Source organism: Pedobacter namyangjuensis (assembly GCF_003313325.1).
Lineage (GTDB): Bacteria > Bacteroidota > Bacteroidia > Sphingobacteriales > Sphingobacteriaceae > Pedobacter > Pedobacter namyangjuensis.
The window spans coordinates 229423-287093 of record NZ_QMHQ01000003.1 but is presented as its reverse complement, the minus strand read 5'-3'; the positions used below and the strand labels follow the sequence as shown (position 1 = coordinate 287093).

General features: G+C 36.3%; 46 protein-coding genes and 1 tRNA gene (2 of these 47 only partly in view). 26 read left to right on the top strand and 21 right to left on the bottom strand.

The annotated features are described in order from the left end of the window. A protein-coding gene (locus DUT69_RS13135; RefSeq protein ID WP_113653705.1) for a DNA polymerase/3'-5' exonuclease PolX crosses the window boundary here: on the bottom strand, nt 1-1510 show its 5' portion. Its footprint begins 170 nt before the window's first position; 1510 of the gene's 1680 nt are visible here — the first part of the coding sequence; it begins with the start codon at nt 1508-1510; its stop codon lies beyond the left edge, outside the window. Nucleotides 1511-1558: 48 nt separating this feature from the next. Further along, nucleotides 1559-3331 (bottom strand): signal peptide peptidase SppA, encoded by a 1773-nt coding sequence (sppA, locus tag DUT69_RS13130; RefSeq protein WP_113653704.1) that lies wholly within the window; start codon nt 3329-3331, stop codon nt 1559-1561. A 127-nt stretch (nt 3332-3458) separates the two neighbouring features. Here sppA and folK point away from each other — a divergent pair, with 127 nt between their 5' ends. Both folK and DUT69_RS13120 read left to right on the top strand, forming a co-directional pair. After that, nucleotides 3459-3953 (top strand): 2-amino-4-hydroxy-6-hydroxymethyldihydropteridine diphosphokinase, encoded by a 495-nt coding sequence (gene folK, locus DUT69_RS13125; protein WP_113653703.1) that lies wholly within the window; start codon nt 3459-3461, stop codon nt 3951-3953. Nucleotides 3954-3971: 18 nt separating this feature from the next. Next, on the top strand, nt 3972-4349 hold the full coding sequence (locus DUT69_RS13120; protein WP_113653702.1) for an Hpt domain-containing protein: 378 nt from the start codon (nt 3972-3974) through the stop codon (nt 4347-4349). Here DUT69_RS13120 and pssA read toward each other — a convergent pair. Together pssA and rho are read right to left on the bottom strand one after the other, a co-directional pair. Further along, a complete protein-coding gene (gene pssA, locus DUT69_RS13115) occupies nt 4346-5047 on the bottom strand; it encodes a CDP-diacylglycerol--serine O-phosphatidyltransferase (RefSeq protein WP_113653701.1) in 702 nt (233 codons plus the stop codon). The two genes, DUT69_RS13120 and pssA, sit on opposite strands and share 4 nt — an antisense overlap. A 78-nt stretch (nt 5048-5125) precedes the next feature. Continuing rightward, on the bottom strand, nt 5126-6907 hold the full coding sequence (gene rho / locus DUT69_RS13110; RefSeq protein ID WP_113653700.1) for a transcription termination factor Rho: 1782 nt from the start codon (nt 6905-6907) through the stop codon (nt 5126-5128). 279 nt (nt 6908-7186) lie between these two features. Here rho and pyrF point away from each other — a divergent pair, with 279 nt between their 5' ends. Then, on the top strand, nt 7187-8017 hold the full coding sequence (gene pyrF, locus DUT69_RS13105; protein WP_113653699.1) for an orotidine-5'-phosphate decarboxylase: 831 nt from the start codon (nt 7187-7189) through the stop codon (nt 8015-8017). Beyond that, entirely contained in the window at nt 8014-8922 is a 909-nt protein-coding gene (locus tag DUT69_RS13100) for a DMT family transporter (protein ID WP_113653698.1), read from the top strand. Before pyrF ends, DUT69_RS13100 begins: the two co-directional genes overlap by 4 nt. A 310-nt stretch (nt 8923-9232) precedes the next feature. Here the strand turns inward: DUT69_RS13100 and fmt are convergent, their stop codons facing one another. Continuing rightward, nucleotides 9233-10141 carry a methionyl-tRNA formyltransferase gene (gene fmt / locus DUT69_RS13095; RefSeq protein WP_113653697.1) on the bottom strand — a complete coding sequence of 303 codons (909 nt, stop codon included), beginning with the start codon at nt 10139-10141 and terminating at the stop codon, nt 9233-9235. Nucleotides 10142-10245: 104 nt separating this feature from the next. On the opposite strand from fmt, the gene DUT69_RS13090 reads away from it, so the two are divergent. Beyond that, nucleotides 10246-11289 carry a DNA topoisomerase IB gene (locus DUT69_RS13090; protein WP_113653696.1) on the top strand — a complete coding sequence of 348 codons (1044 nt, stop codon included), beginning with the start codon at nt 10246-10248 and terminating at the stop codon, nt 11287-11289. 144 nt (nt 11290-11433) lie between these two features. On the opposite strand, the gene DUT69_RS13085 is transcribed toward DUT69_RS13090, so the two are convergent. Further along, nucleotides 11434-11649 carry a hypothetical protein gene (locus DUT69_RS13085; RefSeq protein ID WP_113653695.1) on the bottom strand — a complete coding sequence of 72 codons (216 nt, stop codon included), beginning with the start codon at nt 11647-11649 and terminating at the stop codon, nt 11434-11436. A gap of 11 nt (nt 11650-11660) precedes the next feature. Further along, a complete protein-coding gene (locus DUT69_RS13080) occupies nt 11661-12899 on the bottom strand; it encodes an exo-beta-N-acetylmuramidase NamZ family protein (RefSeq protein WP_113653694.1) in 1239 nt (412 codons plus the stop codon). A gap of 80 nt (nt 12900-12979) precedes the next feature. Between DUT69_RS13080 and DUT69_RS13075 the strand changes: the two genes are divergently transcribed. After that, nucleotides 12980-14191 carry an ABC transporter permease gene (locus DUT69_RS13075; RefSeq protein ID WP_113653693.1) on the top strand — a complete coding sequence of 404 codons (1212 nt, stop codon included), beginning with the start codon at nt 12980-12982 and terminating at the stop codon, nt 14189-14191. A 102-nt stretch (nt 14192-14293) separates the two neighbouring features. On the opposite strand, the gene truA is transcribed toward DUT69_RS13075, so the two are convergent. The 4 genes from truA to DUT69_RS13055 all read right to left on the bottom strand — a co-directional run bounded on the left by truA (nt 14294) and on the right by DUT69_RS13055 (nt 18971). Further along, complete coding sequence (gene truA, locus DUT69_RS13070) at nt 14294-15091, bottom strand: tRNA pseudouridine(38-40) synthase TruA (protein WP_113653692.1); 798 nt, start codon at nt 15089-15091, stop codon at nt 14294-14296. A 55-nt stretch (nt 15092-15146) separates the two neighbouring features. Then, on the bottom strand, nt 15147-15608 hold the full coding sequence (locus tag DUT69_RS13065; protein ID WP_113653691.1) for a DinB family protein: 462 nt from the start codon (nt 15606-15608) through the stop codon (nt 15147-15149). 418 nt (nt 15609-16026) lie between these two features. Beyond that, entirely contained in the window at nt 16027-18450 is a 2424-nt protein-coding gene (locus tag DUT69_RS13060; protein WP_113653690.1) for a S9 family peptidase, read from the bottom strand. A gap of 83 nt (nt 18451-18533) precedes the next feature. Next, nucleotides 18534-18971, bottom strand: coding sequence for a hypothetical protein (locus tag DUT69_RS13055; RefSeq protein ID WP_113653689.1), 438 nt, complete (start codon nt 18969-18971; stop codon nt 18534-18536). 323 nt (nt 18972-19294) lie between these two features. On the opposite strand from DUT69_RS13055, the gene DUT69_RS13045 reads away from it, so the two are divergent. Beyond that, nucleotides 19295-20575, top strand: coding sequence for a DUF2851 family protein (locus DUT69_RS13045; protein WP_113653687.1), 1281 nt, complete (start codon nt 19295-19297; stop codon nt 20573-20575). Between the two features lie 3 nt (nt 20576-20578). Next, complete coding sequence (locus DUT69_RS13040) at nt 20579-20800, top strand: PspC domain-containing protein (RefSeq protein WP_113653686.1); 222 nt, start codon at nt 20579-20581, stop codon at nt 20798-20800. Nucleotides 20801-20875: 75 nt separating this feature from the next. On the opposite strand, the gene DUT69_RS13035 is transcribed toward DUT69_RS13040, so the two are convergent. Further along, complete coding sequence (locus DUT69_RS13035; RefSeq protein ID WP_240186722.1) at nt 20876-21538, bottom strand: ankyrin repeat domain-containing protein; 663 nt, start codon at nt 21536-21538, stop codon at nt 20876-20878. 438 nt (nt 21539-21976) lie between these two features. Between DUT69_RS13035 and DUT69_RS13030 the strand changes: the two genes are divergently transcribed. The 7 genes from DUT69_RS13030 to DUT69_RS13000 all read left to right on the top strand — a co-directional run bounded on the left by DUT69_RS13030 (nt 21977) and on the right by DUT69_RS13000 (nt 31227). Continuing rightward, entirely contained in the window at nt 21977-24550 is a 2574-nt protein-coding gene (locus DUT69_RS13030; RefSeq protein WP_113653685.1) for an FtsK/SpoIIIE family DNA translocase, read from the top strand. A gap of 57 nt (nt 24551-24607) precedes the next feature. After that, on the top strand, nt 24608-25255 hold the full coding sequence (locus DUT69_RS13025; RefSeq protein ID WP_113654183.1) for a LolA family protein: 648 nt from the start codon (nt 24608-24610) through the stop codon (nt 25253-25255). A 169-nt stretch (nt 25256-25424) separates the two neighbouring features. After that, nucleotides 25425-26189, top strand: coding sequence for an MBL fold metallo-hydrolase (locus DUT69_RS13020; RefSeq protein WP_113653684.1), 765 nt, complete (start codon nt 25425-25427; stop codon nt 26187-26189). A 17-nt stretch (nt 26190-26206) separates the two neighbouring features. Then, nucleotides 26207-26290: transfer RNA gene (locus tag DUT69_RS13015), tRNA-Leu, on the top strand. Nucleotides 26291-26495: 205 nt separating this feature from the next. After that, nucleotides 26496-27515, top strand: a complete 1020-nt coding sequence (locus DUT69_RS13010) for a helix-turn-helix domain-containing protein (RefSeq protein ID WP_113653683.1) — start codon at nt 26496-26498, stop codon at nt 27513-27515. A gap of 103 nt (nt 27516-27618) precedes the next feature. Continuing rightward, complete coding sequence (locus DUT69_RS13005) at nt 27619-30015, top strand: outer membrane beta-barrel family protein (protein WP_113653682.1); 2397 nt, start codon at nt 27619-27621, stop codon at nt 30013-30015. A 231-nt stretch (nt 30016-30246) separates the two neighbouring features. Beyond that, complete coding sequence (locus DUT69_RS13000) at nt 30247-31227, top strand: glycerophosphodiester phosphodiesterase family protein (protein ID WP_113653681.1); 981 nt, start codon at nt 30247-30249, stop codon at nt 31225-31227. Nucleotides 31228-31368: 141 nt separating this feature from the next. Here DUT69_RS13000 and DUT69_RS12995 read toward each other — a convergent pair whose 3' ends face one another. Genes DUT69_RS12995 through DUT69_RS12985 form a run of 3 tightly spaced genes read right to left on the bottom strand, consistent with a single transcriptional unit; the run spans nt 31369 to nt 32806 of the window. After that, nucleotides 31369-31809, bottom strand: a complete 441-nt coding sequence (locus DUT69_RS12995; RefSeq protein WP_113653680.1) for a VOC family protein — start codon at nt 31807-31809, stop codon at nt 31369-31371. 19 nt (nt 31810-31828) lie between these two features. Beyond that, on the bottom strand, nt 31829-32269 hold the full coding sequence (locus DUT69_RS12990; protein ID WP_113653679.1) for an SRPBCC family protein: 441 nt from the start codon (nt 32267-32269) through the stop codon (nt 31829-31831). Between the two features lie 33 nt (nt 32270-32302). Further along, on the bottom strand, nt 32303-32806 hold the full coding sequence (locus tag DUT69_RS12985) for a DinB family protein (RefSeq protein WP_113653678.1): 504 nt from the start codon (nt 32804-32806) through the stop codon (nt 32303-32305). A gap of 404 nt (nt 32807-33210) precedes the next feature. Between DUT69_RS12985 and DUT69_RS12980 the strand changes: the two genes are divergently transcribed. Then, nucleotides 33211-33633 (top strand): GreA/GreB family elongation factor, encoded by a 423-nt coding sequence (locus DUT69_RS12980; RefSeq protein ID WP_113653677.1) that lies wholly within the window; start codon nt 33211-33213, stop codon nt 33631-33633. 38 nt (nt 33634-33671) lie between these two features. Here the strand turns inward: DUT69_RS12980 and DUT69_RS12975 are convergent, their stop codons facing one another. Then, on the bottom strand, nt 33672-34637 hold the full coding sequence (locus tag DUT69_RS12975; RefSeq protein ID WP_113653676.1) for a GlxA family transcriptional regulator: 966 nt from the start codon (nt 34635-34637) through the stop codon (nt 33672-33674). A 128-nt stretch (nt 34638-34765) separates the two neighbouring features. Here DUT69_RS12975 and DUT69_RS12970 point away from each other — a divergent pair, with 128 nt between their 5' ends. The 8 genes from DUT69_RS12970 to DUT69_RS12935 all read left to right on the top strand — a co-directional run bounded on the left by DUT69_RS12970 (nt 34766) and on the right by DUT69_RS12935 (nt 44109). Further along, the gene (locus DUT69_RS12970) at nt 34766-35260 is read left to right on the top strand and encodes a DinB family protein (RefSeq protein ID WP_113653675.1); all 495 of its coding nucleotides are present in this window, start codon (nt 34766-34768) and stop codon (nt 35258-35260) included. A 102-nt stretch (nt 35261-35362) separates the two neighbouring features. Further along, nucleotides 35363-35623: a hypothetical protein gene (locus DUT69_RS12965; protein WP_113653674.1), complete on the top strand. Its 261-nt coding sequence runs from the start codon at nt 35363-35365 to the stop codon at nt 35621-35623. 101 nt (nt 35624-35724) lie between these two features. Then, on the top strand, nt 35725-36159 hold the full coding sequence (locus DUT69_RS12960; RefSeq protein WP_113653673.1) for a DUF2147 domain-containing protein: 435 nt from the start codon (nt 35725-35727) through the stop codon (nt 36157-36159). A gap of 27 nt (nt 36160-36186) precedes the next feature. Then, entirely contained in the window at nt 36187-37203 is a 1017-nt protein-coding gene (locus tag DUT69_RS12955; RefSeq protein WP_113653672.1) for a WD40/YVTN/BNR-like repeat-containing protein, read from the top strand. A 478-nt stretch (nt 37204-37681) separates the two neighbouring features. Next, nucleotides 37682-38266 (top strand): TetR/AcrR family transcriptional regulator, encoded by a 585-nt coding sequence (locus DUT69_RS12950; protein ID WP_113653671.1) that lies wholly within the window; start codon nt 37682-37684, stop codon nt 38264-38266. 32 nt (nt 38267-38298) lie between these two features. After that, nucleotides 38299-39465, top strand: a complete 1167-nt coding sequence (locus DUT69_RS12945) for an efflux RND transporter periplasmic adaptor subunit (protein WP_113654182.1) — start codon at nt 38299-38301, stop codon at nt 39463-39465. 52 nt (nt 39466-39517) lie between these two features. Beyond that, nucleotides 39518-42691: an efflux RND transporter permease subunit gene (locus DUT69_RS12940; RefSeq protein WP_113653670.1), complete on the top strand. Its 3174-nt coding sequence runs from the start codon at nt 39518-39520 to the stop codon at nt 42689-42691. An 11-nt stretch (nt 42692-42702) separates the two neighbouring features. Further along, on the top strand, nt 42703-44109 hold the full coding sequence (locus DUT69_RS12935) for an efflux transporter outer membrane subunit (RefSeq protein WP_113653669.1): 1407 nt from the start codon (nt 42703-42705) through the stop codon (nt 44107-44109). A 95-nt stretch (nt 44110-44204) separates the two neighbouring features. Here the strand turns inward: DUT69_RS12935 and DUT69_RS12930 are convergent, their stop codons facing one another. Together DUT69_RS12930 and DUT69_RS12925 are read right to left on the bottom strand one after the other, a co-directional pair. After that, a complete protein-coding gene (locus DUT69_RS12930; RefSeq protein WP_113653668.1) occupies nt 44205-44936 on the bottom strand; it encodes a LytR/AlgR family response regulator transcription factor in 732 nt (243 codons plus the stop codon). Continuing rightward, nucleotides 44933-46432, bottom strand: a complete 1500-nt coding sequence (locus DUT69_RS12925) for a sensor histidine kinase (protein WP_113653667.1) — start codon at nt 46430-46432, stop codon at nt 44933-44935. Before DUT69_RS12925 ends, DUT69_RS12930 begins: the two co-directional genes overlap by 4 nt. 222 nt (nt 46433-46654) lie before the next feature. Between DUT69_RS12925 and DUT69_RS12920 the strand changes: the two genes are divergently transcribed. After that, a complete protein-coding gene (locus tag DUT69_RS12920; RefSeq protein ID WP_113653666.1) occupies nt 46655-47557 on the top strand; it encodes an ABC transporter ATP-binding protein in 903 nt (300 codons plus the stop codon). Nucleotides 47558-47562: 5 nt separating this feature from the next. Continuing rightward, nucleotides 47563-51072: an ABC transporter permease/M1 family aminopeptidase gene (locus DUT69_RS12915; RefSeq protein WP_162796310.1), complete on the top strand. Its 3510-nt coding sequence runs from the start codon at nt 47563-47565 to the stop codon at nt 51070-51072. 23 nt (nt 51073-51095) lie between these two features. Here DUT69_RS12915 and DUT69_RS12910 read toward each other — a convergent pair whose 3' ends face one another. The 3 genes from DUT69_RS12910 to DUT69_RS12900 all read right to left on the bottom strand — a co-directional run. Continuing rightward, nucleotides 51096-53009, bottom strand: a complete 1914-nt coding sequence (locus tag DUT69_RS12910; RefSeq protein WP_113653664.1) for a WD40/YVTN/BNR-like repeat-containing protein — start codon at nt 53007-53009, stop codon at nt 51096-51098. 82 nt (nt 53010-53091) lie between these two features. Further along, nucleotides 53092-56247: an error-prone DNA polymerase gene (locus DUT69_RS12905; protein WP_113653663.1), complete on the bottom strand. Its 3156-nt coding sequence runs from the start codon at nt 56245-56247 to the stop codon at nt 53092-53094. 4 nt (nt 56248-56251) lie between these two features. After that, nucleotides 56252-57671, bottom strand: partial view of a Y-family DNA polymerase gene (locus DUT69_RS12900; RefSeq protein ID WP_113653662.1) — the 3' portion only. It continues 80 nt past the right edge of the window; the window shows 1420 of its 1500 coding nt (coding positions 81-1500); its start codon lies off the right edge, out of view — the gene reads right to left on this strand; the stop codon is at nt 56252-56254.

Here is a 57671-nt window from a genome sequence, read left to right as displayed (position 1 = left end):
CTAAGGCGTAACGGTGCCAGCGCCAATCTAAATCTAATCGTAGCGGGTTTGCATTAATCTCTATAGCTACGTTATTTTGTGCACATGCATCAATAACCTTTTTAAAATCTATATCGTAACCTTTTCTACTTAGTAATAATCTGCCCGTTGGATGACCTAAAATGGTAGTGTATGGATTCTCTATAGCTTTAATCAACCTATTGGTAGCTTTATCTATATCCATTTTTAAATTGCTGTGTACAGACGCCACGACAAAATCGAAGGTTTTTAGAATATCGTCGCTATAATCCAAAGATCCGTCGTTTAAAATATCACTTTCTATACCTTTAAAAATTTTAAAAGGCGCAAGTTTTACATTTAGCTCATCAATTTGCTGGTGCTGTGCGTAAACTCTTTGCTCGTTAAGGCCGTTGGCATAAAATGCAGATTTTGAGTGATCGCAAATTCCCAAATATTCCAATTTTAAATCATCTTTGCAATAAAGCGCCATTTGCTCTAAGGTATGTACGCCATCACTCCAGTCTGAGTGGTTGTGCAAACTGCCTTTTAAATCTGCATATTGCAAAAGGGTAGGCAGTTGCTTGGTTTTTGCTAACTCAATTTCGCCTAAATTTTCGCGAAGTTCGGGAACTATAAAATCCAATCCGGCTTTTTGGTAAATTTCTTCTTCAGATGCGAATGGACCATTACCCGCTAGCGAAAGTACTGCTTCTACATGTTCGTTATTGCCAGTTAGTGTAAAATAATTAAGGTAAAAATCTTTATGTGCAACTAGCTCCACTCTTACGTGCAAACCAGTTTCAGTGTGCGCCGTGTAAGTATAATCGCTTATGTCCTTTAATTCTAAGCTCGCAAATTCGGTAATTTTACTTGCAATTTCATTAACATCGTTAGCGCCGATTACAAAAACAGCTTCCTCAACAATTTCATTTAATCTTCTAAAATCGCCAGTAATTCCTAATAGCGAGTGGTGGTCTATTTTATTAAGCCAAACTGCTAAGTCGTTGTAAAGCTGATTTATGGTTGCTTCTACATGAGCGTATAAAAACTTGCCATTGGCAGCCATTTTAAACTCAATGATTTTTTTTATCTCTTCCTGAGTTTTTAAACCAAAACCTTTAGCTTCAATTAATCGGTTTTCGTTGCAGGCATAATAAAGTTCACCGATATTTTCAATGTGTAAATCGTGCCAAATAACCGCTATCTTTTTGGGGCCAATACCTTTTATTCCTAGCATTTCTACAATGCCGGGAGGCGTTTGTAATAAAGTATCTTCCAGTTCTTTAATGGTTCCAGTAGCCAGTAGTTCAGTAATTTTACTTGCTATGCTTTTGCCAATTCCATCAATCTTATCTATTTCATCTATCGGTTTGCTGGCAATTTGAAATGGAAGTTTATCTACTTTAAACGCTGCATTTGCAACAGATTTAATTTTAAACGGATTTTCTCCGTGTAATTCCATTAACTGCGAAAGTAAGCGTAATGTACGCGATATTGGTTTATTCTCCATGAAAGCTATTTATTCTTTGCCCTTTAGTCCTTACTCTTTGCTCCAGTACTACTTGATATTGATCTCGTAATCCATCCTAGCCTGAATACCAGAGTTTACGATAGCTTTTTGCATTTGTTTGTAAAGCAAGTAGTGTTCGCCTAACTCTTTTTTGGTGTAGTAGATGCTAATATTTTCTTTTGCATTACCTAACAGGTTTTTTAAAGGATCTATTTTCTCTGGATATTCAACTATTTTAAAATCTTTAAGTTTAGCTTTTTTGGCAGCTGCATTAATGGCATCATTAAAACTTCCTAATCTATCTGCTAAGCCAATTTTAACCGCATCAGTACCTACCCAAACGTGGCCACCGCCAACGCTATCAACCTGCGCTTTGGTTTTCTTTCTGCCATCCGCTACACGAGTAAGAAATGTGTCGTAAACATGGTTTACGTCATTTTGTATAATGAAACGTTCGCCAGCAGTTAAAGGTCTGTTAACACTCATAATATCTGCATACTTGCCGGTTTTTACACCGTCAAAAGTAATTCCTAATTTGTTGGTTAACAGGTTTTGAAAGTTTGGAATAATACCAAAAACACCAATTGAACCAGTAATAGTATTTGGCTGTACAAAAATACTGTCCGCTGCACAACCAATATAATATCCGCCAGATGCGGCAACATCTCCAAAAGAAGCGATAACTGCTTTAGTTTTTTTAGTTAATACAATTTCTCTCCAAATAACGTCAGATGCTAAAGCACTACCACCACCAGAATTTACACGTAAAACGATTGCCTTAACATCGTCGTCTAATCTTGCTTTTCTAATTGCTCTAGAGATACGTTCAGAACCTATCTGTTCATCAGAACCTTCTCCACCAACAATATCGCCATTGGCATAAATTACCGCAACTGTGTTTTTCTCAGAAGAACTAGAAATAGGAGATAGGTTAGCGATGTAATCGTTAATAGTTACGATGCTAACCGCACTTTTTTTGTTTTTGCCGGTAATAGTTCTCAGCTCGTCTAACACCTCATCCTTATACTTCAAGCCATCTACAAGTTTATAAGCCAGGGCATCCTTTGGTTCTCTTATTTTATAATCATCAGCTATTGTGTATAAGCTATCGGCGCTAATGTTTCTAGTAGTTGCTATGCCATTTAAAAATGTTTTGTATAAACCACCAACATAGGCTGTTACCTGTTGTTTGTTATAGTCGCTCATTTTTGTGTTAACAAATGGCTCTACCGCACTTTTGTAATCACCAACTCTAATAATCTGCGCTTCAACACCAAGTTTATCCAAAGCTCCTTTAAAGAAAGTTAATTCTGAACTGAAGCCTTTAAACTCTAAAGCGCCTTGCGGATTTAGGTAAACCTTGCTTGCCGCAGAAGCTAAATAATATGCGCCTTGGGTATAGACTTCGCTATAAGCGATAACTGGTTTTTTGCTTTTTTTGAAATCGATAATTGCATTTCTAACTTCGAGCATTGTTGCCATACCGGCGTTTGGCGAGCTTACGTTAATATAAATACAGTCAATTTTACTGTCGTTTTTTGCTTCTTTTAAAGCTCTAATAACATCGTTAAAACCAATAGATTTCTGCCCGCTTCCACCTAAAATAGGTATGCCAGACAATGAGTTGTCTGGGGTGCGCTCAGTAATGGCTTGATCTAGGTCTAAATAAAGCGCAGAGCTCGACTTAACAGACGCTGGTTTTTCTTCGCCTATTGAGGCAATAAAACCAAGCATCACAATAACAAAAAGGAAGCCGATTATAAATGTAGAAATAACAATTCCGACAACTGTAGCAAAAACATACTTGAAAAATTCTTTCATCTGGTAGCTATATATTTAATTTGTAAAGATATAAAACGCAATGGCATCTTATAGTAAATTTGCATTGCCTATGGCAATTTTATAAATGTTTTTTAGTGTAAAAAGTTTGGAGGCTTAGTTAATTTATATGGGTTTAGACCAATTTTCGGCTTACTTGTTACTAGGTAGTAATCTGGGCGATAGAAAGCAACTTTTATTAAGCGCTTTAGCACTTATTGAAGAAAAGGCCGGTGCTATTTTTGCACAATCGGGTTTTTATGAAACAGAGGCTTGGGGTAAAACAGATCAACCGGATTTTGTAAATATGGCCGTTGGTATAAAAACCGATTTACCTGCTTTAAACTTGCTTCGCGTTTTGTTGGATATTGAGCGAGAATTGGGTAGGGTTAGGGTAGAAAAGTGGGGCGAGCGACTAATAGACATTGATTTAATACTGTACGGCGCTGAAATTATAGATCTTGGCGACGAGTTACAGGTGCCACATCCGCAAATGCAAAATAGAAAATTTGTGTTAGCACCTTTAGCAGAAATAGCACCCAAAGTTGTACACCCAATTCTTAAAAAAACTATATCAGAAATATTAGCAATTTTAACCGATTCTTTATCCGTATCAAAGATTTAATTTATTAAATTTGGAGAGATGATTGATAACACCAAGAACGGAGAACCATTAGATTTATCGTATTTACGAGAGATGTCTGGAGATAGTGCGGAGTTTATGATAGAAATGTTGGATGCGTTTTTAACACAGACGCCGATATATATGACAGACTTGGAAAAGGAAGTTGTTGTTAGCAATTGGAAAACGGCTTCTGAAGTTGCGCATAAAATAAAGCCTACTTTCTTTTATGTGGGCAGAGCCGATGCTCGCGACCACATGCAAGAAATTGAAAGGAATGCTCGCGAACGTAAATCGTTGGAATCTATACCTGCAGCATTTGAAGAAATAAAGAGCTTTTTACCTGTATTGTACCAGCAACTTGAAGATGCCAAAGTTGAGCTTAGAAAAGAGCTTTAGACTGATTTTCTTTTAAAGAATACAATAGAAAGTAAGATATAGGTTAATAATATTGCCGGAATAGCCAAATACTTTAACACGATTACCAAAATTACCGACGAAATAATTAGTAAGTAACGTGCCATATTTTCTTTAAAACCAAAGGTTTTAAACTTTAAGGCAATTAACGGTAACTCACATACCAATAAAAAACACATCAGGGCTATAAACGATAGAAACAACGTTGTAGAAAGCGTTGAGGTCTCGAATGTAAAAATATTTAAATCGTAAATTAGTGGTATAGATGCAATTAATATTGCATTTGCCGGAGTCGGCAGGCCTATAAACTGATCTGTTTGACGTGTGTCTAAATTAAATTTCGCCAATCTGTATGCAGAGAATACCGCTATGAAAAAAGCAAAATAGGGTAGGATAGCATTATTATCAAACCAGAAGAAAGCTTTGGGTGCTATTTGAAATAAAATGATGGACGGTAAAACGCCAAAACTAACTACATCAGCTAGGGAATCTAATTCCTTGCCCATATCGCCACTAACTTTTAATAATCGGGCTACAAAACCGTCAAAAAAATCGAATAGCAACGAGATGAAAATACACAACGCTGCAATTTTAAGGTTTTGGTTAAACGCGAATACAATACCAATGCAGCCAGAAAATAAATTGGCACAGGTAATAGCGTTAGGGATATGTTTCTTCATTTAAGTTGTAAGTTAAACGTTATAAGTTTTAAGTGGAAAGCGATAGGTACAACTTACCACTTAAAACGTACAAATCCACTATCCGTTCATTCCCATCAAAAATTCTTCGTTGGTCTTGGTACCTTTAATTTGAGCTTGCACTAATTCCATGGCCTCTTGAGAATTCATATCTGCTAAGTGGTTACGCAATACCCAAATACGTTGTAGGTTTTCTCTATCTAATAATAAATCATCTCTACGTGTGCTCGATGCGGTAATATCAATAGCAGGGAAAATACGTTTGTTAGATAACTTACGATCTAACTGTAACTCCATGTTGCCGGTACCTTTAAACTCTTCGAAAATAACCTCATCCATTTTAGAACCGGTATCTGTTAACGCAGTAGCTAAAATAGTTAAAGAGCCGCCTTTTTCTATGTTACGAGCAGCACCGAAGAAACGTTTTGGTTTGTGTAAAGCGTTTGCATCAACACCACCCGATAAAATTTTACCAGATGCAGGAGCAGTTGTATTATAAGCTCTCGCCAAACGTGTAATTGAATCTAAAAGAATAACTACATCATGACCGCATTCTACCAAACGTTTAGATTTTTCAAGTACGATATTGGCAATTTTAACATGGCGCTCAGCTGGTTCGTCGAAAGTAGAAGCAATAACTTCTGCTCTTACACTACGAGCCATGTCTGTAACCTCTTCCGGACGCTCATCAATTAATAAGATAATTAAATAAACTTCTGGATGGTTTTTCGCGATAGCGTTAGCAACTTCCTTTAGTAAATTAGTTTTACCTGTTTTCGGTTGTGCCACAATTAAACCACGCTGACCTTTACCAATTGGTGTAAATAAATCCATTATACGTGTAGAGTAATTGTTGCTCTCTGTAAATAGGTTTAATTTCTCTGTAGGGAAAAGAGGGGTTAGATAGTCGAAAGGCACACGATCACGCACATCCGCAGGAATGCGTCCATTAATGCTAATTACCTTAACCAAAGGGAAATATTTTTCGCCTTCTTTTGGTGGACGGATACTTCCGTTAACAGTATCGCCGGTTTTTAAGCCGAATAATTTTATCTGAGATTGCGATACATAAATATCATCTGGAGAGGATAAATAATTGTAATCTGCAGAGCGTAAAAAACCATAACCATCTGGCATAATTTCTAACACACCTTCATTAGTAATGGTATTATCGAAATCTAAGTTGCTGTAGCTAGTTTCGTTATGTTTGTGGTTACCACCGTTTTGGTTAGGATTATTCTGGTTCTTTTGAGGGCGGTTGTTATTATTTGTATTCTCCTCTCTTGGAGCTCTTTCTTCTTTCGGTTTTTCATCGCCTGTTTGTTCCGATGGTTTTTTCTGTTCTCGAACAGGTCTTGCTTCTCTTGGCAGCCTATCTTTTTTCTGGTTAGCCTGGTTTTGTAACTTTACAGCAATGGTTTCTAAACGTTGCGGATCATCAACAAAATCTGGAGGAGTAACAACCACAGGAGGTTCAATTGTCTCGGTTTCTTTTTCTACTTCGGCAACCACTGTTTCAACTCTAGATGCAACCGGCTCATCAAACAAAGTTATTCTATCGCGTTCGTTTTCGGCAGGAGCATTAGGCTTATCGTCTTTAGAAATTCGAGCTCTTTTTTTAGCAACAGGTTTATTGCTGCTAGCTTCTTTGCTAACTTTAGCTTTCGGCGCAACTTCCTTTGCTACATCTTCTGCATTTGTGCTTTTACTAGCTTGTTGTTGTAAGATTTGGTCTATTAGCTCGGTTTTGCGTAAATCGTCTGCATTGCTTACGCCTTCATTTTTTGCTAGCTCACGCAATTCGGCGGTAAGCTTCTCAGTTAGTTCTGTTTTGTTAAACATTTATATGTGTTTGTCGAGAAATTTTAATTTGAGTCTATCAAAAATATACAACCAAAAAATGCCTGAAATAAACATTTACTAATAATATTCGTTGGAGATTTTTCTGGGATATTCAGATAGACATTCGAGAATTATGGCACAATTGTATGTATTTACAAGTTAATAAGCAACTAAAAATTAAAATTGTTTAAAAAAAGTTAAAAAATCGTAAACTTTCGCTCCCCAAAAAGACAGTAAAAAGCGCTAAAAATTGCATCTTTGCACACATTCCCACGTATAATGAACAAAGAACAACTTTTTGAGCAAATACAGAAAAAGAAATCGTTTTTATGTATCGGATTAGATCCAGTGCTCGATAAACTCCCAAAACATCTACTAAAATATAACGATCCGATTTTAGAGTTTAATAAACAGTTAATAGATGCTACACATGACTTATGTGTTGCCTATAAACCTAATACGGCATTTTACGAAAGTAGGGGAGTTAAAGGTTGGGAAACTTTGGTAAACACTTGGAAACATTTTCCTAAAGAAGTTTTTACTATTGCCGATGCAAAAAGAGGTGATATTGGTAATACCTCTGCAATGTATGCTGAAGCTTTTTTTAACGAGCAAAGCTCAGAAATGAGTTTCGATTCGGTTACAGTGGCGCCGTATATGGGCGAAGATTCTGTTTCACCATTCTTAACGCATAAAGATAAATGGGTTATTCTATTGGCTTTAACATCAAATGCTGGCAGTAAAGATTTTCAGGTTAAGCAAAGCGAAGATCAAAAGCTTTACGAACAGGTAATTACTACTTCTCAGCAATGGGCAACCAGCAACCAGATGATGTACGTAGTTGGTGCAACAAAGCCAGAAGAATTTCAAAATATCCGCCAGTTGGCGCCAGAACATTTTTTACTGGTTCCAGGCGTTGGTGCACAAGGTGGTAGTTTAACTGAGGTTTGCAAATTCGGCCTTAACTCGCAATGCGGGCTATTGGTAAATGCTGCTCGTAGTATTATTTATGCTAGCAATGGTTTAGATTTTGCCGAAAAAGCTAGAGAAGAGGCGTTGCTTTTACAACAAGAAATGGAGCAAATACTTGTTGCCAACCAATTAATATGAGCACCCAAAAAATGGATGTAAAGCTGGTAGTTTCGCTATTGGCTGTTGCTATTGTTTGGGGTACAACTTATTTAGGCATTCGTATAGCAGTCGAAACCATACCTCCCTGGTTTGTAACTACCATGCGCCAAAGTATGGCTGCACTAATTTTGCTGGTTATACTTTTGCGCAAGAAAGAATTTAAATGGATAGGCTGGCCTTCAATGCGTAGGCAAATGTTGCTTTCTACCTTAATGATTGTAGTAGCTAACGGTATGACAACCGTTGCCGAGCAAACTATACCAAGTGGGTTAACATCATTGCTAAATGCACTTTCGCCAATAGCGGTATTTTTGGGTAGCGTGGCTATAGGTTTGCAAAAACCAACTTTAAAAGGGTTTATAGGGGTTATTATAGGCTTTTTGGGCGTTGCTTTTATTTTTAGAGATGGTATTGGCGACTTGTTGGATCCTAATTATAAAACCGGGATAATGTTTCTCGCAATTGCAATTTTAGGTTGGGCAAGCGGAACCATTTATGCTAAAAAATATACGCACGAATCATCCAACATCATTTTAGACTTGTTTTACCAGTTCATCTTTTCTGCCGTAGTGCAACTCGTTTTGGCTTTTATTTTTTCGCCAACTATCGAACCTTCATCTTGGAGTCTGCAAAGTTTAGGTGCGGTGGTTTATTTGGCTGTTTTTGGTTCTGTAATTGGTTTCTTCTGTTATATTTACGCACTCAAGAAAGTTACCGCTACGGAGGTTTCCATTTTGTCGTACTTTAACACCATTATTGCCATTTTCTTAGGCTGGTTAATATTAGATGAAGTAATTACCATCGATTTACTTATAGCAACCGTGTTAATTATTGTAGGCGTTTTTATTACAAATTACAAGAAAAAGCAGGTTAGCGAAGCTTAATGTAAATTCTTTCCAGTTAAGTTCTGCAAAGCGATATTTACCTAGTTTTTTTGAAAGGAACGGATGTAATACTTGGCAAAATCAGTCCCACTTTACGCTTTACCCCTATAAAACTGTGCAAAAGAAAGCAAACGGTTAAAAATTCGGGGTGCTCGCTTCAATTGGGTTTATTTAACAATCGCTTTGCTTTTGGCTAGAGTTTGGTTTATCGCCCGCATATTAGTCACTGCCAATTTTGTTAAGGAATTTAAACAGAAAATTTTCAGCATGCGACTTTACGTAGGCTTACCGAAATTGACACAACCAAAAATTACAAACGCATCCCTCTTAAAAACTCATCAATTAGCATGCGTTTTTTTCCTTCGTATTGTACGTCGGTGAGTTTAATAAAACCGTCTTTAGTCGCAAACTTTAGGTAGGTTTTTCCATCGGTTAAAAATGCAGCAGTAGAAATACCGGGTTCTTTATCCTCCTTTTCAGCATTAAAAATTTTAAGTGTTTTATCATTAAAAACGGTAAATGCAGTAGGGTATGGGCTTAATCCACGAATATGATTATAAACCACCTGATTTGTCTGGTTCCAATCAACCTTACAAAAGTCCTTGAATATTTTCGGTGCATTTTTTAATTCGAAGCTTTCTGGCTGTGGTACCTCGCTGTAATCTCCTACTTCTATTGCTTTAACGGTCTTAACCAATAAATTTGCCCCAATTACCATCAGCTTATCGTGCAAACTTCCAGCAGTGTCATCTGGAGTGATTTCAGTTTTATCACTAAAAATAACATCTCCAGTATCAATTTCTTGCTTTAAGAAAAAGGTAGTAACACCAGTTTCGGTTTCGCCATTAATAATTACGTGGTTTATTGGTGCTGCCCCACGATATTGTGGTAGCAAAGAACCGTGTAAGTTAATGGTTCCTTTTGTAGGCATGCTCCAAACAATTTCTGGAAGCATCCTAAAAGCTACAACTACAAAAAGTTCGGCATTTAACGCTTTTAGTTCTTCAATAAAAATAGGGTCTTTTAACTTTAAAGGTTGCAAAACCTTTAACCCATTTTCTATAGCGTATTTTTTTACAGCACTTTCACTTAATTTTTGTCCTCGACCGGCAGGCTTATCTGCAGCGGTTACCACACCAACAATATCAAAACCTGCGTTTTGTAAAGCACTCAATGAAGCAACGGCAAAATCGGGCGTACCCATAAAAACTATTTTCATAATCGGTTGTTAATGTCATCGCCTTTGGCTACCTAAAAAACGGAGCTTGGCTATTGTTAGTACTAACAAAATAACTAAAATTTCATTGATTTATCGCTATAAATATGGTAAGTGTTGCAGAAGTAATAGAATCTAGTAGCTTGGTTTTTGTAGATCCTACCAAGCCGGGTATTTATCGCAAAGGTAAACCTGGTAAGTTTTTTTACGAAGATAAAAATGGTAATCGGCTTAAAGATGGAAATGATTTAGAGCGAATAAAAAAGCTAGTACTTCCTCCCGCTTGGAAAGATGTTTGGATATCGCCAAAGAAAAATGGTTATTTACAAGCATTAGGGGTAGACGTTGCCGGAAGGAAGCAATACCGGTACCACGCAGATTGGACCGCGAGAAGATCGGATCATAAATACTTTAGACTACTAGAATTTGGCAAGGTATTGCCAAAAGCACGTAAACAAATTGCTAAAGATTTAAAGCGAAAAGCATTTGATGAAAGAAAAGTTTTAGCGCTTTGCCTTACAGTTTTGCAGCATACGCTAATTAGAATTGGTAATGAGGCGCATAAGCGAAATTATGGAAGTTACGGGTTAAGCACGTTAAAAGATCAGCATTTTAAGCAAAAAGGCGACAGTTTTACATTGAGTTTTATCGGTAAAAAAGGCGTAAAACAAGACGTGAAATTGACCGATAAAAGGTTGGCCAAGTTGATAAAGAAATCTAAAGATATACCTGGGCAAGAACTCTTTCAGTATTACACCAAAGATGGCAGACATAGGGGCGTAGATTCTGGAATGGTTAACAATTATATTAAGGAAATTACCGGATCAGATTTTACAGCAAAGGATTTTAGAACTTGGGGCGGTACTTTAGAGGCACTTCGCCAGTTGGCTTGCTGTACGGTTCAGAATCCGGAGATGGCTAAGAAAAAAGTAATAGTAGAAGTTTTAGACTGTGTAGCAAGTAGGTTAGGTAATACAAGGGCGGTTTGCAAAAGTTCTTATGTTTATCCGCTATTATTAGAAACCTTTGAAAATGACGGATTACAGGCTTACCTAAAACAAATAAATACCACAAAACCTGACGACATTGCTGCCATACAAGATGATGAAAAAGTGTTGATGAAGTTCTTGAAAAAGGTTAAGAAGAAATAAGTACTTATCATTCCTGACTCCTGAGGAGCCTATCGAATAATCGTCTTTGCGAGTCTTGGTTTTCGCAAAGCGAGGCAATCTTGGATTTTCATTTTCAATAAGACGATAGGTATAATCGATTCAAAAATAAAAAGCTCCAAAAGATTAATCTTTTGGAGCTTTTTTTACCGGATGAACTGGCTGTTCGCTTTGCTCTTTTTCCTTTGCCGGATTTTTAGTTTTCGCTTCTGCCTTATCTTTGTTGTAAACTTCATCTTCGGGCTTTTTTACCGCCTTTTCGCCTTTATCAACCTTTCCTTTGGGTTGTGGCTCCTGAAAGTTACTTTCGGGCTTGTCGCTTTTTTTCTGTTCTTTGTTCATGGTTATCCATTTTATGGATAAAGCAGATACTTTTTACGCATTTCTTTGTATTTGCTTAGTCCGGGTTCCCAGCTTGCCCTAATTTCTTTTTCAGATTTACCAGCAATAATTTGTTGCCTAAAATCTCCAACACCAACTAATTTTTCTATGGTGCCCATTTGATTACTTAGCTTAGAGTTGAAAAAATCTGATTTCCTTGGGGAAGCTTTATATAATTCGATAACCCAGCCGATGTTAATTTGTTTCGTTTTTCTGAAAATAGATGCGTCGTAATTTCTTAAGTCCAATCCATAACACACTTCGTCTTTAAAAATTGGCGTTTCTGCCATTCCTTTTATCCCGGTAGGTGTAAACGAAAATTTATACTTGCCTTTTAAATACGGAGCACCTAATACTGTAAATGGAAACTGTGTTCCTCGACCATGGTTGAGGTAGATACCTTCGAACAAGCAAGTGCTCGGATAAAGTAAAATAGATTGTTGCGTATTTAGGTTGGGCGATGGCTTAACGGGTAATTCGTAAGGCATATCATGGTTATAATCAGCGTTTTTAATCACCGTAATCTTACACTTCACTTTGTCTTTTAACCAACCCTCGCCATTTAGCATTTGCGCATACTCTCCTAAAGTTAATCCATGCACAATGGGAATAGGCTGAATACCAATTCCTGATTTAAATTTTGGATCTAAAACTGGGCCGTCTATATAAAATGCATTTGGGTTCGGGCGGTCAAAAATCATTACTTCCTTACCATCTCTAGCGCAGGCTTCCATTACGTGTTGTAACGTGTTCATGTAAGTGTAGAAGCGAACGCCAACATCCTGTATATCAAAAATCATAATGTCAACGTCTGCTAAATCTTCTTTAGTTGGCGTACTATGTTTTCCATATAATGAGATTGCTTTAATGCCGGTTTTTGTATCTACTGCGTCGTCTACATGTATACCCGCACTAGCGTCGCCTCTAAAACCGTGCTCCGGACCAAAAATTTTAACAATGTTTACCCCTCTTTTGAGCAAACTATCTACCACAGTTTCTTTGCCGATAATACTGGTTGGGTTTACCACCATGCCAATACGCTTACCTTTTAGCAAAGGCAAATATTTTTCGGTTTGTTCTGCACCGGTTTTAAAGTTTGCGTATTTAACTGCCGAGTTTTTAACCGCGGTTTCTTTTTTAGGAGTCTGTGCACAAGCACTAAACGTAATAATGCTTAATGCAGCAACAAAAGCAGTTGTAAACTTGTTCATTTTATATAGGTTTTTAAATTAATATACGTTAATTCAAAAGCGAATTAGCACTTTTGCTAAGTTACAATTTATTACAGATTTTGAATATAGAATATTTCATCGCAAAGCGGATAGCCATTAAATCTGAACGTACTTTTTCTAAGCTAATTGTGCGTATTGCAATTGCAGGCGTAATGTTAAGTTTGGCGGTAATGATTTTATCTGTAGCTATTATTAAAGGCTTTAAGACCGAAATACAGGATAAAGTAAGGGGTTTTATTGGCGACGTGCAGATTTACCGTTACGACTTAAACGGTTCGTTCGAAAAATCTCCATTTGTGCCAAATGACACCACTTTAAACTATTTAAAACAGAATAAATCTATCGTCTCGTTCTATCCTTTTGCTACCAAGCCTGCAATTATTTCGGCTAACAACGAAGTAGAAGGAATAAATTTTAAAGGTATAGATAAAGATTACGACTGGAGTTACATCAAAAAGCATTTGGTGAGTGGTAAAATCATCGATTTTAAAAAAGATGATTACCAGATAATGATTTCCCAACACACTGCAGATAGGTTAAAACTGAAAGTTGGCGATAGGTTTTTGATGCACTTTATACAAAATCCGCCTAAGCGAAGAAAGTTTACTATTGTAGGCATTTATGCTATTGGAATTGATAATATAGATAAAACCTTTGTTTTGGGCAATATTGACGTTATTAGAAGCATAAATAACTGGACCGCCAACCAAATGGGAGGCATTGAAGTTAAGACTAATGATTTTGCAATGCTGAAGCAAAATGCAGATGATATTTATGCTAATTTGGAGTTAAAATTGCGTTCTAGGTCTGTAATAGAAAGCACACCCGAAATATTTACCTGGTTATCCTTATTAGACGTAAATACAAGAGTTTTACTTTTTTTAATGATGATTGTTGGTGTTATAAATATGGTAACGGCTTTACTAATAATGATTTTAGAACGTACAACAATGATTGGGTTGCTAAAGGCAATGGGCACTACTACCGAAAGCATTATGAAGATTTTTCTGTACAATGCCATTTATTTAGTTGGTATCGGCTTGCTTTTAGGGAATGTTTTAGGTTTGGGATTAGCATTTTTACAGCAAAAAACACATTTGTTTAAACTAGCACAAACCAATTATTATTTAGCTTATGTACCCATTGAAGTTCACTTAACAGATGTATTGTTATTAAACTTATCTACTGTGGCAATTTGTGCGGTGGTTTTGATTTTACCGTCTTTGTTGGTTAGTAGGGTAAGTCCGCTAAAAGCGATTAGGTTTAAGTAAGAAAGTCTGGAGTTTGAAGTCGTTAGTCTGGAGTGAGGAAAGTCCGGAAGATAATATGATGAGAGACGAAAAACGAACAGCGCTCTAAGAAAAACCGGACAACTAAACCTCAATCCAATCGTTGCATTGTAGTCCAGAAAATTCTGTTCGTAAAGGTAAATTCAAATAAGGATAGGTAACTTTAGAAAGGTACAAGCCATTTGGTTTGGCAATTTCCATGATAGTTGGTGGTTCTTTGGTAATTAGCATTTGCTCAAATTCATCTACTGTCATTAAGCCTTTGCCAATTTTTATTAAATTTCCAGTGATAATCCGAATCATTTTCCCTAAAAACCTATTGCTAGCGATGTGGAAACGCAATTGGTCGTTGTTGTTAGTGCTAAACAATTTAGCGTCCATTACGTTGCAAATGGTATGCTCGTTTTTATCTGGAGCGGTACAAAAAGCTCGATAGTCTTTGTACTGTGGCAAAAGTAAAACTGCTTTTTTCATCTCGGCCAAATTCAGGTTTGGCGTATCATAATAAGAGCTTAATTGATTTAGAAAGGGATCTTTATAAGTGTGCAAATAATAATCGTATTTCCGTTGTACGGCATCAAACCTAGCGTGAGGTTTGCCATCCATTTTAAATAGATCGAATACCGAAATATTGTGTGGCAATAACTTGTTCAATCTAAAAATTAGATCGAAATCCCATTCCTGTTCAATGTCTATATGGAAAAAGAATTGACTGGCATGAACGCCCGAATCCGTTCTTCCACATCCATTTATTGCCAAAGGCGTTTTGAAAATCTGACTGAATTTCTCTTCAATAATTTCTTGTACGCTGTTTACTTTTGGTTGCCTTTGCCAGCCGTTATAGGTATGGCCGTTATAGGCAATGTGGAAGAAGTATCTCATCAGTGCAAAGATAGCCTTTCCTAGCAAACGCTCAGAAAAGCTATCGCTAAAATTTCTAAACTAATTTCTTCAACCCAATACTACAACCGTAATGCAAACCATCATGGGAGATTATAAAAGTTAAAGCATCTTCAATATTTTTTAATTCTACACCTGCATAGGTGGAGATGCTATACGGTGTAAAATTTGCAAAAAGATTGTGGTCTAAATCATTTTCTAATTGAGCAATGGTACTCAATAAATAACCTTTCATTTGTGCAATTTCTGCACTGCTAAAATCTCTTTCTGGTTTCGACCCGTTTTTGTATAGGTCTATAAGTTCTTCTTCAATTACAAATTTATTGCCTGACAGGCGGTAGCAAAGTATCTGCTGACTAACTACCACATGGCCTAATTGCCATGCTAGGTTATTTTTAAAACCTGGCGGGATAAAATTCATTTGTTCGGTAGATAGGTCCTCTATCGTAGTAAGCCATTTTGTTCTGCAGGCGTTGATTATGCGTAGTAATTTTTCCATTTATTGTTTGATTTAAACGATATCATCCGTTGTTATTTAAAGGTAGTAAATAATCTAAATGATAGGAGGTGATTTAGCTTTTTTGAAAAGCCTTTTCCGCTCATTAGGATTTCCGTTTTCACTGAAATGACGACCGCTATGCTACTTCCTTAAACCTGATAGAACGAAAATACTTTTTTACCAAGTCCCCTTTAGGGGTAAAAAAGATTGCAGTGATAGCAGGGCGGAAGAAGCTAAGGATTACGGACATTGTTTTTCTAAAAAGGCGCTAAACCAAAACATCCGATGAATAATTAAATCCACCGGATGTTTAAATTAATAGCCTGCTATGTCTTTCGGTATGCTCAGCTACGCTAGGCATCGTAATCCCTACGTAAAAACCTTTTTCGCTGTTTTCACGGGGATGACGACAGCTATATTATTTAGCTACCGTTACTTTAGGATTTTTGACGTAAGTATCTAACCAAGTATTAATTTCCCATAATTGGTGCAAGATATTTTCCTTTGCACGGTAACCGTGTGCCTCGTAAGGTAAGTACACAAAACGAGTGGTACCACCATGACCTTTAATTGCGTTGAACAAACGCTCGCTGTTAATTGGGAATGTACCTTGATTATCGTCCATTTCTCCGTGGATTAACAAAATTGGTGTTTTAATTTTATCAGCATAACTAAACGGACTCATTTGATAATACAGCTCTGGTGCTTGCCAGTAGGTACGATCTTCGTTTTGGAAGCCAAATGGTGTTAATGTTCTGTTGTAAGCGCCACTGCGAGCAATACCAGCTTTAAATAAATTAGTGTGTGCTAACAGGTTTGCCGTCATAAATGCACCGTAACTATGGCCACCTACAGCCATTCTGTTTTTATCGCCAACACCCATTTCGCTTAGTTTGTTAATAGCTGCTTCGGCGTTTAATTTCAATTGCTCTACAAAAGTATCGTTTGGTCTTTTACCATCTTTAGCCACGATTGGCATTTCTGCATTGTCTAAAACCGCATAGCCTTGCGTTACAAAAAACAATGGTCCGCCAGAACTAATGGTAGTAAATTTATCTTGCGAACCTCTAATTTGCGCCGCATCTGCTGCCGAGTTAAACTCGCGAGGGTAGGCCCAAATTAAAACAGGTAATGGTCCGTCTTTTTCTTTATTGTATCCTTTTGGCAAATATAAATCTCCAGTTAAATCAATTCCGTCGGCACGTTTGTAAGATATTTTCTGTTTGCTAACGCCGTCTAATTGTGTATAAGGATTTGTGAAGTCGGTAATTTTTCTATCTGCTACGCGTAAAATCAGGTTTTTAATGTAATAATTTGGCGCATCTTTTTGACTTTCCTTACGGGTTAATAATACCAATTTCTGTGGGTCCAAAACATCGGTTACCATTTCAAAGCTACCCGGTTGGCTACGCCATAAAATCTCAGATTTTTTAGTCGCCAAATCAAATTTTGCAATAAAAGGTAAATCGCCTTTGGCAGATGCACCTGTTGTGTTGTTTAACAAAAGTTTGGTGCCATTATCTGTTGTTAAAATTACGTTGCGGCCAAACTTGTTTTTTTCGGTAACTGGCGAGCCGGGGTTGTTATAGGCATCTGTTGTGCTTAGTTCGTAAAGCAATTCTATAGCACCAGTTGTTGGGTTATAACGGCTTAATTTAGAGGTTTGTTTGGTTCTAGAACTTTCTCTAAACAAAGCTAAAGTTGGGTTACCCCAGCTTATGCCACCAAAACGCATTTTTGTTTTAAACAACTCTTTAGGCTGACTAGTAAATGGTGCGCTTAATTGCAAAATTGCATCGTGGTATTCCACATCTTTTTTAATCAAACCACTATCCAAAGGCACCGTCCAGGTAATTGATGCTGGTTCGTCGTCTCTCCAATCAAAACCTCTTGGTACATTTTGCACATTATCGTAGCCCGATGGTCTAACCTCAGTACTCGGCAAATCTGCCAAAGTTTTAATTACTTTGCCAGCTCTGTCTGTTACATTTAATACAGAAGGAAAACCGTAGGCAGCAACTAAATAAGAAAAAGGTTTTTTAATGGTACGTACCATCATGTAGTTTTTATCTGGAGATAGAGAAACGCTAGTGTAAATTGCTGGTTTGCCAATTAAAGTTTCAACGCCAGCTTTATTTTGCACCAGTTGCGATGTTGCAAAAAACTCAAACAATTGCTCATCGTAAGGCGATTTAATTAAATCTTGCAAAGTTGCACTTGGTGCAGTTTTACCTAAATTCTGCTGTACAGTTGGTCCTTTTGGTGCTAATGGTTTAGGTGGTGCCATATTAGCCGCCTTTGTAGCGGTGCGGTATAACAAGGTTTGGTCATCAACCCAAGTTGCACCACCGCCCATAATTGCATTTATAGGCTGTTTATTCATTTTAGTTGCTTTTCCGGTAGCAACATCTATTACGTACAAATCAACGCGGTTTTGCCCGGTTTGCGTAAAAGAAATTTTAGTTTCGTTGGGGCTCCAGCTTACACTACCTGCATATAATGGTGTTGGTAAACCAGTAACTGCCAACGTTTTGCCCGTTTTAATATTCTTTAGGCTAAAGTTGTTAATGTAGGTTTGCCTACTAGGCGAGTAATTGTTCGGGTTGATACGCATACCGGCAATTCGGTATTCTGGCATAGCCAATTCCTCTATTGAAGGGAAAGAGTTTCGCTCGCTGAATAACATCCATTCGGCCTTGCTGTCTATGCTAACGCCAGGGGTAGGCTTCGCTAAAAGCAAATCGGTAATAGCTTGTGGCGGTGTTTGATAGCTAATGGCATCTTGTGCAAAAGCACTACCACTTAATGCAAGCAAGAAGAGATTGAGTATAGTTTTTTTCATTTTATAGGTTTAATTATCCTGTTGATATGATAAACTTACGGATAGTTAAACTAAAATGAAGATTGTATCAAAAATTTGATAGACTATTTACGTTTGATCACCAGTTCTGCAACTTGTTTAATCGCAGGTTTATTTGTACTTGGGTAAGGTTTCAAATCTGCCAATTCAATGGTGTAGGTAACATCATTTAATATAAACTCTTGTATGGTTGCTTGTTTAGTTACATTACATCCACCTTTGCAAAGCTCTAAGTTTTGCGTTTTGTTATTTTCAGTTATGGTAACTTTTATCGTTGCTACGCCTGCCCAAACACATTGCACATCTATAGGACATCTACTATCGGCAAAATCACTTACGGTTAAAGTACTCGGGCTGTTTTTTGGTAGGTTTATCGTTTCATTGGCTCTAAGGTTGTAATTGCCCTCTATAGTATTATAGGCGGTTTTTTTACAAGCTTGCACGAATGTTAAAATACTTAATAGTAATACAACAGATTTTAAGAAAAGTAGCGTTTTTGGCATTATGTTAAGGTTTTACAATCAATACGATGCTCAGGCTTAAATCGTTACAGTTGTTTTATAATATTTTTTAGAAAGTTTTCGGTTTTATGCTTGTGGCAAATTTTGCCCTGCTTTTTGTTCCAAGTCCCGATAAACGGGAGCTTTCCACTACAATCAGGCTTATTTTTAAAGTTAGTAGTTCTTTTGGAAGGTTGCAAGGCAATAGAAATCGCATTTGCGAAAAATTGACAATTTTCTTCTAATACGTAAATGATAGAAGTTATAACCAAAGGTTAAATTTTTTTGTAGTAATAAAATTTAGGGTTTATTCCTTAAATTCAGTTATGAGCTTTCCAGAAGAATTTCTGCATTTTATTTGGCAATTTAGGTTGTACGAGTATAAAAACTTAGTAACAACTGCTGGCGAAACTGTGGAAGTGTTACAACAGGGAGGTTTGAACAAACATGCTGGCCCGGATTTTGGCAATGCAAAATTAATTATTAGTAAAACTACTTGGGTAGGAAATGTAGAAGTTCACCTCAAATCTTCCGACTGGCTATTGCACCAACACCAACACAATGAAGCTTACGAAAATGTGATTTTACATGTGGTGTTAGAAGATGATAAACCTATTTATAGAAAAGATGGTACTGTAATACCTACTGTGGTTATGAAAGGTTTGTTTAGCGAAACCTTGTTCGATAGATATTTGGGAATGGTTAATTCTACGAATGATTTTCCATGTCAGAAACAAATTGCTACAATTGATCAGTTTCTTATCGACGGATTTTTAACTAGAGTATTGGTAGAGCGACTAACCGAAAAATCTGTTGCTGTTTACGACAAATTAGCACAATTAAAAGGAGATTGGGACGAAACCTTTTATCATTTTATGGCTAAAAACTTTGGTTTTAAAGTAAATGCCTTGCCGATGGAAATGTTGGCACAATCTTTACCGCAAACTATATTTGCCAAGCATAAAGACCAGCCCTTGCAAATTGAAGCTTTATTGTTCGGGCAAGCTGGGTTCTTAAACCAAAACTTTGCAGATGACTATCCAAATGCTCTTAAAAAAGAGTATGCTTTTTTGCAAAAGAAGTACAATTTGAAACCCATAGATATTTCGCTCTGGAAATTTATGCGTATGCGACCGCAAAACTTTCCGACTTTGAGGTTAGCGCAGTTTGCAGGATTAATTTCAGTATCAAATCATCTATTTTCAAAGGTGTTAACAACAAAAGACTATCGCAACTCTGCTGTGCTTTTCGAAAATCTGCCGGTTAATGCATTTTGGCAAACACATTACCATTTTAACAAAACTGCCACTAAGGTAAGTTTGCAATTAGGTAAAAAATCTATTGATAATATTTTAATTAATACGTTATGCCTGTTTTTGTTTGCTTATGGCAAGGCAATGAAACAAGAAAACTATGTAACTAGAGCATTGTATATTTTAGAATATCTCTCTGCAGAGCAAAATGCTGTGGTACAGCAGTTTGTAGATGCGGGAGTTGATGTAAAGAATGCATTTAGTTCGCAAGCAATTTTGCAATTAAAGAAATGTTATTGCAATGAAAAAAAATGCTTAACTTGTGGTATTGGTATTAAGTTATTAAAACAGTAAAAAATGTTTCAAAGAATTGTTACTTTTTTCGAACAGCGAAGCTTTGGCGTTTCTACCTATTTGGCTGGCAAACTGAATATGAGCATTACCAAAGTACGCTTGTTTTTTATTTATTCATCGTTTTTAGCAGTCGGTTTTCCTATTCTCTTTTATATCCTGGCTGCAGTGGTTTTAGATATTAGAACCTATGTTAAAAAAGTAAGATTAAGAGTCTGGGATATTTAAGTTTTACGTGTTAAGTAATAAGTTTTACGTTGCGAAATCTTTACTTACCACTTAAAACTTACTACTTATAACTTCTCAGTCTTCCGGCATTAAAATTTCTGCAATTTCTGTAAAACCTTTCTCTGAAGCTAAATCTGCAGGTAATTTGCCACCTTCCATACGTAAGGTTACTTCTGCACCTTTTTCTAATAATGCAATAATTATTTCGATGTTACCATTTTGTGCTGCAGTGTGTAATGGTGCTACACCAGACTTTTGACAAACATTTGGGTAAGCGCCTGCATATAGCAACACATTTGTAAGATTTAGGTTATTTGCTGCAACGGCAGAATGAATAGGAAAAACATTGAAGCCATTTTTACTGGCAATATTTACTTCGGCGCCTTTTAAAATTAAAAACCTTGCTATTTCTTCGTGGTTAAAATGGCAAGCTAAGCCTAGAGGCGTAAAACCATCTATAGAAAAAGAATTTACGCTACTCGGACTTTTAAACACCAGTAAAGTTACGTCATCAAATTTGCCTACGGCACAGGCATCAAATAAATTTAGTTCGGGAACAAACTCAGCAATAACATTTGCAATTTTTTGCTTTTGGTAATAACAGGCCAGTAACAGTGGCGAAATTTGGTGCGAAGTAGTTTGAACAGCTAGTTGCGGTCGTTCAGTTAGCAAACTGATAATTTCGTCTAGTTGATCGTTTTCGATGTAAGTTTCGAGTTGCGCTATATTCATCTCCATTTGTATAAAAGCCGTGTTAAATTAACAAAAATAAAATGATATTGTGTTAGCCGTTAAAAATAGCGCATGTTTTGGCATTTTGCAACAGCGCCTAGTTGCTGATAAGAAATAAAGTAAACCTGATTGCAACGAAAATCTCCCGATTTTATCGGGAATTGTAGTGTAAAGCAGGGCTTGCGTTTAAAAATGCTCCGGAGCTTGCTTTTCAAAAAAAATCCTGCTCAATTTCACTTAAGCAGGATTAACCTAAAACAAAAAACCTCAATTAATTATTCAGTTTTAGTTATGACAATTGTTTTTTAAGAAAGTTTAATAACCCTTAGGCAAATTGGAAAAAAGCTAGCCTCAAAAACGAAATAATTTATTTAAATAGTAGCCGTTTGTAATGCACAAACAACTATATATTTTATATTTGTTGATTATAATCACTAACAGAAGATGTCGCTAAGGGGTAATCAATTTAAAGGAAATTCATTTAGGAACGAAAACGAGTCGGCGAAACCGGGTCAGAAGCAGACAACAAGCAGGGCATCTAAAGTAAAGGAAGCATACTTGCCAAAATTCGATTTGCAGGATGGCAGGTTGGTTAAGATTGTGGGTTTGCTTTTTGTGGTAATTTCCATTTATTTCCTGCTTGCATTTACATCGTATATTTTTACTTGGCAAGAAGATCAAAGTTATGTAATTGATGCTAACGGTGGTTGGGGCAATTTGTTTAAAAGTGTAGAAGAACTACGTGAACGTGGGGTAGATGATCCGGTTGTAGAAAATTGGTTGGGCAAAGTTGGTGCATTATTGGCTCATCAGTTTATTTACGAATGGTTTGGCGTTGCTTCGTTCTTGTTCGCCTTTGTATTTTTTGTAATCGGCTACCGCTTATTATTTAAGGTTAAAATTTTCGCGATAGAGAAAGTGCTGGGCTACAGCTTGTTTTTCATCTTGTTCATTTCTCTGTTAATGGGTTTCGGACATTCTTTTTTTGCAGAAACACCACATTTTTTAGAAGGAGAGTTCGGCTATTGGAGCAATAAGCTTTTAACTGTGCAAATTGGACAAGCAGGAGTGGCGGGTTTGCTGATTTTTTTAGGTTTAACCATTCTTATTATTGCCTATAACATAGATTTTAAAATTCCGCAACGCGATAAACAACCTGAGTTTACGCCAGATATACCCGATGTGCCCGATAATATTGAATTGGTGAGAGAAAATAAATCTGAACCAGTTGAATTTAGCGTTAACGATAGGTACAAAAAGGAGGCTAAAATTGAGCAAAATGTAGTTTTAACGCCTAATCGTTTCGAGAAAACTGAAAGCATCGAACAGGTTGTGGACACGCCTTTGGCTACTAATGTGATGCTAAGTCCAACGGTTACTGTTACGCCAACACCTCCACCACCAGTGGTGGTGGTTGAGCCAGAACCTATAGTTACGGAGCCAACTTTTACGATAGAAAAAACCGAAGAAGAGACTAAAGCAAACGAATTAGTTGAGCAATTTGGTACTTACGACCCTACTTTGGATCTGGCATCGTACAAAAAACCGCATTTAGATTTATTAGAAAACCATGGTTCGGCTAAAATCTCTGTTGATGCAGGCGAGTTAGAAGCCAATAAGAACAAAATTGTAGAAACGCTTAACCACTACAATATTGAAATTGATAAAATAAAAGCTACTATTGGTCCAACGGTTACACTTTACGAAATTATTCCGGCTCCGGGTGTAAGAATTTCTAAGATCAAAAACCTAGAGGACGACATTGCTCTGAGTTTGGCTGCTCTCGGTATTCGTATTATTGCGCCAATGCCAGGTAAGGGAACTATTGGTATAGAAGTGCCAAACCTGCACCCAGAAATGGTTTCGATGCGTAGTATTTTAGCAACAGAAAAGTTCCAACAAACAACTATGGATTTGCCTATTGCTTTAGGTAAAACCATTTCTAACGAGGTTTACATCGCCGATTTGGCCAAAATGCCTCACTTATTGGTTGCTGGTGCTACTGGTCAGGGTAAGTCTGTAGGTATAAATGCTATTTTGGTTTCGTTGCTTTACACTAAACATCCATCGCAGTTAAAATTTGTACTGGTAGACCCTAAAAAGGTAGAGTTAACGCTATTTAATAAAATCGAACGCCACTTTTTGGCTAAATTACCTGGAGAGGCCGATGCGATTATAACGGATACCAAAAAAGTTGTAAATACTTTAAATTCATTATGTATCGAAATGGATCAACGTTACGATTTATTAAAAGATGCCCAAGTAAGGAATTTAAAGGAATACAATGATAAGTTTATTAAACGTAAGTTAAATCCGGCAAATGGCCATAAGTTCTTATCATACATCGTTTTAATAGTTGATGAGTTTGCCGATTTAATGATGACGGCCGGTAAAGAGGTTGAGGCGCCAATAGCTCGTTTAGCACAATTAGCCCGTGCAATTGGTATACACTTGGTTTTAGCCACACAACGTCCGTCTGTAAACATTATAACGGGTACTATTAAAGCCAATTTCCCGGCTAGGTTGGCTTTTAGGGTTTTGTCTAAGATCGATTCGAGAACTATTCTGGATAGTGGCGGTGCCGATCAGTTAATTGGTAGGGGAGATATGCTTTTATCTACAGGTAATGACTTGATTAGGCTACAGTGTGCATTTGTAGATACACCGGAGGTAGATAGGGTTTCGGAATTTATCGGGAACCAGAGAGGTTATCCAGAAGCATATCAGTTGCCAGAATATATTGATGAAGCTGGCGAAGGTAGCAAAGCCGATTTCGATCCAGATGACAGAGATCCTTTGTTTGAAGACGCTGCACAGTTGATTGTAACACATCAGCAAGGATCTACGTCGCTTATTCAGCGTAAAATGAAGTTAGGATATAACCGTGCGGGACGAATTATTGATCAGTTAGAAGCGGCCGGAGTTGTTGGTCCGTTTGAGGGAAGTAAAGCTAGAGAAGTTTTATTACCAGACCAGTATGCTTTGGAACAATTCTTGACTAACCTGAATAAAAAATAAGGATTTACGTTTTGCCAACCTGAAAAGTTGTAACTGTTGGCAATAAATAGCAAACACATGAAAAAGATATTAGTAGCATTATTGGTATTAGGAACAGGTTTGGTAGCAAATGCACAAACCGATGCAAAGGCCAAAGAAATTTTAGCGGCAGTTAGTAAAAAATATCGTACTTACGATATTGTAAAAAGCGATTTTACTTTTACCTTAAACAATGCACAAGCAAAAGTTAAAGAAACACAACAAGGAACTTTATATGTTAAAGCTAACGCGAACAAATATAAAGTAGCAATGACTAACCAGGATTTAATTAGCGATGGTAAAGTTCAATGGACTTATTTAAAAAACGATAAAGAAGTTCAGATATCAAACGTTGATAATAGCGGCGATGCCTTGAATCCGGCAAAGATTTTTACCATTTACGAAAAAGGGTTTAAATACCTTTACACAGGCGAATCGAAATCTGGCGCAAAAACTTATCAGATGATAGAATTATCGCCTACAGATACTAAAAAATCAGTATTTAAAGTGCGTTTGAGTATCGATAAAGCTACTAAACAAATAGCAAACATTGTTATTTACGAGAAAAACGGAAACACGTATACCTATAATGTAAAAACGTTTTCTCCAAACGTAAAAGTTCCGGAAACTACTTTTGCTTTCGATGCTAAGAAATACCCGGGTGTTGAGGTTGTAGATTTAAGATAATTACATTGAAATTTATTAGAAAAGGGTTTGCTCGAAAGTTCAAACCCTTTTTTATTTAGCCATTTTTAGGTATCATTGCTTACATTTTAAGGTTAATTATAGAAGTAAATCTATCGATATCTCTTAGTAATCTTAATAGTGTTATTTTAAACTCATAGTAAAATCAGATTTGAAAATTACAGTTTTAGGCACAGGTACATCTCAAGGCATTCCGGTAATAGGTTGTGGCTGCGAAGTTTGTCAATCGTCTGATAGTAGGGATAAGCGTTTGAGAGTATCTGTTTTGGTAGAAACTGCCGATAAAACTATTGTGATAGATAGCGGACCAGACTTCAGGTATCAAATGCTTAGAGCTGGGGTTAAGGATTTAGATGCTATATTGTTTACCCACGAACATAAAGATCATGTTGCTGGTTTGGACGATATTAGGCCCTTCAATTATCTTCTGCATAAAGTAATTGATATTTATGCAGTGGAAAGAGTGCAGCAAGCGTTACGTAGAGAATTTGCTTATATTTTTGAGGACACAAAATATCACGGCTTACCCCAAATTACATTACACACAGTGGATAAAAATCCATTTCAAATTGGTCAAACTATTATAACTCCGATTGAAGTAATGCACTATAAGTTGCCAGTTATGGGTTATAGAATAGGTGATTTTACTTATATTACTGATGCGAAAACCGTTTCAGAAGAATCATTAGAAAAAATACAAGGGAGCAAAATCCTAATTGTAAATGCATTGCAACGTAATGAACATATTTCTCATTTTACCTTAGAGGAGGCAATTGCTTTTGCACAAAAAGTAGGAGCCGAGATGACTTATTTTACACATATGAGCCATTATTTAGGCTTGCATAAAGAAGTTGAGCAAGAGTTACCATCAAATATTAAACTTGCTTATGATGGTTTGAGTTTTAAACTAGATTAATATATTTGCAAACACTTACCCAGGTGGCGAAATTGGTAGACGCACCAGCTTGAGGGGCTGGCGCCTGTATGGGTGTGGGAGTTCGAATCTCCTCTTGGGTACAAACGCGTAAAATGACGTGCCGATCCGTACGGTTATAAAATGTCAAAACGCTGTTTTTTGATACGTTTAAATGGTTTTGCTGAGTAAGGAATATTGTATTTCCTTGCTCCGACATTATCCATTACGAATAAAAATTTGAAATATTTCTTTTTTAGATATTTCAAATAAGGCTATCTGAAAAGACTTAATAATTTAACGAACTAAATGACCTTTCTTTTCTTTTTTAGTGCCTTAGGGGCCTTTAACGGTTTTTTATTATCGTTATACTTTGCAATAAATGCTAAAAAGAAAGTTTTTACAAACTATTTTTTATCCCTACTCTTGCTGGTATTAAGTATTAGAATTGCAAAATCAGTATTCTTCTATTTTAATCCCGATTTATCTAATTTTTTTATTCAGATTGGGCTCTCGGCTTGCATCCTAATCGGACCGTTTCTATTTTTATACCTTAATTCATATTCTACAGAAGAGAAGCGAAATTGGATATGGCATATAGCTCCCTATTTGGGCGGAATTACCGTTTTAGGATATTTTTATCCTTATGACGAACACGTTGCAGTTTGGACAAGTTGGATTTTAAAAACAATATATTTTCAATGGTTGGTTTATATTATTATTTCTTTTAAATATCTCCAACCAATTCTCCAAAAAATTAAGGATAAAGAAAATTTAAAACGAATAGATGTTTGGTTTCTTAGCATTTATATTGGTGTTGCCTTTACATGGTTAGCCTACACAACTGCCGCCTACACCTCCTATATTGTAGGCGCTTTGTCGTTTACATTTGTGTTGTATTTAATTGTATTGCTTTTAATTTTTAGAAACAGCCACGAGTCTACCTTTTTTAACGAAAAGGAAAAGTACAAAAACAAAGAAATGGATAGAGAGACGATAGATTTGATAGGTCAAAAGCTGTCTATCGTTGTTGAAAGAGAACTATTTCTTAATCCGAATCTTAGTCTGGAGGAAGCTGCAAAAGAATTAAAAATAACAAAGCACTTACTATCTCAATACATAAACGAAGTTTTAGGCAAATCTTTTTCAAATCTCATCAAAGAATATCGGGTAGAAAAGGCTAAAGAGCTTTTACAAACCGAGTCTAATTATACAATTGAAGGCTTAGGTTATGATAGCGGTTTTAACTCCAAGTCAACTTTTTTTACGGCTTTTAAAAAAATCACAGGCTTAACTCCCGCAGAATATCAGAAAATGCAATCGAAATAAGTTCTAGATTATAGTATCGAACTTCTAGATTATGATATGAGAACCTTTCAAATATCACTACGCTTGATATTTGCCCTCATTATTAAAAAATTAAGTTTTAAAAATGAGAAAAGTGTTTTTATTAATTGTGTTGATTGTATTTATCTTAAGTAATGCATTAATCGCTCAAATCAAAATTTCGGGGAAAGCTGTTACGCTTGAAAACAGGCCATTAGAATATGCAGAAGTTATTCTGTTTTCAGAAAAGGCTACTGCGCTAGTAAATCGCCTAACTAACGATAAAGGTGAATTTAATATCCACTACCAAAAAGGTGTTTATAGATTAGAAATTCGCCAATTTAAGCAAGTTGTATATACAAAATCGATAGAACTTGTTTCAGATACCTATTTAGGTGCCATTATGGTAGATGCTATCAATACTTTGGGGACTGTAGTAATTTCTGGAAGGAAACAATTGGTAGAACGGAAAGTGGATAGAGTTGTATTTAATATTGAAAATACGATTAGTGCTACTGGTGGCGACGCTTTAGAAGCATTGAAAATTACGCCTGGAGTATCGGTTAGAAATGAAAATGTGACGATAGTAGGTAAACAGTCTGTTAGGGTTTTAGTAGATGATAAAATGTTAGAACTTGGCGAAGCAGATATGGCGAATTTTCTCAGATCAATTCCTGCGGATAATATTAAAAATATAGAAGTAATTACAACGCCACCCGCCAAATATGACGCGGCTGGCGGAAGTGGGTTGATTAATATTAAATTAAAAAAAGCGCAAGCAGATTCTTGGAGTCTTTCTTTAGGGAGTAGTTACTTGCATAGGTACGACGAAGGTGAAGGAGCTGTGACGAGTAACTTCATGTACAGCAAAAATAAGTTAAGCCTAAGTTCTTCATTAAATTACAGAGATGGTGGCGAAACTTTTAGTTATCAAGATTATAATGCTTTTCTTGCGGAGTTATGGAATACTAAACAAAGATTTAACCGAGGTTACAAAAGACTTAACGGTGTTTTAGGTTTGCATTACTCGGCAACACCAAATTGGACGTTAGGTTTCCAATATATTGGCAATTTTAATAAAACGAATTCTAATAGAAATACGAAATCGCTGGTTTATCAGCATAATACAAATGTTCCCTTTAATGAAATAGTTTCTCTAACAACCGCCGATCAAAAACCAAAATTCAATTCGATAAATCTTTTTAATGAGTTTAAACTGGATTCTGCTGGTAAGAAAATAATTTTGAATTTGGATTATTTTAAATATGCGAACGATGATACCAGGCCTTATGAAGGCACTTCCGTAAATAATAATCCATACAGTATCCTGTATTTTAAAGGGATTAATAATAACTCGCAGCTAACTAATAATTACTCTGGTAAAATTGATGTAGAGTTGCCTACAGATTTGGCTAATTGGAGCGTTGGAGGAAAGATCTCGATTTCTAATACAAAAAATGACATCACTGCTTTTAATAGTGGGCTTGCTAATATTCCAATAACAGACATGCCACAAACGGCCCATAAGTTCGATTATAACGAATATATACAGGCATTATATTTTTCTGGGCATAAAAAATTCAAGAATAATTTAGAAGCTCAAATTGGGTTGCGAATGGAAGCCACCCAGACACGATCTCATAATGGTAACTCGAACCAGTCTTTAAATACAAATTACATTAAGCTATTTCCTACTATAAATTTATCATATTCCCCTACAGAAAATTCAACATATACGTTTAATTATGGCAGGAGGGTGGCACGTCCTAATTTTTCTGAGTTGAACCCAAATGTTACCTACATTACTCCGTTTTTAACCGTTGAAGGCAACCAAGTCCTGAGACCGTATTTTATTGATAATTTTGAATTTATATATTCCTATAAAAAGCTGGAAAGCAAATTATATTTCAGCATTGAAAACGATGTTTTTAATCAATTAGGTTTGCCAGACCTCAATACTAATCAAATACGATTGATTTATAAGAACATCTTCAACTTAAAAAGATATGGATTTTCAGAAACTTTTACTTTTGATAAAATTAAATGGTGGAATAGCAACAACCTATTTAACATAAACTATTCAACTGCACAAACTCTAGATTTATCTGCAATAGGAGTAGATGGTTTCACCTCCTTCGTAACAAGTAATAACGACTTTAATTTAAATAAAGACAAAACGCTACTGCTTAACCTTGGTTTTGAGTATTACTTTCTGGGGGCATACGGTATAGATAAAATAAAGCCATTCACATCCACTTCATTTGCTATTCAATACATTTTACTTCACAAAGATTTGAGAATAAATCTTCGAGCAAATGACATTTTTAAATCAGACAAGTACCGATTTAGCGCTAACGTTGCGGGTGTACACAGAAGATCTAATTATTATTTTGATACTCGATTGGTGCAATTGTCTGTAAACTACAAATTCGGGAGTAAGAAAGTTAACGTTAGAAGCCGACAAACTGGAAATCAGGAAGAGAGAGCAAGGACAGGAAACTAGTATTTGTTTTACGATGGTAAATAACTGGTTCAGATATCGAAATTATTTTAATTGACACTTTTTTGGTTGTGGAAAAAAGTAGAATTCATGCTTTTTTCCAAACCTAACATTTAAAATCCTTAATAATCATTTAATCTTTTGGTAACGCATTGCCATTGTTGCGCCGTTATTTTTGCTTCTGGAAGAATTAATCATCTAGATGAAAAATATTGTCCTTTATTAAGTTGTTTTATGAAAAAATTATTACTTGTTGCAAGTGTTTTATGTGCCAATTTAGCGTTTGGGCAACAAAAGGTAGATGTTCAAGCACATAGAGGTGGTATGGCGCTAATGCCAGAAAATACTATTCCGACAATGTTAAATGCCGTAAAATTAGGCGCAAAAACATTAGAATTGGATGTGGTGATTTCCAAGGATGGAAAAGTGGTGGTTTCTCACGACGCCTACATGTCATCTGTTTTTATGAAAAAGCCGAATGGGGCAGAAATTACCAAAGAAGAAGAAAAGGAACTGAGCTTGTTTAAAATGACTTACGATAGCATACGTCGTTTTGATGCGGGCACTAAAATACACGTTAGGTATCATGAACAAAAGAAAATGAAGGTAAATAAGCCATTATTAAGTGAGCTGATTGACAGTGTAGAAAACTATGTTAAAATCAATAAATTGAAGCCCGTTTATTACAACATAGAAACCAAATCTAATAAGCAGGGAGATGGTATTTACAATCCAGCACCGGAAGTTTTTGTAAAAACACTGATGGGCGTGATTGATAGCAAAAATATAACTAATAGGTTAACTATTCAGTCCTTTGATATGAGGACGCTACAAGTTTTGAATCAAGTAGCACCAAAAGTAAAACTCTCGCTTTTATCGAGTGGAAAAATGAATGTTTCTGAAGAAGAATTAAAGAAATACGGCTTGTCTGCTAAAGAAATAGCTGCCTATTTAAAACAAAAAGCAGAAAACAAAGCTAGCTTTGATGATGAACTGACTGCATTGGGCTTCTTGCCAGCTATTTACAGCCCTTACTATAGTGGCGTAAATGCCGAATTGGTTAAAAAAGTGCATGATAAAAAAATGCAAATTGTACCATGGACAGTAAATAAGGAAGAAGATATGGTTGCTTTAGGAAAATTAGGTGTAGACGGCATTATTTCCGACTACCCTGATATTTTAATAAAGTTATTTGGTAGTTACCAGAACAAATAATTGACGTTTAATTATTCAGATTAAACACCAAGAAGCCCCTAAGTTTTTAAGTAACGAAGGGGCTTTTTCTTTTGCCATTAAGAAAAGCTAATAATTGAATGCTTTAACTCTTTATAAATACAATTAACCGGAAGAAATAGATTACCCTTGCATTTTTGCAGGATCGTCATAATTTACCATCCAGTTGATGCCGAATTTATCCGTAAACATACCAAAGTAAGCACCCCAGAAAGTATCGCTCATAGGCATTGTTGCGTTTCCTCCGGCCGACAATCCACTATAAAGTTTATCAGCTTCTTCTCGGCTATCAGCATTTATGGAAACAGAAAAGTTGTTGCCAGCGATAAAAGAAGATTGATAAGCTTCTCCATTATCACTTCCCATTAAAACAGATGATCCGGTTGGAAGAGATACGTGCATCACTTTGTTCATATCAGCTTCAGGTACAGGAAATTCGTCGCTAGAAGGCATTTCGCCAAAGCGACCAATGTAAGTAAATTCGCCTCCAAATACCGATTTGTAAAAATTAAATGCTTCCTCACAATTTCCGTTAAAATTAAGATAGGTGTTAGTTGTTGCCATAGATATTTGTTTTTATGATTTATTCGTTAATTACTGGGCTTACTAGCTTTATCAATTTATCTAATGATTCTTGCCAGCCCAGGTAGCACATTTCCGCCGGTATCATTTCGGGTATTCCTTCTTGTGTGATATGGATTTCGGTTCCAACAGAAACGGATTTAAAATTTACGGTAGTAATCATTTCACCCGGCATATTTGGATCGTCAAAACTGTCGGAATATTGAATGATTTCGTTTTCTTTTAATTGCAGATAACTGCCTCCAAAAGAATGAGATTTTTGTGTGGTAAAATTATGGAAAGACATTTTAAAAGTCCCACCTAATCTAAAGTCCATTTGATGCACTTCGCATAAAAAACCATATGGAGGAAACCAGAATGCTTGTGCCAAAGGATCTGAAAATGCCCTGAAAACCTTGTCCACAGGCGCTTGTATTACTCGGTGAAGTTGTACTGTGCTCATTTTATCAATTACTAAAAAACGTTAGAATTAAAATTATGCTTGCTGAGATTGCTCGTAAGTAGGGCCATATAAGCCCGGAACCTTATTTCCTGTTGCACGCAAATGCGCTACCAATTCGCCACGATGATGATAAAGGTGGTTATACAAAAAACCTCGAATAGCTTGCACCTTCGGTAGCGGACCAATAAAAACTTGATCGCCACTTTTCATTATCCAATCGTTGAAATAAGTAGATTCGTCCGACTGTTCTATAGCGTTTTGAGCGATAGCCATATTTTCTTCAAATTTAGCTACTATATTAGAAGCTTTGGATGTGTCTTCCCTCTGGTAAGTAAAACCGCCAAAATCGAAGGTATCTACGCTAAAAACACCAGCGTACCAAGCGTAAATAGATGCGATATGAGATGCAAGCTCGGCAACCGACCATAATTCTGGTTGTGGTTTATAACCTAATGCTGTATCTGGAATAGCCTTCAATAATTTGCGAGTGTTTTCAGCTTCGTGCAGAAATTCACTCAATAATCCTTTTTTTAACATGATTGAATTGTTTGTTATGCATTATAAAGCTATTAATTTAAAAGCTGATCAACTAAATTTTTTAAAGAATTGGAATTCCCTTATTTAAGAATTGTCAGAAAGTGTAATAAACATTTAATCTACAAGCAATTTTGATATATTTGATTTTATGCAAATCAATAGCAAAAATATCTTGTTAAAACCCGCTACTCATTCAATATTTGAGCAGGTTGCCGTTGTGTTAGCTAAATTCAAGCATTTTGCATGTTTTTGTAATAAGATGTTTTACATCTCAAACTACAAAGATTTCAATATTTCTACCCCGACCGTATAGTTTCTAGGCTCGGGGATTAATTCTTCTCCGTTTTAATTATAACCAAGAGCATTTGTGCTTTGGTTTACTTATGCATTTGTTTTTTTAAACTATGCAATTTTCCTTTTACTTAAATTTATTAAACATGTTAAAAACAACAGAACAGAATCAGGTAATACTTACTAAGCAAGATTACGAGCAATTAAGGTATTACATTGGCAGTGCGAGTTTTAAAGAAGGCGAGATGACACTCTCGCATGAGCTAAAAAGAGCAAAAATTGTAGAGAATAGTGAGTTATCTGCAGATAGAGTTAAACTCAATTCAAAAATAATCGTTGTTGACTTAGAAACGAATGCTTCTATGGAGTTTACTATAGTAATGCCTGCACATGCAGATATGAAACAGAAAAAAGTTTCAGTACTTACACCAATGGGGACAGCATTTATCGGCTTTGCCAAAAATGATGAGGTACAATGGAAGGTTCCTCTCGGTATTAAAAGATTTAGAATAACCGAAGTTTATAATGAAAGTTAGTAAAATAGGCAAGAGTTCGGCTTAAAACGGCCGAACTTTTACCTTACTTGGAATTTTTCCCGGTATTGCGTGGGCGTCATTCCTACGCTTTTCTTAAAAATCTTTCTAAAAGCTTTAGGGTCGTTATAGCCTGATTTAAAAATTACAGTTGTCATTTGCTCGCCAGTTTGTTCTAGAAGTTTTTTGGCAGCCTCTATACGCGTTTGCTGTAAATACTCTATGGGGGTAATTCCGGTAATCTGCTTAAATCGCCTAACAATGTTTCTCCGGCTTGATGGAATATCTTTAATTAATTCTTCAATGGTTGCCGCATCTTGATAGTTGTTTTCTATTTGGTATTGTGCGGAAGCAACCAGTTCATCGTTGTGGCTGTGAGAAGGGTTAAAGGTGCTAAAATAAGTTTGCTTATCTCTATCCATATCTATAGCGAAAATTTTGGCGGTTTTTATAGCTATATCACTACCGCAAAGTTCGTTTATTAGATGTAAAAGAAGGTGGAAAGATGATGTTGCTCCACCACTGGTGTACAATCTATCGTCTTGCGTAACAGTTTTGTCGGCTTTTAACTTCACATCTGGAAAAGCATTCGCAAATCCTGTACAAGCATCTACATGGGTAGTAGCAAATTTTCCATTAAGTAAACCCGTAGCGCCAAGTAAAAAAGCCCCAGTACAAACGGTGGCAATTCTAGCACCTGTTCTGTAGTTTTTTACCAAAGGCGCAATACATGCCCTGTTTTCTTGTATGGTTTTATTTAAATCATTTGTAGTAAAAGCCGGAATTAGAATTAGCTGCATATTTTCAGCTTCAGCAAATCGCTTCAATGGGAAACCAAAAGCACTACTTTGCTCATCAGCTTCCTCAGTTGCTAAAATATTTATGTCAAATGCAGGAGGATTTCCAGCCTCTACATAAAATTTATTTACAGTATCAAAAACTTCTAAAATTGCAGCTACGCTTAAAAGTTTATAGTTTTTGATTAGTAAAATACCCAGCTCAATCATTTTTTCAGTAATTTTTGAATAACTAAAATAGAAAAAAATTGTCGCAAATGCCCCCTAATATTGACTTTTATAGTAGGCTGTTTTGATGATTAATTAGTTTAATTTAGCTTAAATTAATTTTATAAATCATGGATATTAAACCAGTTAGCAACCGAATGTACGGATTTTTAATTTTATTCGATATGCACACCGATTTCTTTTATAGCGTGCTTGCCGATTTAAAAGATGAAGATACGAATGAAAGATTAAACACCAAAGCAAACCACATAGCATGGTTGGCAGGCAGTTTAGTACAGCAACGTTTTGATTTGGAAAATATGTTGGGAGGCGAATTAAAAGCTGCCGCCGATGAACTTTTTAAGGATAACAAAGGCATTCAGGCTAATGTTGTTTATCCAAACTTAAGTGTTTACCAAGACGATTGGAAAAAAATTACACCGATTTTAAGAGAGAAGCTATTAAACGTTGGCGAAGATGAGCTAAATAAAATTTTGGAGTTTCCTGGAATGAGCTTTCCTCTTTTTGAAATGATTTCTTTTAACACTTATAGGGAGGCAAACACTATCGGCCAAATTGCGTTATGGCGCCGGTTGCTAGACTACGAGCCCATGAAATATATGTAATTTAGGAAATATTTTTATCTAAAGGTTAAATTTGATATTTTCACATCTCAAATACCGTTTTGTCTATTTTTAATTTTGCGAAAGCTACAAATCCCTGTAAAAATGGTAGAGGTTTTTAAAACTAACGTAGTTGATCAGCAGGTTGCCGATGAAATTCTGATAGATATTCATCAGCGTTTTGCTAACTATAAAGCAAACTTTGATTTAGACGATTGCGATCATATTCTTCGTATTTCCTGCCAAAACCTAGCTGTCGATTCTTCGGCTATTATATTGTTACTTCAAAAAAGAGGTTGGTTTTCTGAACTGCTATCTGATGATATTCAGGTGTTTAATAACTATGATGCGTTGCAATCTCTGTAAAAAAAACTAAAATTTAGGTAATTATACTTTTAATAAAAATGATTGTTTTTCAATTTTAAATGTTAATCTTTAACTTTATAAAAGTATAAAAACTTATTGTTATGGTTAAAAAGTTGTCATTACTATTCGTATTTGCTATATGCACATTAGCTGCGGTTGCGCAAAAAAAAGACGATATTTTAGGTAAATGGGTAAACTCATCAGGCGAAGGCCAAATTGAAATTTATAAAAAAGGCGAAAACTTTTTCGGAAAATTAGCTTGGATTAAAGAACCGAACGACAACAACGGGAAACCTAAAACCGATGCCAAAAATCCTGAAGCTAGCTTAAGAAACAAGCCACTTTTAGGTTTGGAAATTTTAAAAAACTTTGAGTACGATAGCTTGAAATGGATTGATGGTACTATTTACGATCCTAAAACTGGTAAAACCTATAGCTGTAATTTAACGCTTAAAGATAACAATACCCTAAATGTTAGAGGCTATATTGGTATCTCTATTATTGGTAGGTCTGAAACATTTAAGCGAGTTAAATAAATTACAATCCCAATTAACGCCAAAATAATGAAAAAACTATTGCTAGCTTTTTTGCTTTGCCCTATAATCAGCTTTGCGCAAAACTACTCTTTTAAGCAGTTAACTGCCGAAAAAAACACTAGTATGCGTGGTTTGTCTGTTCTTGATGATAATGTTGCATGGGTAAGTGGTAGCAATGGTTATGTAGCCAAAACTACTGATGGCGGTAAAAACTGGCAATGGACGCAACCCAAAGGTTACGAAAAACTAGACTTTAGGGATATACAAGCTTTTGATGCGCTAAAAGCAATTATTGTAAATGCAGGTTCGCCAGCATATATTTTAAGTACGATAGACGGTGGTAAAACCTGGCGTGAGGTTTATAAAAATACAGATTCATTAATCTTTTTAGATGGAATGGATTTTTGGGACCATCAGCACGGCATCGTATTTGGCGACCCGATAAAAGACAAAATGCAATTGCTTAAAACCAGCGATGGTGGTTTAACTTGGCAAGATATTTCTGCAAACATTAAAGAAAATATGATAGTTGGCGAAGCTGGTTTTGCTGCCAGCGGCACTACGGTTAGAACTGGCGCAAATGGTAAGGTTTGGATTGCAACCGGCGGTTCGAATTCGCGAATTTTTACCTCGAATAATTTTGGTGGCAGATGGAAAGCCTACGAATTGCCAATTTTACAAGGCGAAAGTAGTACTGGTCCATTTTCTATCGCTTTTTATGATAATAGAAATGGCATAGCCGTTGGCGGAAATTATTTGCGAGACAAAGAAAACAGTAATAATGTGCTGGTAACTAAAAATGGGGGCAAAAGTTGGTTTAAGCCAACTAATCAAGTATTTGGATTTCGTTCTGCTGTAGAATATATAGACAAAAACTTGGCCTTTGCAACTGGCTCTTCCGGCACAGACGTTACAACGGACGGCGGTAAAACCTGGAAAAATATTTCTACCCTCAACTTTAATGCGCTGCAAAAAGCTAAAAAAGGAAGTTTGATATTAGTGACTGGCACCAAAGGGCAAATTTATCAGTTAAAGGCAGATTAGTCTGTTTTCGACGTAAACATCTATAAGATTCATTAACTTTTATGTAAAGCAGTTTCTCTGCTATAACTTCATTTGTACCGGCTTTTTGCTAAATCTTTTTTCGCTTCGCTCCAAAAGGATACCGCTTCAATCCGGTTTAGTTAATAAGAACTTGTGCTGTTCTTAGCGTGATATTGCATGATGCCTAATTATTGCACTAGGTTGCGTATACTAAACCTGATCGTAACATAAATCCTTTTAACCTCAACCAAATTCCTTTTTATTAAAAACTTCGGTTAAAAGATTGTAGTGTAGAGCAGGGCAAATGTCGATAGGATATTCGGCCCTGGATTTTCTGAAAAACAATTTTTACGGCCATCAATTGCCCTTCAATTATCAAAGCTTTGTCATAACTCTGCTACAAATATGTTAACCACCAAAAATTTTTAATCAAACGATTAATTTTGGCGTTTAACAAAAATGTTAAACAATATTGTGAATGGCACAGAGAGATACCGGAACGGAACAATTAATTAAAGATACGGCTAAGCGAATTTTCTTTTCTGAAGGGAAATTTCATGCAACTACGCAAGATATTGCAGATGCCGCAGGCGTAAACAGAACTTTGTTAAATTACTATTTCAGATCGAGAGACATTTTGTTTGAACAGGTGGCGCAAGAAGCCAGGGCCGAAACATCAGCTTTGCTAGATGAAGTTTTTAGTGCAAAAATAGGTTTTAAGCAAAAATTAGAAAAACTTATAGAAACGTTCATGGAGCAGGGTATGAAATATCCTTTTAGGGAAATGTACGTAATTACAGAAATGCACCGAGGCGATAAAACCGTACCGATTGAGAAAATAAATAGGTTAAACAATTTTTTAAAAGAAATAAGTGCAGAAATGGAGCAAGGGAATATCAAAAAAATGGATCCTCGCCAGTTTTGCATGAATCTGTTTGCGTTGATGGCTTATCCGCTGATTTCAAACTGTTTAAACCGAGCATTGTTTAACATCAGCAGTAAAGAATATTTTGAGCTAATGCACGATAGGAAGAAATTAATATTCGAAATGATTTATCAATAACATAAATGAAACACAAAATCACACCCAACATAATGAAAACAACAGTTCCACTATCACTTTTATTTTTAGGCGCAATATTAAGCTCTTGCGGTGGTAAAGACGAGAAGGCAGCGCAAGCAGCAGCTGCAGCTGGCCAACCACAAGCTTATCCGGTTTTTGCCGTTAGTACCCAACAAACCACACTAGATTCAGATTACCCAGCAACGATAGAAGGGATTCAGAATATTGATATAAGACCGAAAATTGATGGTTTTATTGAAAGGATATTGGTTGATGAAGGTGCAAGAGTAACAGTTGGACAGTTGTTGTTTACCATTAACAATCCACAATACGAGCAGGCTGTTAGAACTGCAGCAGCGGCAATTAGTAGTGCAGAGGCAGATGTTAGCGCAGCGCAACTACAAGTTAACAAAACAAAACCTTTGGTTGACAAAGACATCATTAGTAAATACGAATTAGAGTCGGCACAATTAACACTGCAAAGCAAAAGAGCGATGTTGGCTCAAGCTAGAGCAACGCTAGCAAATGCAAAAGTTAATTTAAGTTATACTCGCGTTACAAGTCCGGTTAATGGCTTAGTTGGTAGTATCCCATACAGAACGGGTAGTTTGGTTAGCAGCAATAGTGCAGAACCATTAACTACTGTTTCTAACACCGCTAAAGTTTACGCTTACTTTTCTTTAAACGAGAAGCAAATTTTAGATTTTTCTAATAAGTATGCTGGCAAAAACTTAAACGAGCAAATGCGTAATATTCCGCCAGTTAGTTTAGTGTTAGCAGATGGAACAGTGTATGCACAAAACGGTAAAATTGAATCTATCAACGGTCAGATTAATACGGCTACAGGTTCAGTTAGCTTAAGAGCTACTTTTCCAAATCCAACTTCAATTTTAAAAAGTGGTGGTAGCGCTTCAGTTCGAATTCCCCAAAACGTGAAAGATGTTATTTTAATCCCTCAAAAATCTACTACCGATTTGCAAGGAAAGAAATTTGTTTACGTTTTAGGAGATTCTGCAAAAGTAATCAATACCCCGGTTGAAGTGATGCAAAATACCAAAGGTAAATTCTACGTAGTAACCAAAGGTATTAAAGCTGGTGATAAGATTGTTTTAGAAGGTTTCCAATCTTTAAGAGATGGCACTAAGATTAAGCCTGAAGAAAAGAATACCGATTCGGTTTACGCAGAGATTAAAAAATAAGTCGTAAACAGCAACAATCATCCCACAAAGGAAACAATCATAAAATTAAATTATGTTTAAAAAGTTTATAGATAGACCAGTTTTATCAACTGTAATATCAATTATCATAGTAATACTCGGTGTGCTGGGTTTGGTAACCTTACCAGTGTCTCAGTACCCAGAAATTGCGCCGCCAACCGTACAGGTTTCAACATCTTACCAAGGTGCCAATGCCGACGTAGTAATGAACAGTGTGGTAGTGCCACTAGAAGAGCAGATAAATGGGGTAGAAGATATGACCTACATGACCTCTACAGCAAGTAACGACGGTTCTGCCTCTATTACCATTAACTTTAAATTAGGTACAAACCCAGATTTAGCGGCGGTAAACGTACAAAATAGGGTAGCAAGAGCAACAAGTTTATTGCCTGCAGAGGTTACCAGATCTGGTGTTGTTACGGCTAAGAGGCAGGCAAGTAACGTGTTAATTTTTGTTATCCATAGCGATAACCCAGAGTACGATCAGAAGTTTTTACAGAACTATGCTAACATCAATATCATCCCTCAAATTAAAAGGATTACTGGTGTGGGTGATGCAAGTTCTTTCGGACAGATGGATTATAGCATGCGTATTTGGCTAAAACCAGATGTAATGGCTACCTACGGTTTAGTACCAAATGATATCAATAGCGCTTTAGCAGAGCAAAATGTCGAAGCTGCGCCAGGTCAGTTCGGCGAGCAAGGCGATCAATCTTTCCAATACACTTTAAAATATACAGGTAGGTTAAAGAGCGAAGAAGATTTTAGCAATATTATTGTTAAAGCTGATGCAAACGGACAGGTTCTGCGTTTAAAGGACGTTGCTAGAATTGAATTAGGTGCACAAAGTTATGCAAGTACCTCTAAATTTAACGGACAGGCATCAATTGGTATCGCAATTAATCAAACTGCTGGTTCAAATGCAAAAGATGTAATTGAAGGTTCTTTAAATACGCTTGCAGAAGCATCCAAATCTTTTCCAAATGGAATTCATTATACTTCGCTAGTAAACGTTAACGATTTTTTAGATGCATCTATCGAAAAAGTATTACACACCTTAATCGAAGCATTTATTTTGGTGTTTCTTGTGGTATTTGTATTCTTACAAGATTTCCGTTCTACGTTAATTCCGGCTATTTCTGTACCGGTTGCTATTGTAGGTACGTTCTTTTTCTTATGTTTATTCGGTTTTACCATCAACTTGTTAACCTTATTTGCATTGGTACTCGCCATTGGTATTGTGGTAGATGATGCCATTGTGGTAGTAGAGGCGGTTCACGCTAAACTGGATGAAGGTTATACCGATGCCAAAAAAGCTACTGTAGATGCAATGGAGGATATTACCGGTGCGATTATTTCCATCACCTTGGTTATGGCTGCGGTATTTATTCCGGTAAGTTTTATTCAAGGTTCTTCAGGTGTATTTTATAAACAGTTCGGTTTAACATTAGCTATTTCAATTATTTTATCAGCTATTAATGCGTTAACGCTTAGTCCGGCTTTATGTGCTATTTTATTAAAACCACATAAAGATGATCATGGTAAAAAGAAAAATGTACTACAACGTTTTTATACCGGATTTAACACAGCTTTTGATGCGATAACAAGCAGGTACAAAAGATCAGTTTCTTTTTTGTCTCATGCTAAATGGATTGTTGCCCTAGCAATAGTAGTTTTTACAGGTGTTTTGGTTTGGACAATGAATACCACCCCTAAGGGTTTCGTACCTAACGAAGATTTAGGTACAATCATGTCTGATATATCCTTACCAGCTTCAACTTCGCAAGAAGAAACTGCGGTAATTATTAAAAAAATTGCCGACATCGTAAAGGAAATACCAGAGGTAAATAGTGCGTTAAGCGTTGTAGGCAGGAGTATGATTAGTGGTTCTGGTAGTTCTTACGGTATGGTTATTACCAGGTTAAAGCCTTGGAAAGAAAGAGACCGAGACGTAAAAGCTATTATTAGCGAGTTGTTTGCCAAAACAGCAGGTATAAAAGGTGCTAAAATTATCTTCTTTGCACCTCCAACTATTCAAGGTTTTGGTACAAGTGGTGGTTTCGAGTTTCAGTTGCAAGATAAAACTGGTGGCGATATTAATAAATTTAACGAGGTTGGAAATGGTTTCTTGGCAGCGTTATCGCAACGTCCCGAAATTCAGTATGCTTCAACATCTTTTAACCCTAATTTTCCTCAATTTCAAATTGAAGTTAATGTTGCTAAAATTAAACAAGCTGGTTTAACGGTTACCGATGTACTTGGCGTTTTACAAGGTTATTACGGTGGTGTTTATGCATCCAACTTTAACAAATTCGGTAAGCAGTTTAGGGTAATGTATCAGGCAGATGCCAAATATCGTGCTAACGAACAGAGTTTAAATAGCATTTATGTGCGTAACAATAAAGGCGGTATGGCACCAGTTAGCGAATTTATTAGCATGACTAAAGTGTATGGTCCGCAAGCTATTTCTCGTTTTAACCTTTATACTTCTATAGCTGTAACGGGTAGTCCGAAACCTGGATTTAGTTCTGGTGATGCGCTTAAAGCGGTACAAGAAGAAGCTGTAAAACATTTGCCAGCTGGTTACGGTTACGAATTCTCAGGTTTATCTAGGGAAGAGATGGCGGGGGGAAATCAAACTATCTTCATTTTCTTACTTTGTGTGGTATTTGTATATTTCTTACTAGCCGCACAGTACGAGAGTTATATTTTGCCTTTGGCGGTTTTAATCTCTTTACCTATCGGATTAGCAGGTGTATTTATATTCGATAAGATTTTTGGAGTTGATAATAACATTTATACCCAGATTACGCTAATTATGCTTGTAGGTTTATTGGCTAAAAATGCCATTCTAATTGTAGAATATGCGGTTGATAGAAGAAGAAAAGGTATGAGCATTGTAGATGCAGCTATTGAAGGTGCAACTGCACGTTTACGTCCAATTTTAATGACTTCGTTTGCATTTATCTTGGGTTTATTACCGCTAATGTTATCTACTGGTGTAGGTGCAGCGGGTAACAAATCAATTGGTACAGGTGCAGTTGGAGGAATGTTGATTGGTACCATTTTCGGGATTTTTGTAATTCCGGCTTTGTTTATCATCTTCCAATCTTTACAAGAAAGGGTAAGTAGTAAATCTCCTTTTAATGAAGGTGTAACAGGCGAAGAAAAACTAGCAATTGCAGAAGAAAATAAGCCTCAACATTAATTTTATAAATCATGAAACTAACATATAAGTATTCTTCTTTAATTATCGGCTTTGCCATACTAGCCTTAAGTGCTTGCGTAAGTAAAAAATACGAAAGACCAGCTGTAAAAAGCGATAATTTATATAGAGATGTAACTACTGCCGATACAACAACCATAGCAGATTTGCCTTGGAAAACCTTATTTGCAGATGCAGAATTGCAAGCTTTAATTGAGCAAGGTTTGGCAGAAAATTTAGATTTAAAGCAAGCAATTGAGCGCATAAAAATTGCAGAGGCTACTTTTAGACAAAGTAGGGCCGCTTTGTTGCCAACTGTGCAAGCTGATGTTTCTGTTACTGATGCCAAGCAAAGTAGAGCGGCATTAAACTTTCCTCCGGGAATAAATATCAATTTAGAAACGCAAACTTACCGAGCCCAGTTATCTACCAGTTGGGAAGCGGATATTTGGGGTAAATTAAGTAGTGCAAAACGCTCGGCTTTAGCTTCTTTGTTGCAAAGCGATGCCGCTAAAAGAGCAGTGCAAACACAATTAATTGCAAATATTGCCAATACTTATTACAGTTTGTTGGCTTTAGATAAACAGTTGGAAATCACGCTTAAGACTATAGAGAGCAGAAGAAACAACGTTGAGTCTATGAAAGCTTTAAAGGAAGCTGCCAGAGTAACTGGTGCTGCTGTTGTGCAAAGTGAAGCTAATTTGTATGCGGCCGAAGTTTCTTTGCCGGATTTAAAAAGAAGCATCAGGGAGACTGAAAATGCATTGAACATTCTATTGGCTAAAGAAGCTGGAAGTGTTACGCGTTCTACTTTAGACAGACAAAATGCCTATAGCAATTTAAAAACTGGTGTGTCTAGTCAGTTGTTGCAAAACCGCCCAGATGTAATTGCAGCAGAATTGGCATTAAGAGCACAGTTTGAAAACGTTAACTCGGCTAAAGCATATTTTTATCCGGCTTTAACCCTAACTGCGGGTGGCGGTTTATCAAGTTTAGATATAAAGGATTTCTTTAGTCAGAGTATTTTCTACAATTTGGTGGGTGGTTTAACCCAGCCAATTTTAGCTCGTGGCCAAAATAAGGCACGCTTAAAAACTGCAGAAGCAAATAGGCAAATTGCATTTTTAGCTTTCCAGCAAACACTTTTAACTGGCGGACAAGAAGTTTCCAATGCACTTTACGCATATCAAACTGCTGTGCAGAAAGAAGAAACCAGAGTAAAGCAAATTGCCTCGTTAACCAAAGCGGTAGATTTTACACAAGAGTTATTGCGTTTTAGCTCTGCTACAAATTATACCGATGTATTAACATCTGAGCAAAGTTTGTTAGCTGCAGAATTGAGTGGCGTTAGCGATAAACTACAGAAACTACAATCAGTAGTTAATTTATACCGTGCCCTAGGTGGCGGTTGGAAAAATTAGATTCGACTACACACAGGCTGATATAATCAAAAAAAGCTTCTCGATCGAAAGATGGAGAAGCTTTTTTGCTATTAAAGGAATCATTTAAATCTCTATTAATATTCCTCCATATCCAACAACTGTTTAATGGTAGCTTTGTAGCTCTTCCCGATGGGTAATTGTTGACCATTTTTTAAGAAAATCATATTTCCTTCTAGGTAATGCACCGCTTTTTTGTTAAGGATGAACGACTTGTGCACTCGCACAAATACATTTGTAGGCAACTGTTCTTCGAAACTGCTTAAAGTGCGTGGTGTGAGTAGGAAACCATCATCTTTCCAAACTTTTACGTAATTGCCCAAACTTTCTAAATACTTAATATCAGCATAGTTTACTAAAACATGTTTTTTATCTGCCTTAATGGCTATTTTTTCTATAGAATGCGTTTCGCTTTGCGTGGAAATTAATGGCCCGGTAGCGGGATTTTGGAGGTTGAAAATTTCTAAAGCTCTATTAACCGCCTTTAAAAAACGATCGAATCTGAAGGGTTTTAAAAGGTAATCGCAAACGGCGAGCTCGAAACTTTCCAGCGCATATTCTTCGTAAGCAGAGGTAATGATGACCAATGGTTTACGTTGTAACGTTCTTAAGAAATCGAGTCCGTTTAACTTGGGCATCCTAATGTCTAAAAAAATCAGGTCGATTTCTTGATGTGTTAAAAAGTCAAAGGCTTCCGTTGCACGATAACAATGACCAATTTTCTCAAGAAAAGGCACATCGTTAATGTACGAGGCAATAATATCGTGTGCTAAAGGTTCATCATCAATAATTAAACAGCGTAAACTCATGCCAATTCCAGTTTCAGTTCTGCTTTAAAGCTGTTAGCCTTTTTGCTTAGTTTTAAAAAATGTTTGTTTGGATAAAGCAAATCTAACCTTTTCTTTAAATTATCAATTCCAATACCTGGTTGTGTTTCTATTTCTCCTCGTTCGATTGAATTTTCGCAAATAAAATGAAGGGTTTTATCATCGCTCGTTAACGAAATTTTTAAGAAAGCTGTTTCTTCTGCTATTTCAATTCCGTGTTTAAAAGCATTTTCAATAAACACAATAAGCAATAAAGGAGCGATACTTACATTAGGATTTGATATGTTTTTTTCGAAATTTAGTTTTAATGGGTTTCGCAATCTAATTTCTTGCAGTTGAATGTAGTCTTCCAAATATTTTAATTCTTGCACTAATAAAACGTTTTTTTCCTGTCCTTTGTAAATAGTATAACGCATCAATTCTGCTAATTGCAAAATGCTTTCCGATGTTTTTTCAGACTTCTGCAAACTTAAAGCATACAAGTTATTCAGTGTATTAAAAAAGAAATGAGGGTTCATTTGCTGTTTTAACAAATCGAGTTCACTTTCAGATTTTGCCTTTTCTAGCGATAGGATTTGATGATTTTGTTTGCCCCATTGCAGTGCCAAAACTATCGGCAAGCTAATTAGCATAATCGCAACAGCGCCAAAGGCATTTTCCATGTCAAAAGGATTATCACCAAATATCGATCTGCCGAAGAATTTATTAATGGGCAGTGAAATTAACAACTGCGCTAATATTGGGTATAATAAAGCAATAGTTACCGCCAAACTCAAAATGTAAATGAGCAAGCCTTTTTCCTTTAAAATTTTAGAAACCAAAAAACGGCTATTGATAATAAACAGCAAATAGCCACACATATACATCAGTAAAAATTGGAAGAAAAAACCAACAAAAAGCCCAAAGTTTTTTCCTAATTTTTCTGGACTCAACTCGTATCCTATAAGTAAATTGCCCTTAGTATGGTAAGCCGGATTATTCAAACTTGAAACTGCCATTACAGAAATGGTTGCCGAAATAAGTACAAGAGTAATTAACACAGAATTCTCCAATCCAATCTTTTTAATCCATTTGATATTTTTTACTCGTTTTTTATAAAAATGGTTTAACGTTAGCAGAATTTCGAGTACGAGGGCAACACTTGCTATCGCAATAAATAAAGCGTCGTCAAGGTTTCCTATTTCGAAATACGAACATATAAATGTGAAGAGTGGTAGTAAAAACAAATAACAAAATAGCCAGTACAAAAGGTATCTATCTTTAGTCAGTTTGTTTTTTAAAGATGGCTTGTAATAAGAAAAAACAATTATCGGAAGCAAGCAGAGCCCAATTGATAGGATAGATGTTAAATAAGTTGCCCAAATATTTTCTGGCGTTTGTAAAACATTATATATAGCAAACCAAAGGATTAAGCCAATGTTGATTAGAAAATCCTGATGTTTTATAATGGAATTGAAATTGATTTTTCTGGCGAACATAATTTTAAATGTTTAAAGCAACAACAATTATCCTTTATCAAAAAATCTAAATGATGAAGGGAGGTTTTTTAATGATGAAGGAATACCAATCGTTCAGAACTGAATAGTTTTATCAGAAAACTGAGCATAATTGCTTTCGTCATTACTTTTGTCGCTTTCGTCATCTAAATTTAGAGCGCTAAAAAAACGAAGTTAATATTGCACCATCTTATTTTAAAAAAAATGGAAAGACTTCAAATACAGAATCTTCGTAAAAGCTATCAGAATGGTGTAAAAGCACTTGACGATGTCTCATTAAACCTATCTAACGGAATGTTCGGTTTACTTGGTCCAAATGGTGCAGGTAAATCATCATTAATGCGAACATTAGCAACGTTGCAACTGCCAGATAGTGGCAGTATTAGTTTTGACGGCGTAGACATCATCGAAAAACCTGAGGAAATGCGTAAGCAATTAGGCTATTTACCACAAGATTTTGGCGTTTACCCAAAAATATCAGCTAACGAATTGCTGAACCATATTGCCATTTTAAAAGGTCTGCAAAACAAAAGCGAGCGTGTAGAACAGGTTACATCGTTATTGCAACAAACAAATTTGTACGATGTAAGAAAACGTGCGGTAGGTTCATTTTCTGGCGGAATGCGCCAACGCTTCGGTATTGCACAAGCTTTGTTGGGCAACCCGCAGTTAATTATTGTTGATGAACCGACGGCAGGTTTAGATCCTCTGGAAAGAAATCGCTTTCACGACTTATTAAACGAAATTGGCGAGCAACGTGTGGTCATGTTATCCACGCACATTGTAGAGGATGTAAATGATCTTTGTCCGGAGATGGCTGTTTTAGCTAGTGGAAAATTGATTTTGCAGGGCAGGCCAGCAGATTTAACAGCAAAGCTGGATGGGAAAATCTGGCGCAAACAGATCGAAAAATCTGAACTAAAAAACTATACCCAGTTGTACCAAATCATCTCGACTAGGATTGTTGCAGGCAAAACTCAATTATTTGTATTGAATAATGAAAATCCAGGGAATGGTTTTGAACCATTTTATCCCGGCTTAGAAGAGGTATATTTTTCGGCTTTATTTGGAGCGCAAAATCGTAAAATGGAGGCGGGTTTATGTTAAGTGGTATGTTAAAGTTCGAGTTAAAATATCACTTTGTGCAAATTACATTTATCATAGCTGCGGTTTTATTTTTTGCGTTAGGCTGCTTTTCGGCTATGCAAGGTGGTTTTGGCGGGAGCGGCGTATACAGAAATGCACCTTACGTAATTACCAATATTGTTGCCTTATTTTCTTTGCTTACCATATTTGCTGCAACACTTTTTAGCGCCAACGTGGTACTTAGAGATTCAGTTTATAAAATGGATTCGGTACTTTACACAACCTCAGTTAACAAAAAATCTTACTTTATTGTTAGGTTTTTAGGTTTGCTGATTGCTGTTTTTGCGTTATTGGTGTTTACCACGATTGGTATTTTTTGCGCTAGCTTTTTTGTAGATGGGAGTGAGGTTGTCGATACAAAAATCATCAATTATCTGCATCCTTTAATTGTATTTGCATTACCAAATGTACTGCTGGTTTGTAGTTTGATTTTTTGTACAGCTGTTTTAACTAAAAATGTAAGGGCCATTTATGCAACCGGTGTTTTGCTCTACATTTTATACATGTCGGCATCAATTTTGGGTAACTCGCCCTTGCTGGCAAGTTCGGTTAAGGTTAGTGATTCAAGTATTTTTCCATTTTTAATTGACCCATTTGGCTTGGCTTCGTTTTTTAGTGAAACTAGAAATTGGACAGATTTACAGCGTAATCAGCAACTTTTTCCTTTTGAGAAAGTTTTTTTGATTAACCGTTTGCTTTGGTTGGGAGTAAGTATTATCGTAATTGCTATCGCATATAAATTTTTTAATTTTCGCTTGGCAAAGCAAAGTCAGGCCAAAATAAAACTGCGTAATAAAGCCTCTATTCCAATTATTCCTTTTAGGCAATTTAATGTTTTTCCTAGCGGAATTCTTTATAACGTTTCTGTCTTTAAATCGCAGTTTAAATTAGAGGTTGTTTCCCTATTTAAGCATATTCCGTTTATGGTAATGCTCTTGTTATGGGTATTTCTATTTGGTATAGAGTTAAAAGATTCCATTTTGCATGGCCCTTATGGTATTAAATACTTTCCTACTACAGGAGCGATTATAGAAGAAATGCGCTCGATGAAATTTGCGTTGATACTGTTGGTGTTCTATTCAGCCGAAATAGTTGCAAGAGAAAAAACGGCCAACATTCAATCGTTAATTTATAGTACGTCGGTTAAAAATATGGCATTATGGGGTGCAAAATGTTTAACGTTAATGGTTTTGGTAGTGGTACTCATTACAGCAAATATCGCCATTGGCATAACTGTACAGCTTTTTAATGGCTACCACAATTTCGAAATTCCCAAATATCTTTCGCTGTATTATTATAGCGCCTTGCCACTTTTTCTGTTTGTATTGCTTATCGTTTTTATTCAAAATTTAGCTTCTAATAAATATTTAGGTATGATGCTAAGCATGGTGGTGGTTTTTGCCATTTCATTTGCCTCTAAGTTAGGTGTAGAACATTATTTGTTAAGATTTGCAACGGTTCCAGAACTTCAGTTTTCTTATTTCAATAATTTCGGACATTATGCAAAAGCATTTAATTGGTACATGCTGTATTGGTTAGGTTTTACTGTTTTAATTGCAGTTTTAACCATAGGGATGTGGCAAACCAGTTTACAATTAACTTTTATAGATAGGTTGAAATTACTACCTAAAGCCCTGAGCAAATCGAAATTTATTGTTGTAATCGGCTTAGTCGTCTGGCTTTCTTGCGGTGCATTTATTTATCATCAAACGAATGTCGCCGGGAATTATATGAGCAAAAACGGGTCGCTAAACTGGGCTATTAATTATGAAAAAAAGTACAAGGCATTTCAGAAATTACCACAACCAATCATAAAGTCTGTTCGTACAACGGTCGATTTGTTTCCTAATGAAAACCGTTATATTTTGAGCGGGACATATCTGTTAAAAAACGAAAGTAACAAACCCATAAAACGAATTTGGGTTGCATTGCACAAATCCGTTAATAAGTTCACAATTGATATGCCTAACATGCTAAAAACTGAATTAGATGAAGAATTTAATCAGCAGTTTGTAGATTTAAAAGAAGCGCTTCTACCTGGAGAAGAACAGAAAATGAATTTTACGATAAATGTCAATCGATCTGGTTTTACCACTTTTGATAGCGAAAATTCGGTCGTTTCAAATGGCTCTTACATAGAGTTAGAGAAATTTGTTCCACATTTTGGTTATAATCCATATTTAGAAATTGATGATGCAGGATTGCGTAAGAAGAAAGGTTTGCCAGTTTATCAGATCTCTAATTCTGGCGATAGAAATTATCATTTAATAGATTTTGAAAGTACAATTTCTACAGAAGCTGATCAGCAAGTGGTTACAGTTGGTGCCTTGAAAAAATCATGGACAGCGAACGGAAGAAGTTATTTTCATTATAAAACTGAAGCTCCTATTAATTTTATGTTCGCTTTAAGTTCAGCAAAATATCAAATAAAAAGCCAAAATTACAAGGGAGTAGAGTTAAAGGTCTACTATCATTTAGGTCATGAATACAATGTAAATACGATGTTTAGCGCTATTAAAGATGGTTTGGACTATGGGAATGCTAATTTCGGAAAGTATCCCTTAACACAACTGTCGTTAGTTGAAATACCTCATTATAAAGGCGCAGCTACGGCTTATCCGGGTGTGGTGTTTAACGCAGAGCGAATAAATTATCTTACCAATTACAGCGATAGCAATTTGGTAAATCAGAGTTACGCTATTACTGCTCATGAGGTAGCGCACCAGTGGTGGGCAAATATTTTGTCGCCAGCCGATGGACCGGGCTATGCCATGCTGACCGAATCTTTAGCTAAATATACTGAGGCTGTGCTTTTAGAAAAGAAAATTGGCAAAATGCAACTTCGCAATTATTTGGCAGATGATAATCGGCTTTACTTCGTTTATAAAAAACCAAACGAAGAAGAATTTCCCTTGATTAAAACTTACGGGCAAAACCATGTGCATTACCAAAAGGGTGGTTTGGTAATGTATGCTACAAAAGAACTTTTGGGCGAGCAAATTTTTAACAAAACACTGAAAGATTTGGTAATCAAACATGCGTATCCAAACCAGAAGGTAAAAGCTACAGATTTGTTGGAAGCTTTGATAGCTGTTTCAACTAAAGAACATCATAAATTTATTAACGAGAGTTTTAACCAGGTTGTTGATTATGAAATGGGACTGAAAATTCTATCGTGTAAACCATTGTCTAACGGAAAGTTCAGTGTTGATTTACAGGTAAACATTGGTAAGCATAAACAAGCAGATGCAAAATTATTAGCGCCAGATATGTATGTTGATTTGGCTTTCTTTAATCAGCCGCAATTAGATTTGGATAGAAAAGCTAAGCCTTTTTACATCAAAAAATATCGTTTTAAAAAATTAGTAACTAAGCTAAATATTGTAACAGATCAACAGCCAAAAACGATTGCCATAGATCCTTATGCCTATTTGTTGGATGCAAATTTGAAAGACAATTTTCAGGAACTGAAATAAGAATAATAAGTTGTGTAGAAGCTTTATAGGTTTAAAGTAGTTCTATGAATACCAGATGGGCTTGCTGATGCAATGGATTTCGTTTTATGATTATAACACAAGGTCCAGAAATTTTCATCAGCAATCCCTTCATTAAAGTTTTTCCAGGTTGCGCCCGCATCTTTAGAAATAAATAAGCCTTTACCCAACGTTGAGCATACAAGATTTTTATCGTCTATAGCAATTGTTGAGGTAGCGGTAACGTACTCTTTCTCAGTTTTTAAACCTTTGTTTATTGGCGTCCAACTAAGTCCATCATCAACAGATTTGTAAATTCCTTTGGCATAAGTTGCTATATAAATTGCTTTGTCGGTTGTTGCGAAATCCCATACTTCTAATGAATCTATAGCTTTAATTGCTGTAAAAGATTTGCCGTTGTCTACCGATCTAAAAGTTTTTGCACTTTCCAGTATTCCGCTTAAAAATAATGTTCCTTTGTTGCTTAAACCAGCGGTACGCATATATGCGTTTTCAAAACCTTTTAGGTTATACTTTGTCCATGTTAAACCTTGATCGGTAGAATGCCAAGCTCCGTTTCCTGCTATGCCAGCTACAATCAGTTTTTCGGTTAAAACTTTAAATAAAGCATAATCTCCTGTTATGGTTTTTACCAATTGCCATTTAATTTTTTGTTTATCTGAGCGTAGGATTTGGTTGTTTTCAAAAACCAGTAATCTATCATCTGCCGTTATAGCCAAATCTATACTGTTGCTTTTTTTTATCAGTTCCCATTCATACTTTTTTTTATTGAATTGCCAAATTCCGTTTCCGGCAACGAACAATTCTTTTCCATTTCCAGTTATCCTAAATGTTTCCCAGTTAGTTATTCCTCTGCCTATTTGCGTAAAATTTTTAAAAGGCATAGCCGATGCAAAAAGTGCTTCGCTGTTTGTTCCTATCAGGATTTTGCCATTTTCAGTTTGTTTTATGAACCTGCAAAAAGAATTTTCTAAAGCATATTTAAACCAGTTTTTGCCACTATCTATAGATTTATATAATCCCACATATCCATTCTTTTGCTCAAAACCTGCAGATGCGATAAGTTCATTATTAACAAAACATAAACCGCTGATAGGAGAGCTTAGATCGATTCCGCTGTCAGTTTTTGCCCAGGTTTTACCTTCGTCCGTTGATTTATATACGCCACCTCTTATTTTGCCAGCTTCTTCCTGGCGATTACCAAGAGATGCAAAAAGTATATCGTTAATTGAAGTTATGGCAGATATTGGTAAAGTTTCCGGCAAACCTTTTCCGCCTATTTGCCAGGTTTTGCCGTCATCCTTTGATAAATAAGTTTTGTTAATGCTTGATGCGATAAGGGTACCTTTTTCAGTTATACATAAATTAATAATATCAGCATCCGTTAAGTTAGTTTGTTCCCAAGAAATGCCGTCATCGTTGGAAACAAAAATGCCAGTTTTGGTTTTGGGTGCATCTTCGCTCGCAAAAGATGCCGAAAGGAATAACTTCCCCTGCTTGTTTTGTACAATTGAATACAGGTAAACATTTTTTGCAAAACCTATTCTATTCCAGCTATTTCCGTTATCTACTGATTGGTATAAACCAGATCGGTAAACACCAGCTAATATTGATCCGGATGCAGTTACGAAAATATTGTCGACAACCTTTCCTTTTAAACCACTTTCTTGCCAATTATTACCACTATCTGATGATCTGTAGATTCCTGACGATGTACCAACGTACCATATATTTTCCTTGTCGGCAAAGCTTCTGATGGAAGATGCAAAGGGAGCGGGCATTTTCTCCCATCTTGTTTCGTTTTTACACCCTAATTGAAGCACAATAATTAAAAGAACTGCAAATAGCTTGACTTTAAATGCTTTAATTTTTTTTATTTTCTCAGACGGGAAAGGTTTTGGAAACGTAGCTGTTTTCATATCTATTTTGAAAATAGCTGATATAATTTTTAATCATTATAATATTAACAAAGTTTAACATCGAAAAATTGGTAGCTGTCATTTACTTAAAATTCCTGCCATCATGAAAAACCTTTTCATCCATAGTTGGTGGAATGTTACGGGCTTTAACGCCATTAAGTTGTTGCAGTAATTTATTGTAGTTGTAGCAGCGTTCTACTACAACATGTACCACCTTACCTTCGCGTTGCACTTTACCTTCGGCCATTAACAATTTTGAGCCTAAAATTTCCTTCCGGTATTTCTTAAACAGAGTTCCGTAAACCACTAAATTGGTTATGCCAGTTTCGTCTTCGAGTGTAATAAAACATACGCCACTTGCTGTTCCGGGCCTTTGTCTTACTAAAATCAATCCAGCTACTTTTATGCTTTCGCCATTTTTGGCCTCGTTAACTTGTTGGTTGCTAGTAATCTTTAACAGATTGAGTTCTGCTCTAACAAAACTTACCGGATGGGCTTTTAAGGATAAGCCAACATTGGCGTAATCTTGTAAAACATGTGCCGAAGTTGGCAAAAATGGTAAGGAGATTTGAGCCTCATGTGCACTGTTGTCGGCTACTTTATCTTTAAACAGTGCAATTGGCCTATCGTTAAGAGCGCTGGCTTGCCATAAAGCTTCTCGTCTGTCCATGCCCATCGATCTAAAAGCATCAGCATCTGCTAATTTTTCTATGGTTGATTGTTGTATTCCGGCATCACGTAGTTGCGTTAGGCTGGTAAATGTTGGCTTTCTATAGTTTACCAATTTGTTTATGTCTTCCTGTACTAAACCTTTTGCTTGCCTAAAACCCAATCTAATTGTGTAATACTTGCCTTTTTTGCCTTCAAAAACATTATCCCACATAGAATGATTTACATCTATAGGCAGCACCTCTACACCATGTTTTTGCGCATCTATAACAATTTGTGCAGGTTGGTAAAATCCCATGGGCAAACTGTTTAAAAGTGCTGTGGCAAAAATATCGGGGTGAAAACACTTTAGCCAGCTTGATACATAAACCAATAAGGCAAAACTTGCAGCATGGCTTTCTGGGAAACCATAACTTCCAAAACCTTCTAGTTGCCTAAAGATTTGTCGAGCAAAACCTTCATCGTAACCTTTTGCTAGCATGCCATCAATCAGTTTTCTTTCGTATTCGCTTACCTTTCCTTTAGCTTTAAAACTGGCCATACTTCGTCGTAAACCATCTGCATCTGCATCTGTAAAACCTGCTGCAACGATAGCAACTTCCATCGCTTGCTCTTGAAATAGTGGTACACCTTTAGTTTTTTCTAAAATTTGTTCTAATTCTTTAGAAGGATAAACTACATTTTCCTTTTCTTCGCGTCGCCTTAAATAAGGATGAACCATATTTCCTTGTATTGGCCCGGGACGAACTATAGCTACTTCAATTACCAAATCGTAAAATTTTCGGGGTTTTAATCGCGGTAGCATAGACATTTGCGCTCGGCTTTCTATCTGGAAAACACCTAAAGTATCAGCCTCGCAAATCATATCGTAAACTTCATCTTTTTGAGGGATATTATCCAAGGTTAAATCAAGCTGATAATGTTCTTTGGCCAAATTAAAGGCCTTTTTAATGCAAGTCAGCATGCCCAAAGCCAATACATCTACCTTCATAAAACCTAAAGCTTCAATATCGTCTTTGTTCCATTCTATACAAGTACGGTTTTCCATTCTGGCGTTTAGTGTAGGGCAGAGGTCTGATAGTTTGCCCTGGGTAATTACAAAACCACCCGTATGTTGCCCCAATTGCCTCGGGAAACCCACCATTTGCGCCGTTAAATTTAAAGTTTGCCTTAGCAAAGGGTTGTCTGGATTTAAGCCATTGGCTATTAATCTTTCTCTATCAAAACCTTCTTCAAAATAATGTCCAACTGTATTCGATAATAGATTGATGGTGTCTACAGATAAACCCATTGCTTTGCCTACATCTCTAACCGCACCCTTGCTGTGCAATTGCGTAACGGTAGCCACAATGGCAGCACGGTCTCTGCCATATTTGCTAAAAATGTATTGCATTACTTCCTCTCTGCGCTCATGCTCAAAGTCTACATCAATATCTGGCGGTTCGTTTCTGGCATCAGACATAAATCGGGCAAAAAGGAGCTTAAATTTGGTCGGATCTACAGAGGTAATGCCTAAGCAAAAGCAAATTACAGAGTTGGCTGCCGAACCTCGCCCTTGGCAAAGTATATCTTTACTGCGGGCAAAACGTACAAAATCATGCACCGTTAAAAAGTAGGATGCATAATTTTTTCTCTCCACAAAATCAAGCTCGTAATTAAGTGTGTAAATTATTTTGCTTGGAACAGGTTCGCCAAATTTTTTTCTTGCGCCTTCCCACGCTAAATGTTTAAGCTCTTCTTGTGGCGTTCTGCCATCGGTAGTAAGCTCATCTGGGTAAACATATTCCAGCTCATCTAAAGAAAAAGTGCAAGCATTAGCAATGTTTATGGCCTCTTCAATGGCCTCTGGATATTGCATAAAAAGCCTATGCATCTCTTCGCCGGTTTTTAAATGTCGTTCGGCATTTTCGTGCAACCTAAAACCAGCATTATGTATCGTGCATTTTTCTCTTACACATGTTAGCACATCTTGTAATTGTCTGCGTTGGCTTTCGTGGTAATGCACATCATTGGTGGCAACTAGTTTAATATCAAGCTGTTTAGCTAATTGAGCCAATCGATACATTTTTTTCTGATCTGCACCGGTGTAACTTTTACAAATGGCTAAATACAATTGTTTGCCAAGCTGTTTTTTGTATGTTTTTAAGTAAGTTTTAAACTCGTCATCAAAGTGGTAGTTTTCATTTAATTGGCTTGGCGCTATCGCGATAAAAATTAAATCGGTTTTATGCTCCCAAACATCTTGTTGGTTAATGTGGCATTGCCCTTTTTCTGCCCTGCTGTTTCCTAAACTAAGCAAAGCTGATAAATTGCAGTAGCCGTTTTTATTAATCGGATAAGCCAATAGGGATGGGCCATCTAATAAATCTAACCTACAAGCCGGAATAAATTTGATATGATGTTTTTTTGCTTCGGCATGCGCACGAACAATTCCAGCTAGCGTATTCCTATCTGTAACCGCAATTTTATGATAACCCAATAAAGCGGCTTGCTTCATAAGCTCTTCTGGGTGCGATGCGCCACGTAAAAAACTAAAGTTGCTGGTAGTCTGTAATTCTGCGTATAACATTTATTTAAGCAAAAAATCCATGAATAAACCATTTGGTGCTACTTTTTTCGCTGTAATGCCCCAGTCTAAACAGCCAATAACGTTTGCCATTTTCATCCTCTACATAATAATAATCCCTGTGCTCGCCACTTTCCAGCCACCATTCGCGTTCAATTCTCTCTGGTCCGTCAGCCTTCGCAATGCGATGATTTTCTCCCTTGTAAATAAAGTTCATGGGCGGATAATCTGGTATGGGTGCAGAAACCATAATAGGCTCTGGCTGATTTAACAAAACCGTTGGCCGAGGTTTACAAATAGGCCACTCGTTTTCAGGTAGTAGGTTAAGATCGGCAATGGCTTTAATACTGTTTTCTGGCCAATGGTGCTGTTGTGGAAGATACCTTCTAATTGCATTTTTTCCGGCTCTAATGCTGATGAAATCCAATAGTTCATTAATTTCACTTAAGCTCGATTCTCCTTGCTCTTGCCAAATAACTTTTTGCTCTTGCATTAGTTCCTCCACATTGTCTGCCTCTAAAACAAAAAGTTCAATACCTAAACCAGGCTTTATTTGGTTTATTTTTAGCTCGAATAATCTAAAAAGATGTTTGATGTTGATACTAGCCTGATTAGTACCTATGCTAATCTGTTGTAGTTTCCCATCAACCCTATAACACTTTAAAGTTGCGCTTCTAATACCTAAATCTTCTTTTTTTAATCGTAAGCACAAATGTTCTAGCAAATTTTCAATAGCAATTTCTACGCCCTTATTAGTGCTAATAGGCTCCAAGCTGGGCAGTCTTTGTTGGTAAGGATTTATTTCGTCAATCGTAATAAAGCTTTCGGGTTGGGTACCCATAGCTTGATTAATTTTTTTAACAATTTCATCTCCAAAACGCCTACGCAAGGTGCTGGGTGCAATATTAATAAAGCTATTTATGGTATGAAATCCTAGTTTGCCTAATCTTTGCACTATAACCTCACTTAACCTCAAAGCCTTTGGTGGCAATGATAGTATAGCCTGCATTTGTTTAGTTGGTGCTATTATCTGTTCCTTTCCGTAATGCGTAACAGCCCAAGCGGTAGTCATGGTGTCTGCTATACATACTTTAGCCTCGTAGCCCATTTCTTTAAAATGGAATATGGTATCCTTTACATAGTGATATTCATCATTCCACAAATGTGTACAGCCAACAATGTTTAAAAATAAGCCTTGTGCCTCATCTATACTTACCTGCGGAGAATATTTTATACAGCGTTGGGCTAGTTCGTTTAAGAGTTTGTGCTGTGTTTGAGGATTGTGCTTAAAAGTCTGCAAATCTGGTAATATAATACGTGCATCGGCCATTAACATACCTACATGTAAACCGTGTTGGCGTGCAAGGGGGTTAACATGTACAATAATTTGCCTATTGCGCTCTTGAGTAATTACTGCAAAAGGAATA

Coding starts and splice junctions, on each gene's coding strand:
- sppA (WP_113653704.1), bottom strand. CDS start 3,331: ATGAAAGAATTTTTCAAGTATGTTTTTGCTACAGTTGTCGGAATTGTT.
- folK (WP_113653703.1), top strand. CDS start 3,459: ATGGGTTTAGACCAATTTTCGGCTTACTTGTTACTAGGTAGTAATCTG.
- DUT69_RS13120 (WP_113653702.1), top strand. CDS start 3,972: ATGATTGATAACACCAAGAACGGAGAACCATTAGATTTATCGTATTTA.
- pssA (WP_113653701.1), bottom strand. CDS start 5,047: ATGAAGAAACATATCCCTAACGCTATTACCTGTGCCAATTTATTTTCT.
- rho (WP_113653700.1), bottom strand. CDS start 6,907: ATGTTTAACAAAACAGAACTAACTGAGAAGCTTACCGCCGAATTGCGT.
- pyrF (WP_113653699.1), top strand. CDS start 7,187: ATGAACAAAGAACAACTTTTTGAGCAAATACAGAAAAAGAAATCGTTT.
- DUT69_RS13100 (WP_113653698.1), top strand. CDS start 8,014: ATGAGCACCCAAAAAATGGATGTAAAGCTGGTAGTTTCGCTATTGGCT.
- fmt (WP_113653697.1), bottom strand. CDS start 10,141: ATGAAAATAGTTTTTATGGGTACGCCCGATTTTGCCGTTGCTTCATTG.
- DUT69_RS13090 (WP_113653696.1), top strand. CDS start 10,246: ATGGTAAGTGTTGCAGAAGTAATAGAATCTAGTAGCTTGGTTTTTGTA.
- DUT69_RS13085 (WP_113653695.1), bottom strand. CDS start 11,649: ATGAACAAAGAACAGAAAAAAAGCGACAAGCCCGAAAGTAACTTTCAG.
- DUT69_RS13080 (WP_113653694.1), bottom strand. CDS start 12,899: ATGAACAAGTTTACAACTGCTTTTGTTGCTGCATTAAGCATTATTACG.
- truA (WP_113653692.1), bottom strand. CDS start 15,091: ATGAGATACTTCTTCCACATTGCCTATAACGGCCATACCTATAACGGC.
- DUT69_RS13065 (WP_113653691.1), bottom strand. CDS start 15,608: ATGGAAAAATTACTACGCATAATCAACGCCTGCAGAACAAAATGGCTT.
- DUT69_RS13060 (WP_113653690.1), bottom strand. CDS start 18,450: ATGAAAAAAACTATACTCAATCTCTTCTTGCTTGCATTAAGTGGTAGT.
- DUT69_RS13055 (WP_113653689.1), bottom strand. CDS start 18,971: ATGCCAAAAACGCTACTTTTCTTAAAATCTGTTGTATTACTATTAAGT.
- DUT69_RS13045 (WP_113653687.1), top strand. CDS start 19,295: ATGAGCTTTCCAGAAGAATTTCTGCATTTTATTTGGCAATTTAGGTTG.
- DUT69_RS13040 (WP_113653686.1), top strand. CDS start 20,579: ATGTTTCAAAGAATTGTTACTTTTTTCGAACAGCGAAGCTTTGGCGTT.
- DUT69_RS13035 (WP_240186722.1), bottom strand. CDS start 21,538: ATGGAGATGAATATAGCGCAACTCGAAACTTACATCGAAAACGATCAA.
- DUT69_RS13030 (WP_113653685.1), top strand. CDS start 21,977: ATGTCGCTAAGGGGTAATCAATTTAAAGGAAATTCATTTAGGAACGAA.
- DUT69_RS13025 (WP_113654183.1), top strand. CDS start 24,608: ATGAAAAAGATATTAGTAGCATTATTGGTATTAGGAACAGGTTTGGTA.
- DUT69_RS13010 (WP_113653683.1), top strand. CDS start 26,496: ATGACCTTTCTTTTCTTTTTTAGTGCCTTAGGGGCCTTTAACGGTTTT.
- DUT69_RS13005 (WP_113653682.1), top strand. CDS start 27,619: ATGAGAAAAGTGTTTTTATTAATTGTGTTGATTGTATTTATCTTAAGT.
- DUT69_RS13000 (WP_113653681.1), top strand. CDS start 30,247: ATGAAAAAATTATTACTTGTTGCAAGTGTTTTATGTGCCAATTTAGCG.
- DUT69_RS12995 (WP_113653680.1), bottom strand. CDS start 31,809: ATGGCAACAACTAACACCTATCTTAATTTTAACGGAAATTGTGAGGAA.
- DUT69_RS12990 (WP_113653679.1), bottom strand. CDS start 32,269: ATGAGCACAGTACAACTTCACCGAGTAATACAAGCGCCTGTGGACAAG.
- DUT69_RS12985 (WP_113653678.1), bottom strand. CDS start 32,806: ATGTTAAAAAAAGGATTATTGAGTGAATTTCTGCACGAAGCTGAAAAC.
- DUT69_RS12980 (WP_113653677.1), top strand. CDS start 33,211: ATGCAATTTTCCTTTTACTTAAATTTATTAAACATGTTAAAAACAACA.
- DUT69_RS12975 (WP_113653676.1), bottom strand. CDS start 34,637: ATGATTGAGCTGGGTATTTTACTAATCAAAAACTATAAACTTTTAAGC.
- DUT69_RS12970 (WP_113653675.1), top strand. CDS start 34,766: ATGGATATTAAACCAGTTAGCAACCGAATGTACGGATTTTTAATTTTA.
- DUT69_RS12965 (WP_113653674.1), top strand. CDS start 35,363: ATGGTAGAGGTTTTTAAAACTAACGTAGTTGATCAGCAGGTTGCCGAT.
- DUT69_RS12960 (WP_113653673.1), top strand. CDS start 35,725: ATGGTTAAAAAGTTGTCATTACTATTCGTATTTGCTATATGCACATTA.
- DUT69_RS12955 (WP_113653672.1), top strand. CDS start 36,187: ATGAAAAAACTATTGCTAGCTTTTTTGCTTTGCCCTATAATCAGCTTT.
- DUT69_RS12950 (WP_113653671.1), top strand. CDS start 37,682: ATGGCACAGAGAGATACCGGAACGGAACAATTAATTAAAGATACGGCT.
- DUT69_RS12945 (WP_113654182.1), top strand. CDS start 38,299: ATGAAAACAACAGTTCCACTATCACTTTTATTTTTAGGCGCAATATTA.
- DUT69_RS12940 (WP_113653670.1), top strand. CDS start 39,518: ATGTTTAAAAAGTTTATAGATAGACCAGTTTTATCAACTGTAATATCA.
- DUT69_RS12935 (WP_113653669.1), top strand. CDS start 42,703: ATGAAACTAACATATAAGTATTCTTCTTTAATTATCGGCTTTGCCATA.
- DUT69_RS12930 (WP_113653668.1), bottom strand. CDS start 44,936: ATGAGTTTACGCTGTTTAATTATTGATGATGAACCTTTAGCACACGAT.
- DUT69_RS12925 (WP_113653667.1), bottom strand. CDS start 46,432: ATGTTCGCCAGAAAAATCAATTTCAATTCCATTATAAAACATCAGGAT.
- DUT69_RS12920 (WP_113653666.1), top strand. CDS start 46,655: ATGGAAAGACTTCAAATACAGAATCTTCGTAAAAGCTATCAGAATGGT.
- DUT69_RS12915 (WP_162796310.1), top strand. CDS start 47,563: ATGTTAAAGTTCGAGTTAAAATATCACTTTGTGCAAATTACATTTATC.
- DUT69_RS12910 (WP_113653664.1), bottom strand. CDS start 53,009: ATGAAAACAGCTACGTTTCCAAAACCTTTCCCGTCTGAGAAAATAAAA.
- DUT69_RS12905 (WP_113653663.1), bottom strand. CDS start 56,247: ATGTTATACGCAGAATTACAGACTACCAGCAACTTTAGTTTTTTACGT.